The organism is Kitasatospora xanthocidica, assembly GCF_014656195.1.
Taxonomy (GTDB): domain Bacteria; phylum Actinomycetota; class Actinomycetes; order Streptomycetales; family Streptomycetaceae; genus Kitasatospora; species Kitasatospora xanthocidica.
This window is the reverse complement of the sequence record NZ_BNBY01000037.1, coordinates 1-57,671: the sequence shown is the minus strand read 5'-3', so window position 1 is coordinate 57,671 and position 57,671 is coordinate 1. Positions and strand designations below refer to the sequence as shown.

The 57,671-nt window shown below is 75.2% G+C and carries 45 protein-coding genes (1 of these 45 running past the window's edge); 26 read left to right on the top strand and 19 right to left on the bottom strand.

All coding sequences use genetic code 11. The annotated features are described in order from the left end of the window. From IE332_RS36255 to IE332_RS36240, 4 genes are all read right to left on the bottom strand, one after another. On the bottom strand, positions 1 to 919 hold the 5' portion of the coding sequence (locus IE332_RS36255; protein WP_189925122.1) for a PucR family transcriptional regulator. It extends 605 nt beyond the left edge of the window; 919 of the gene's 1,524 nt are visible here — the first part of the coding sequence; the start codon lies at positions 917 to 919; its stop codon lies off the left edge, out of view. A gap of 176 nt (positions 920 to 1,095) precedes the next feature. Further along, positions 1,096 to 3,849, bottom strand: coding sequence for a molybdopterin-dependent oxidoreductase (locus tag IE332_RS36250; RefSeq protein ID WP_189925120.1), 2,754 nt, complete (start codon positions 3,847 to 3,849; stop codon positions 1,096 to 1,098). Then, complete coding sequence (locus IE332_RS36245) at positions 3,846 to 4,670, bottom strand: FAD binding domain-containing protein (protein WP_189925118.1); 825 nt, start codon at positions 4,668 to 4,670, stop codon at positions 3,846 to 3,848. The genes IE332_RS36250 and IE332_RS36245 overlap by 4 nt, the downstream gene beginning before the upstream one ends. A 173-nt stretch (positions 4,671 to 4,843) precedes the next feature. After that, a complete protein-coding gene (locus tag IE332_RS36240) occupies positions 4,844 to 5,707 on the bottom strand; it encodes an SAM-dependent methyltransferase (protein ID WP_189925116.1) in 864 nt (287 codons plus the stop codon). 54 nt (positions 5,708 to 5,761) lie between these two features. On the opposite strand from IE332_RS36240, the gene IE332_RS36235 reads away from it, so the two are divergent. The 6 genes from IE332_RS36235 to IE332_RS36210 all read left to right on the top strand — a co-directional run bounded on the left by IE332_RS36235 (position 5,762) and on the right by IE332_RS36210 (position 10,132). Further along, positions 5,762 to 6,175, top strand: coding sequence for a MarR family transcriptional regulator (locus IE332_RS36235; protein ID WP_189925114.1), 414 nt, complete (start codon positions 5,762 to 5,764; stop codon positions 6,173 to 6,175). 135 nt (positions 6,176 to 6,310) lie between these two features. Beyond that, complete coding sequence (locus IE332_RS36230) at positions 6,311 to 6,985, top strand: hypothetical protein (RefSeq protein WP_189925112.1); 675 nt, start codon at positions 6,311 to 6,313, stop codon at positions 6,983 to 6,985. A 141-nt stretch (positions 6,986 to 7,126) separates the two neighbouring features. Then, the gene (locus IE332_RS36225) at positions 7,127 to 7,822 is read left to right on the top strand and encodes a hypothetical protein (protein ID WP_189925110.1); all 696 of its coding nucleotides are present in this window, start codon (positions 7,127 to 7,129) and stop codon (positions 7,820 to 7,822) included. A 130-nt stretch (positions 7,823 to 7,952) separates the two neighbouring features. Further along, positions 7,953 to 8,642 (top strand): hypothetical protein, encoded by a 690-nt coding sequence (locus IE332_RS36220; RefSeq protein WP_189925108.1) that lies wholly within the window; start codon positions 7,953 to 7,955, stop codon positions 8,640 to 8,642. Positions 8,643 to 8,784: 142 nt separating this feature from the next. Beyond that, positions 8,785 to 9,471: a hypothetical protein gene (locus IE332_RS36215; RefSeq protein ID WP_189925106.1), complete on the top strand. Its 687-nt coding sequence runs from the start codon at positions 8,785 to 8,787 to the stop codon at positions 9,469 to 9,471. A gap of 85 nt (positions 9,472 to 9,556) precedes the next feature. Next, positions 9,557 to 10,132, top strand: coding sequence for a helix-turn-helix domain-containing protein (locus IE332_RS36210; protein WP_189925104.1), 576 nt, complete (start codon positions 9,557 to 9,559; stop codon positions 10,130 to 10,132). 22 nt (positions 10,133 to 10,154) lie between these two features. Here the strand turns inward: IE332_RS36210 and IE332_RS36205 are convergent, their stop codons facing one another. Continuing rightward, positions 10,155 to 11,054 (bottom strand): dihydrodipicolinate synthase family protein, encoded by a 900-nt coding sequence (locus tag IE332_RS36205; RefSeq protein WP_189925102.1) that lies wholly within the window; start codon positions 11,052 to 11,054, stop codon positions 10,155 to 10,157. Position 11,055: 1 nt separating this feature from the next. After that, positions 11,056 to 11,889 carry an aldolase gene (locus IE332_RS36200; protein ID WP_189925100.1) on the bottom strand — a complete coding sequence of 278 codons (834 nt, stop codon included), beginning with the start codon at positions 11,887 to 11,889 and terminating at the stop codon, positions 11,056 to 11,058. A 312-nt stretch (positions 11,890 to 12,201) separates the two neighbouring features. Between IE332_RS36200 and IE332_RS36195 the strand changes: the two genes are divergently transcribed. Together IE332_RS36195 and IE332_RS36190 are read left to right on the top strand one after the other, a co-directional pair. Next, positions 12,202 to 13,344, top strand: coding sequence for a PP2C family protein-serine/threonine phosphatase (locus tag IE332_RS36195; RefSeq protein WP_229929188.1), 1,143 nt, complete (start codon positions 12,202 to 12,204; stop codon positions 13,342 to 13,344). Between the two features lie 58 nt (positions 13,345 to 13,402). Then, positions 13,403 to 14,092, top strand: coding sequence for a phosphatase PAP2 family protein (locus IE332_RS36190; protein WP_189925098.1), 690 nt, complete (start codon positions 13,403 to 13,405; stop codon positions 14,090 to 14,092). Positions 14,093 to 14,233: 141 nt separating this feature from the next. On the opposite strand, the gene IE332_RS36185 is transcribed toward IE332_RS36190, so the two are convergent. The 5 genes from IE332_RS36185 to IE332_RS36165 all read right to left on the bottom strand — a co-directional run bounded on the left by IE332_RS36185 (position 14,234) and on the right by IE332_RS36165 (position 18,876). Then, positions 14,234 to 14,911, bottom strand: coding sequence for a response regulator (locus IE332_RS36185; RefSeq protein WP_189925096.1), 678 nt, complete (start codon positions 14,909 to 14,911; stop codon positions 14,234 to 14,236). Continuing rightward, positions 14,908 to 16,158 carry a sensor histidine kinase gene (locus IE332_RS36180; protein WP_229929191.1) on the bottom strand — a complete coding sequence of 417 codons (1,251 nt, stop codon included), beginning with the start codon at positions 16,156 to 16,158 and terminating at the stop codon, positions 14,908 to 14,910. The genes IE332_RS36185 and IE332_RS36180 overlap by 4 nt, the downstream gene beginning before the upstream one ends. A gap of 306 nt (positions 16,159 to 16,464) precedes the next feature. Further along, positions 16,465 to 17,313 (bottom strand): ABC transporter permease, encoded by an 849-nt coding sequence (locus IE332_RS36175; protein ID WP_189925092.1) that lies wholly within the window; start codon positions 17,311 to 17,313, stop codon positions 16,465 to 16,467. Beyond that, a complete protein-coding gene (locus IE332_RS36170; RefSeq protein ID WP_189925090.1) occupies positions 17,310 to 18,287 on the bottom strand; it encodes an ABC transporter ATP-binding protein in 978 nt (325 codons plus the stop codon). Before IE332_RS36170 ends, IE332_RS36175 begins: the two co-directional genes overlap by 4 nt. Positions 18,288 to 18,435: 148 nt before the next feature. Next, positions 18,436 to 18,876, bottom strand: coding sequence for a cupin domain-containing protein (locus tag IE332_RS36165; protein WP_189925140.1), 441 nt, complete (start codon positions 18,874 to 18,876; stop codon positions 18,436 to 18,438). Positions 18,877 to 19,032: 156 nt separating this feature from the next. Between IE332_RS36165 and IE332_RS36160 the strand changes: the two genes are divergently transcribed. Both IE332_RS36160 and IE332_RS36155 read left to right on the top strand, forming a co-directional pair. Next, positions 19,033 to 19,701: a TetR/AcrR family transcriptional regulator gene (locus IE332_RS36160; protein WP_189925084.1), complete on the top strand. Its 669-nt coding sequence runs from the start codon at positions 19,033 to 19,035 to the stop codon at positions 19,699 to 19,701. Positions 19,702 to 19,801: 100 nt separating this feature from the next. Then, entirely contained in the window at positions 19,802 to 21,073 is a 1,272-nt protein-coding gene (locus tag IE332_RS36155; RefSeq protein WP_189925082.1) for a serine hydrolase domain-containing protein, read from the top strand. Positions 21,074 to 21,128: 55 nt separating this feature from the next. On the opposite strand, the gene IE332_RS36150 is transcribed toward IE332_RS36155, so the two are convergent. Next, complete coding sequence (locus IE332_RS36150) at positions 21,129 to 21,809, bottom strand: TetR/AcrR family transcriptional regulator (protein WP_189925080.1); 681 nt, start codon at positions 21,807 to 21,809, stop codon at positions 21,129 to 21,131. Between the two features lie 80 nt (positions 21,810 to 21,889). On the opposite strand from IE332_RS36150, the gene IE332_RS36145 reads away from it, so the two are divergent. Then, a complete protein-coding gene (locus IE332_RS36145) occupies positions 21,890 to 22,765 on the top strand; it encodes an SDR family NAD(P)-dependent oxidoreductase (protein WP_189925077.1) in 876 nt (291 codons plus the stop codon). A 6-nt stretch (positions 22,766 to 22,771) separates the two neighbouring features. Here IE332_RS36145 and IE332_RS36140 read toward each other — a convergent pair whose 3' ends face one another. Beyond that, the gene (locus IE332_RS36140) at positions 22,772 to 23,695 is read right to left on the bottom strand and encodes a phosphotransferase family protein (RefSeq protein WP_189925075.1); all 924 of its coding nucleotides are present in this window, start codon (positions 23,693 to 23,695) and stop codon (positions 22,772 to 22,774) included. A gap of 76 nt (positions 23,696 to 23,771) precedes the next feature. Next, the gene (locus IE332_RS36135; RefSeq protein ID WP_229929190.1) at positions 23,772 to 24,653 is read right to left on the bottom strand and encodes a ketopantoate reductase family protein; all 882 of its coding nucleotides are present in this window, start codon (positions 24,651 to 24,653) and stop codon (positions 23,772 to 23,774) included. 399 nt (positions 24,654 to 25,052) lie between these two features. Between IE332_RS36135 and IE332_RS36130 the strand changes: the two genes are divergently transcribed. The 3 genes from IE332_RS36130 (at position 25,053) to IE332_RS36120 (ending at position 28,139) form a co-directional block, all read left to right on the top strand. Then, positions 25,053 to 25,889 (top strand): PIG-L family deacetylase, encoded by an 837-nt coding sequence (locus IE332_RS36130; RefSeq protein ID WP_189925071.1) that lies wholly within the window; start codon positions 25,053 to 25,055, stop codon positions 25,887 to 25,889. A 208-nt stretch (positions 25,890 to 26,097) separates the two neighbouring features. Next, positions 26,098 to 27,693 carry a restriction endonuclease fold toxin-2 domain-containing protein gene (locus IE332_RS36125; protein ID WP_189925064.1) on the top strand — a complete coding sequence of 532 codons (1,596 nt, stop codon included), beginning with the start codon at positions 26,098 to 26,100 and terminating at the stop codon, positions 27,691 to 27,693. A gap of 71 nt (positions 27,694 to 27,764) precedes the next feature. Further along, on the top strand, positions 27,765 to 28,139 hold the full coding sequence (locus IE332_RS36120) for a hypothetical protein (protein WP_189925062.1): 375 nt from the start codon (positions 27,765 to 27,767) through the stop codon (positions 28,137 to 28,139). Between the two features lie 39 nt (positions 28,140 to 28,178). Here the strand turns inward: IE332_RS36120 and IE332_RS36115 are convergent, their stop codons facing one another. Then, entirely contained in the window at positions 28,179 to 29,189 is a 1,011-nt protein-coding gene (locus IE332_RS36115) for a hypothetical protein (RefSeq protein WP_189925060.1), read from the bottom strand. 184 nt (positions 29,190 to 29,373) lie between these two features. On the opposite strand from IE332_RS36115, the gene IE332_RS36110 reads away from it, so the two are divergent. Next, on the top strand, positions 29,374 to 30,033 hold the full coding sequence (locus IE332_RS36110; protein WP_229929187.1) for a TetR/AcrR family transcriptional regulator: 660 nt from the start codon (positions 29,374 to 29,376) through the stop codon (positions 30,031 to 30,033). Positions 30,034 to 30,101: 68 nt separating this feature from the next. Here the strand turns inward: IE332_RS36110 and IE332_RS36105 are convergent, their stop codons facing one another. After that, positions 30,102 to 31,649 carry a long-chain-fatty-acid--CoA ligase gene (locus tag IE332_RS36105; RefSeq protein ID WP_189925056.1) on the bottom strand — a complete coding sequence of 516 codons (1,548 nt, stop codon included), beginning with the start codon at positions 31,647 to 31,649 and terminating at the stop codon, positions 30,102 to 30,104. 183 nt (positions 31,650 to 31,832) lie between these two features. Then, entirely contained in the window at positions 31,833 to 32,183 is a 351-nt protein-coding gene (locus IE332_RS36100; RefSeq protein WP_189925045.1) for a zinc ribbon domain-containing protein YjdM, read from the bottom strand. A gap of 197 nt (positions 32,184 to 32,380) precedes the next feature. Between IE332_RS36100 and IE332_RS36095 the strand changes: the two genes are divergently transcribed. The 4 genes from IE332_RS36095 (at position 32,381) to IE332_RS36080 (ending at position 39,519) form a co-directional block, all read left to right on the top strand. Continuing rightward, positions 32,381 to 32,908, top strand: a complete 528-nt coding sequence (locus IE332_RS36095; RefSeq protein ID WP_189925043.1) for a hypothetical protein — start codon at positions 32,381 to 32,383, stop codon at positions 32,906 to 32,908. A gap of 95 nt (positions 32,909 to 33,003) precedes the next feature. Beyond that, on the top strand, positions 33,004 to 36,063 hold the full coding sequence (locus IE332_RS36090) for a type 2 lanthipeptide synthetase LanM family protein (protein WP_189925041.1): 3,060 nt from the start codon (positions 33,004 to 33,006) through the stop codon (positions 36,061 to 36,063). A gap of 58 nt (positions 36,064 to 36,121) precedes the next feature. Continuing rightward, positions 36,122 to 36,403 (top strand): hypothetical protein, encoded by a 282-nt coding sequence (locus IE332_RS36085; protein ID WP_189925039.1) that lies wholly within the window; start codon positions 36,122 to 36,124, stop codon positions 36,401 to 36,403. Between the two features lie 197 nt (positions 36,404 to 36,600). Further along, positions 36,601 to 39,519 (top strand): helix-turn-helix transcriptional regulator, encoded by a 2,919-nt coding sequence (locus IE332_RS36080; protein ID WP_189925036.1) that lies wholly within the window; start codon positions 36,601 to 36,603, stop codon positions 39,517 to 39,519. A gap of 193 nt (positions 39,520 to 39,712) precedes the next feature. On the opposite strand, the gene IE332_RS36075 is transcribed toward IE332_RS36080, so the two are convergent. Both IE332_RS36075 and ectB read right to left on the bottom strand, forming a co-directional pair. Then, a complete protein-coding gene (locus IE332_RS36075) occupies positions 39,713 to 40,651 on the bottom strand; it encodes an ornithine carbamoyltransferase (RefSeq protein WP_373313938.1) in 939 nt (312 codons plus the stop codon). After that, entirely contained in the window at positions 40,648 to 41,949 is a 1,302-nt protein-coding gene (gene ectB / locus IE332_RS36070) for a diaminobutyrate--2-oxoglutarate transaminase (protein WP_189925034.1), read from the bottom strand. Before ectB ends, IE332_RS36075 begins: the two co-directional genes overlap by 4 nt. Positions 41,950 to 42,155: 206 nt before the next feature. Here ectB and IE332_RS36065 point away from each other — a divergent pair, with 206 nt between their 5' ends. The 7 genes from IE332_RS36065 (at position 42,156) to IE332_RS36035 (ending at position 57,614) form a co-directional block, all read left to right on the top strand. Beyond that, on the top strand, positions 42,156 to 42,377 hold the full coding sequence (locus IE332_RS36065) for an MbtH family protein (RefSeq protein ID WP_189925032.1): 222 nt from the start codon (positions 42,156 to 42,158) through the stop codon (positions 42,375 to 42,377). After that, on the top strand, positions 42,374 to 44,227 hold the full coding sequence (locus tag IE332_RS36060) for a non-ribosomal peptide synthetase (protein WP_189925022.1): 1,854 nt from the start codon (positions 42,374 to 42,376) through the stop codon (positions 44,225 to 44,227). Before IE332_RS36065 ends, IE332_RS36060 begins: the two co-directional genes overlap by 4 nt. Next, complete coding sequence (locus tag IE332_RS36055; protein WP_189925020.1) at positions 44,224 to 50,922, top strand: non-ribosomal peptide synthetase; 6,699 nt, start codon at positions 44,224 to 44,226, stop codon at positions 50,920 to 50,922. The genes IE332_RS36060 and IE332_RS36055 overlap by 4 nt, the downstream gene beginning before the upstream one ends. Beyond that, entirely contained in the window at positions 50,919 to 52,268 is a 1,350-nt protein-coding gene (locus IE332_RS36050; RefSeq protein WP_229929186.1) for an MFS transporter, read from the top strand. Before IE332_RS36055 ends, IE332_RS36050 begins: the two co-directional genes overlap by 4 nt. A gap of 113 nt (positions 52,269 to 52,381) precedes the next feature. Continuing rightward, complete coding sequence (gene sbnA, locus IE332_RS36045; RefSeq protein WP_229929185.1) at positions 52,382 to 53,401, top strand: 2,3-diaminopropionate biosynthesis protein SbnA; 1,020 nt, start codon at positions 52,382 to 52,384, stop codon at positions 53,399 to 53,401. After that, entirely contained in the window at positions 53,395 to 54,396 is a 1,002-nt protein-coding gene (gene sbnB, locus IE332_RS36040; RefSeq protein ID WP_189925017.1) for a 2,3-diaminopropionate biosynthesis protein SbnB, read from the top strand. Before sbnA ends, sbnB begins: the two co-directional genes overlap by 7 nt. Continuing rightward, complete coding sequence (locus IE332_RS36035; RefSeq protein WP_189925015.1) at positions 54,393 to 57,614, top strand: non-ribosomal peptide synthetase; 3,222 nt, start codon at positions 54,393 to 54,395, stop codon at positions 57,612 to 57,614. Before sbnB ends, IE332_RS36035 begins: the two co-directional genes overlap by 4 nt. The last annotated feature ends 57 nt before the right edge of the window (positions 57,615 to 57,671 follow it).

The window sequence follows — 57,671 nt, the reverse complement described above, 5'->3', positions numbered from 1 at the left end:
CGCCGTCGATCCGGGCGGCGACGGCGGTGAGCCGGCGGTGCGGGGGCAGGCCGGAGAGGGCGAGGGCGCGTTCGGCCTCGGCCTCGGTGTCGCCGCCGGAGTCGAGCAGTTCGATCAGCCGGGTGCCGGTCTGCCGCTGGGCGGTGGCGGTGGCCCGCTCCCGGGTGGCGAGCGGGGTGAGCAGTTCGGCCAGGCCGTGCAGCAGGGCGGTGGCGGTCGGGCCGGGTTCGGTGTGGGGGCGCAGCAGCCAGCCGTCGAAGGGGGATTCGCCGGGCGGGCCGACCGGGACGGGCGCCGGCCCGGTGTGGCGCACGGAGAGTCCCGAGGGCGCGGGGAGCTTCGGGGCGGGTGCGGCGGCGGGTTCGGAGGTGCCCAGGACCCGGCCCGCGCCGGTGGTCAGGGAGCACGCGGGCAGGCCGAGGTCGGTGACGGCCCGTTCCAGCAGGTGGTCCAGGGCGGCCTGGTCGCGGATGAGCTGGGTCAGGGCGCGCCGGGCGGCGGCCGGGAGGGCCGCCTGCCCTTCGGCGTGCGCCTGGAGGTCGCCCCACAGCCGGAGGTAGACGCGGTCGGTGACGGAGCGGAAGCTGGTCCCGGCCGGGACGGACAGCAGGGGGATGCCGTGCCGGCGGCAGGCCTCGACCAGCTCGGGCGGGACGCTGCCGTGGGTGCCCTCGCCGGCGAGGAGCGCGGCGACCTCGGCGGTGCGCAGGGAGTTGGCGAAGCGCATCGCCCCCTGGCCCTCGTCCGGCCGCCACCAGACCAGGCCGGAGAGGACCAGTTCGCCGCGCTGCAGGTAGCGGGCCGGGTCCTGGAGGTCGGTGGAGGTCACGCCGGTCACCTCGCGGTCGAGCAGGTGGGGGCTCGCCCAGGCGACCTCGATGTGGAGGTCGTCCAGTTCCAGGAGGTCTCCGACGATCATGCTGTGCTCCTTGTGCGCCATGCGCGAGGTGGGGTCTCGCACATGCGATGTCCAACGCGTGCCAGGCATCGTAAACACAAGGAGGAAGCCGGTGTTTTCCTCTTGTGTGATCACCTGACGGCAGGGCTGCGGGCCGGGTCGCGGTCCGGTGGTCCCGACAGTGGACCGCGCCGCGCTCACGGTGCGGCGGGCCGCCGGCGGTGCTCGTCCAGGGCGCGCCAGACCTTGTCCCGCAGGAACGGCGCCTCGGTGAAGCGGATCCCGGTGGCGTCCCGCAGGGCGTTGGCGAAGGCGGGCGGGACCGGGTTGAACGGGCTCTCCGACATGGACTTGGCGCCGAGCGGGCCGATGGTGTCGGAGGTGTCGGAGAAGTGCACCTCGGTGCGCGGCACGTCCGCGAAGGCGGGCAGCCGGTAGCGGCGGAACCCGGCCGTGGTGACCTCGCCGCGCCCGTCGACCAGCACCTGCTCGAACAGGGTGGCGCCGAGCGCCTGGGCGACGCCGCCCTCGACCTGGCCGCGGCACTGCAGCGGGTTCATCACCTTCCCGGCGTCCGCGCCGTGGACGCTGCGCAGGATCCGGATCTCGCCGGTGTCCGGGTCGACGGCGATCCGGAACCACTGGGAGTTGAAGGCGATCGAGCGCGGCGAGCCGCCGAAGTGCCCGTCGGCGGAGAGCACGACGCCCCTGCCCCCGGCCGCCTCGAAGACCTCCTTGAGCGGCACCGCGCGCCGCCCGGCGCACTCGACCGCGTCGGCGGTCAGCCGCAGCAGGCCGCGCGGGGTGCGGGCGTACTCCGCCGTGAAGGTGAGGATCCGTTCGGCGAGCGCGTCGGCGGCCTTCAGCACCGCCTTGCCGGCGACGACCGTGCCGGCCGAGCCGAAGGCCCCGGTGTCATGGCGGACGAGGTCGGTGTCGGACTGCCGGACGGTGATCCGGTCCACGGTGGTCCCGAGGGCCCCGGCGGAGATCTGCTGGTGGACGGTGGTGGTGCCGTTGCCGAACTCCGCGGTGCCCACGGCGACCTCGTACCTGCCGTCCTCCAGGAGCCGTACGGTGGCGTCGGCGAAGTGGCCGCCGGGCGGGCCGCAGGCGATCGCCGCCATCGCGAAGCCCTGGCCCACCAGCCAGCCCTCGGGGGCGAGCTCGGCGCTGGTGTCGTCCGCGAGGGCCGCCCGGACGACGCCGAGGCACTGGTCGAGGCCGTAGCTGGCGATGTGCAGGTCCTCCTCCTCGCCGAGCGGGCCCTCCATGTGCTCGCCCGGGCCGATGACGTTGCGCTCGCGCAGCACCAGCGGGTCGATCCCCAGCCGCCGGGCGAGTTCGTCCATCGCCGACTCCACGGCGAAGGTGACCTGGCCGAGGCCGTAGCCCCGGAAGGCGCCCGCGGGCACGCCGTTGGTGTAGACGGAGTAGGCGTCGACCTTCTTGTGCGGCGCCCGGTAGACGCCCATCGACTCGCCGACGCTGTGGAACATCACCGCCGGCCCGTGGTTGCCGTACGCGCCGGTGTTGGCGACGACCCGGTACTGCAGGGCCGTCAGGGTGCCGTCGCTCCTGGCACCGAGCTTGACGGTGACCGTGAACGGGTGCCGGGTGGTGGCCCCGTGGAACTGCTCGGCCCGGGTGAACTCCAGCTTGACCGGCCGGCGCAGCCGCAGCGCCGCGAGCACCGCGATGTCCTCGGTCAGCATCTCCTGCTTCCCGCCGAACCCGCCGCCGACCCGGCCGGCCACCACCCGGACCGCGTCCATCGGCAGACCGTAGAGGTCGCACAGGGCCCGCCGGGTGAGGAAGGGCACCTGGGTGGAGGAGCGCACCACCAGCCGCTCCCGCTCCGTCGCCTCGTTCTGCTCGAAGGAGACGACGCAGCCGTGGGTCTCCAGGCTGGCGTGCTGGACCCGCTGGGTGCGGAAGGTCTCCTGGTAGACCACGTCCGCGTCGGCGAAGCCCCGCTCGACGTCGCCCAGTTCGCCGTGCGCCTCGCCGCAGACGTTGTCCTCGGCACGGGCGATCCGGGACTCCGGGCCCTTCGGGTGGATGACCGGGGCCCCTGCCCGCATGGCCTCCTCCGGGTCCAGCACGTACGGGAGTTCCTCGTAGCTGACGGCGATCCGCCGGCAGCCCTCCTCGGCGGCGCCCTCGCTCTCGGCGACCACCGCCGCCACCCGCTGGCCGACGAAGCGGACCACGTCGTCCAGGACCCGGGTGTCGTCCGGGTCCTCGGTGGGGTGCTCGTGCCGGGCCGAGGAGTAGAGCCGGTCGGGGGCGTCCTCGTGGGTGAACACGGCGACCACCCCGGGCACCCGCAGGGCCGCCGAGGTGTCGACGGCGACGATCCGGGCGTGCGGGTGCGGGGAGCGCAGCAGCTTCATGTGCAGCAGGCCCTCGACGTCCAGGTCGAAGGTGTAGCGGGCGGTGCCGGTCACCACCTGCGGGCCGGCCGGGGCGCCCGGGCTGCGGCCCACGGCCTTCCCCGCGCACGGCGATTCGGCGTGCCGGACGCCCCGGACGGCGTCCTCGATCGCCCGGTAGCCGGTGCAGCGGCACAGGTTGCCCTTCAGCGCCCGCGGCAGGTCGGCCAGGTGCTCCTCGGTGAAGGCGGAGGCCGTCATCAGCATCCCGGCCGTGCAGAAGCCGCACTGGAAGCCCTGGGCGTCCAGGAACCGCTGCTGCACCGGGTGGAGTTCGCCGTCCTTCGCCAGCCCCTCCACGGTGGTGACGGTACGGCCCTCGGCGCGCAGCGCCGGGTAGAGGCAGCTGTGCACCGGCTCGCCGTCCACCTGCACGGTGCAGGCGCCGCAGTCGCCCGCGTCGCAGCCCTTCTTCACCCCGAACCAGCCGCGCTCGCGCAGATAGGTGCGCAGGCACTGGCCGGCCCGCGGCTCGGCGTCGAAGTCCTCGCCGTTGACCCGGATCGAGTACGTCATCTCCCGGCCTCCTCGACCAGCTCGCGGCGGATCTCCTCGGCGAAGCGGAAGGTCATGTGCCGCCGCCAGGCGGGAAGTCCGTGGATGTCGTCGTAGTACTCCTCGGGCCGCACCCCGTACCCGACCGCCTCGCGGACCGCCTCGGCGTTCGGCGGCAGGGCGAAGCGCAGCCGGATCGGCCGCACCGTCGAGGCGGTGACGGTGAGCGCCAGTTCGCCGTCGAGCGGGTCGCGGGTGCCGACGAGCAGCGCGCCGGAGCGGCCGAGCCCGTACAGGGAGGCCTGCCGGAAGGCCGTCCGCCGCTCCAGGGCCCGGGCGGGCAGGACGACCGAGCGCAGCAGTTCGCCGGGCCCGAGGTCCTTCACCCCGGCGCCGGTCACGAAGTCCGCGACCGGCAGCCGGCGCACCGCACCGTCCTGGGACAGCAGGGTGCAGACGCCGTCCAGGGCGGCGGTCAGCGAGATCATCGGCCCGGCCGGCAGGCCGTTGCACAGGTTGCCGCCGACGGTGGCCATGTGCCAGATCTTCCAGGAGGCGAGGAAGGCCCGGCAGCACTGTTCGAACAGCGGCGCGGCCGGCCGGTCCAGCGCCCGGGCGAAGCGCGAGAGCTGGGCGATCGTGCAGGTCGCGGCGATCTCCAGGTCCCCGGCGGGTGTCAGCCGCACCGGCTCCCAGCCCATCCGGCCGAGGTCGATCAGCCGGCGGATGTGCGGCTGCGGCTCGGAGAACAGGTACGTCCCGCCGCCGAGCCAGGCGTCCCCCGGCCGCCAGGTCCCGCGCCGCCGCGCGTCGCGCAGCTCCACCACCGTGTTCAGGTCCACGTTCCGCCACCGTCCTCGACTCGCCGATTGATCGACACGGCGATTGAAGCAACGCGCCGCGGGGCGCAACGAGTGGTCGCGCGCACCAGCCAGGGGCGGCCGGACTGGGTGATCGACCAGCGCATGGACATGACGCCGCCGGGGCGGCGGCCGGGCGTGCCCCGGCGGTGTGCTCAGTCCCCGGTCCGCCGGACGGCCTCGATGAAGCCCCGGGTGGAGGGGCGCGACAGCGGACGGCCGTAGGTCGCGCCGACCCGGTCCAGGGCGGTGAGCCCGGTGGTCCAGCCGTGCCGGTCGAGCCACCCGTGGGTGTCGGGGCCGAGGCCGCCGCGCCACAGGTCGGTGATGTGCGCGAGGGCCGGGTCCTGCGGGGTGGCGGCGACGTCCCCGCCCTTCTCCGTCAGCAGTCGGCTGCCCGGGGCGGCGAGGCCGGCCACCGCGGTGAGCAGGCCGGCGGCCTCCTCGGGCGAGAGGTAGACCAGCAGGCCCTCGGCGAGCCAGGCCGAGGGCCGCGACGGGTCGAAGCCGGCCGCGACCAGCCGGGCGGGCCAGTCCGGGTCCAGCAGGTCGGCGGGCAGGGTGGTGCGCCCGCTCCTCGGCCGGGCGCCGATCCCGTCCAGGACCTGTTCTTTGAAGGCCAGCACCGGGCCCAGGTCGAGTTCGAACACCCGGGTGCCGGCGGGCCAGTCCAGCCGGTAGGCGCGGGTGTCCAGGCCGGCGGCGAGCAGCACGACCTGGTCGGCGCCGGCGGCGAGGAGGCGGTCGTCGTAGAAGCGGGTGCGCAGGATGCCGTGCGCGACCAGGGCCTTGGCGAGGTCGCCGCCGGACCCGGAGGTGGGCAGCGGCAGCCCGGCGGCCTCGACGAAGGCGGCGGCGTACGGGTCGACGAAGAGCGGGTCGGGGCGGGAGCTCTCGTAGGCCCGGACCCGGGCGACGGACAGGGCGGTGCGGGAGACCGGGCTCAGCGGCTCGGCGGGCGGCACGGGTTCGGAGGGCGTCAGCGGCTCGGCGGGCGGCACGGGTTCGGAGGGCGTCATGCCCGACAATCTACATCGCTACAGATGCATCGGTGAAGATGTATCATTCCGGACATGGACGGCGTGCAACTCCTCAGACTCGGCAAGCGGCTGACCGACCTCGGCCGCGCCATGGTCACCGACGCGGCCTCCGCGCACCTCACCGCCGGCGAGCTCGCCGTGGTCTCCGACGTGTACCGCCACCCCGCCACCTCCGTCCAGGAGATCCGGGCCCGCACCGGCTTCGCCCAGAGCCACGTCTCCGTCTCGGTCGCCCGGCTGCGCGAGGGCGGACTGCTCGACGCCGCCGCCGACCCGGCCGACGGGCGGCGCACCCTGCTGACCGTCTCCGACCGGGCCCGGAACGCCGTCCGCGCCCGCGCCGCCCAGCCCGCCGAACCGGTCATCGCGAAGGCCGTACCGGACCCGGACCAGGCCCGCCGGGTCACCGAACTGCTCGACGAGCTCGCCGCCCTGCTGCTGCCCTGACCGGCCGCCCCCGGCCGGAGTTCCACAACCACGTCACAAACCCGCCGGGCCACTCCCCCGCCGACCGGCCGCCCTGGAATCATCCCCGCCGGGTGCCCGGGAAGGGCGTCCGGGGACGCGGCTGTGGGGGTGGCGATGGAGACATGGCAGAGGGACCCGGGGGCATCCGGCGGGCCCCGACGGACGGCGGGATCGCCAGGCCGGCTCCTGGCACAGGGGCTGCTCGTCCTGGCCGGGCTCGCCACCGCCGCCTTCGGCTTCGGGCTGTACCTCGACACCCACGACGAGGCGGTCGCCCACCACACGGCGCCGGCCTGCGGCACGACGGCGGCGCCGCCCGGTACGGACTGCGTCCGGTCCGAGAGCGGCCGGGTGACGGCACGGAAGACCGACGGCGCCTACCTGCTGACAGTGGCGCGTGAGACGGCGCCCGCGCAGACCTTCGAGGTCGACCAGGACTTCTACCAGTCCACGGCCATCGGCGCCGACGTGGAATTGAGGCTCTGGCACGGCCGGGTCGCCGAGGTCTCGTACCACGGACACAGCGCCGAGAACCCGGTCGGGACCCGGCTGCCGTCCCTGGGGGTGGCCGCCCTGGTCGCGGCGGGATCGGCGCTGACCGTGCGCGGCCTGACCCGGTCGCGCCGTGACACCGGGGACGCCCACCTCGGCGCCGCCGTCGTCATCGGCCCCTGCGCCTACATCGGGAGCACCTTCCTCATCCCCTGGCAGTGGCCGCTCGTCCTCGTCCTGGGAATCCCGCTGCTCGGCTGGCTGGCCGTGATCACCGCCGCCGTAACGCTCCTCTGACCGCCCAGGCCCGTCCCGGTCCGGCCTGAGTTTCACAACTCCGCTACAAGCAGCGCTGTTTGCTCACCCCATGGTCACGCCGCTGTCATCATCGTGCCGGGGCACCCGGGGAGGTGCCAGGGCACGATCGAGGGGGTTGTGATGAACGCTCGGACCGAGAACGCCAAGCCGCCCGGCCGCCCCGGACGGATCACCGGGACGGCCGGCCGCGTCCTGACCCGGGGCCTGCTCCTGGCGGCCGGCCTGGCCACCACCGTGCTCGGCTTCAGCTGGTTCGTCGGCGCGATCGACCAGGTGAGCGGCTACCGCTTCGCCCCGGTCTGCGGCACGGCGGCGGCCGCGCCCGGCACCGACTGCGCCCGGTACGAGAGCGGCAAGGTGACGGCCCGGGACGTCTCCGACGGCGGCGAGGGGGCCGGCGACCAGTACTGGCTGACCGTCACCCGGGAGGCGGGGCACCGGGGCAACTACTTGGTCAGCTGGGACTTCTACCGTGCGACCGAGATCGGCACGGAGGTGGACGTGGCACTCTGGCACGGCCGGGTCGCCGAGGTCTCCTACCGGGACCACCGGGCCCCGACCCGGAGCACGCCCTGGCTGACCTCGCTCGAGGTGGCCCTGCTGGTCGCGCTCGGATCGGCGCTCACCGCGTACGGCCTGTCCTGGCGCGCCTCGCCGGCCCCCGCCGCCGTCGCCGCCTCCGTCGCCCTCTTCGCCTTCCTCGGCAGCTCCCTGATCGCGGCCGAGCCCACGTCCACGGCCACCGCCCTGGTCGTCCCGGTCCTCGGCTGGCTGGGCATGACCGCCGGCGCCACGTTCTCCGCCCGGGAGGACTGACCTCCGGCTCCGTCACGGCCCCGCCACGGGAGGTTCCCAACCGCGTTACAGGAAGCCCGGGTTGTTCCCCCGGCGGCCACGCCGCTGTCATCATCCTGCTGGGTGCCGGGTCACGGTCGAGGGGGTTGCGATGAACGCTCGGATCGAGGACGCCAGACCTCCCCGCCGCCTCCGGCGGATCGTCGGGGTGGCCGCCCGCGTCCTGGCCCAGGGCCTGCTCCTGGCGGCCGGGCTGGCCTCCACCGTGCTCGGCTTCGAGTGGTTCATCGACGCGTACGACGCGGGGGGCGCCTACCGCACCGCCCCGGTCTGCGGCACGGCGGCGGCCGCGCCCGGCACGGACTGCGCCCGGCACGAGACCGGCAAGGTGGTCGCGAAGAACGTCGACAACAGCGGCGACAGCACCGTCTACCACTTGACCATCGGCAGGGAGACCGCGCCCGGCGACGGCTACTCGGTCAGCAAGGAGTTCTACTACGACACCGAGGTCGGCGCGGACGTGGACCTGACGATCTGGCACGACCGGGTCGCCGAGGTCTTCTACCGGGGGCACCGGGACCCGATCCCGAGCACGCCCTGGCTGACCTCCCTCAAGGTGGGCCTGCTGGTCGCGCTGGGATCGGCCCTCACCGCCCACGGACTGTCCTGGTCCCGCTCGGGCGCGCCGAGCGGCGTCGCCGTCGGCGTCCTCGTCCTCTCGACCTTCGGCAGCCTCGTGTACACCGTCTCGCAGTGCTCGTTCGGGGTCACCCTGGGGATCCCCGTCTTCGGCTGGGTGGTCATGACCGCCTTCGCCACGGCGGCCGCCCTGGACTACTGACGGCCCTCCCGCGTCGCGGCCTCACCGCAGACCGTCTACAACTGTGCTACAGGAAAGCCGAGTTGTTCCCCCGGTGGCGCCGCCCCTGAGATCATCCTGCTGGGCATCGGGGAGGTGCCCGGCCACGATCGAGGGGGTTGCGATGGACGCACGGACCGAGGACGCCAGGCCGCCCGGGGCCTTCAGGACGGTCGCCCGCGTGCTGGCCCGGAGCCTGCTGGTGCTGGCGGGCCTGGCCACCGTGGCCGCCGGCTTCGGCTGGTTCGTGGCGACCTACCACGAGATGGCCGCCCACCGGACGGCTCCGGTCTGCGGCGCGGCGGGCACCGCGCCGGGCACCGCCTGTGTGCGCCACGAGACCGGCAAGGTCCGGGCGCTGACGTACAAGGAGACCAGCGATTCCACCACCTACAAGATGACGGTCGGCCGGGAGGAGGCTCCCGCCCATACCCTCGAAGTGGGCGAGGCCTTCTACGACGAGGCCCAGGTCGGCACCGACGTCGACCTGAAGGTCTGGAACGGCCGGGTGATCGAGGTCTCCTGGCACGGCCACCGGGCCACCGTCCGCAGCACCCCCGTACTGACCTCCTTCGAGCTGGCCCTGCTGATCGGCGCGGGTACGGCGCTGACGGCGTACGGCCTGGCCTGGCCGCGCGACACCGCCCTGGCCGTCCCCGTCCTCGGCGCCTCCTGGACGGCCGGCGCCGCCATGCTCGGCAGCTTCCTCTTCACCACCACCCTGTGGCCGCTGCCCGTCTCCCTGAGCGTGCCGCTGCTCGGCTGGCTGATCGCCACGGCCGTCACCACCGCGGCGGCCCGGGAGGGCTGAGGCCGGTGCGTCGTGACCGCCAGGTCAGCCGGCCGGCCCGCGGTGGGATACTGGACCGGACGATTCCGCGGGTGAGGGGTGGCGCATGAGCGGCAGACTGCGGGTGCTGCGGAAGCAGAACCGGCTCAGCCTGGAGGCGCTGGCCGAGCAGGTGGGGGTCACCAAGAGCTACCTCTCCAAGGTCGAGCGTGGTCTCAGCGACCCGTCGATCTCGACCGCGCTCAAGCTGGCCCACGCGCTCAACGTCGACGTCGGCCGGCTGTTCTCCGACGAGGTGGAGCCCGAGCTCGTCACCGTGGTGCGGGCCGGCGAGCGCACCCCGATCGCCGAGGGGGCCGGCCCCGGCACCCCGCACTACGAGGGCATCGCGACCGGCCTCAGCGGCAAGCGGATGGTGCCGTTCGTGATGTACCCGCCGGCCGACCCGACCGGGTCGGCGTACAAGTCCCACGCGGGCGAGGAGTTCCTCTTCGTGCACGCGGGCACCGCGGAGCTGGAGTTCCCGGAGCGCACGGTACGACTCGGCCCCGGGGACAGCGTCTACTTCAACTCGGCGCTGCCGCACCGCTGCCGGAGCACCGGCGCGGAGCCGGCCGAGATCCTCGTGGTCATCCACGACGACCCGGCCGGCTCCTCGGATCCCGTCCCCACCCTGCCCTGAGGCGCGGCGGGCGCCCGCGGCGTCAGGCGCCCGGTGCCGCCGCCTCGGCCAGCAGCCCGGCCAACAGCCCCGTCCGCTCCTCGTCCAGCGGCAGCAGCGGGAGGCGGGGCTCGCCGACGTCCAGACCCCGCAACGCCAGCCCGGCCTTGACCGTGGTCGGCAGACCGCCGCCGAGCAGGAACCGCAGCAGCGGCAGTTGCCGGTGGAACACCCGCCGGGCCGCGTCGAGCTCACCGGCCCGCACCGCCCGGTACAGCTCCAGGGTGAGCTCCGGGATCAGGCAGGGCGCGGCCGTGCACCAGCCGGCCGCACCGGCCGCGAACGCCGCCAGCGCCAGCGTGTTGGACCCGTTGTAGAACGGCAGCGCGCCGTCGGACAGTTGGACGAGCCGGTGCATCCGCTGGACGTCGCCACTGCTCTCCTTGACCATGGTGATGTTCTCCACCCGGTCGACCAGCCGGTGCAGCAGCTCCGGCGGAAGGTCCACCCCGGCGGTGGCCGGGTTGTTGTAGACCATCAGCGGGATGCCGATCGCACCGGCGATCTCCTGGTAGTGCCGGGTGACCTCCCGTTCGTCCAGCTTCCAGTACGACAGCGGCAGCACCATCACCACGTCCGCGCCCACGTGCTCGGCGTACCGGGCCCGGCGGACGGCGCCGCGGGTGGTGAGGTCGGCGATGCCCACCACGGTCGGCACCCGGCCCGCGACGGCGGCGACCGAGGCCTCGGCGGCGTCGTACCACTCCCGGTCCTCGAGGTAGGCGCTCTCGCCGGTGGAGCCGAGCGGGGCGATCGCGTGGCAGCCGGCGGCGATCAGGCGGTCGATCAGCTCGGCCAGCCGGGCGAGGTCCGGGCCGCCGTCGGTGCGGGAGAACGGGGTGACCGGGTAGGCGATGACGCCTTCCAGGGCGGTCGTGGCCATCTCAGGACTCCTTCGGGGCGGGAACGGAGGCAGGGGTGGAGCCGGTCGCGCCCGGGACGGCGTCGCCGTGGCCGGCCCGCAGGGCGCGGCGGGCGTAGTAGGCGAAGTTCGCCTGGCCGCGTTTGGGGGTGGAGATCCAGTCGTGCGCCTCCCGCGCCAGCGGCCCGGGGATCTCCCGGATCCGGCCGGCGGCGCTCGCCAGCAGCTGCAGCCGGGCGGCCCGTTCGAAGAGCAGGGCGAGGGTGCAGGCCTCCTCGATCGTCCCGGTGGCGACCAGCTGGCCGTGGTGGGCGAGCAGCAGGGCCCGCTTGTCGCCGAGCGCGGCGGCGATGAGCTCGCCCTCCTCGTTGCCCACCGGGATGCCGGGCCACTCCTCCAGGAACGCGCAGTCCTCGTACAGCGGGCAGGTGTCCATGTGCGAGACGACCAGCGGGGTCTCCAGCATGGACAGGGCGGAGATGTGCGGCGGGTGGGTGTGGATGACGCAGTTGACGTCCGGCCGGGCGCGGTAGACCCAGCTGTGGAAGCGGTTGGCCGGGTTGGCCATCCCGTCCCCCTCCAGGACGTTCAGGTCCTCGTCGACGAGCAGCAGGTTGGACTCGGTGACCTCGTCGAAGCCGAGGCCGAGGCGCTGGGTGTAGTAGGTGCCCGGGCGCTCGGCGCGGGCGGTGATCTGTCCGGCCAGGCCGGAGTCGTGCCCGGCGTCGAACAGGATGCGGCAGGTCAGGGCGAGCTTCTGGCGCACCGTCCAGCCGCTGTCGGGGATCGCGGTCTCCATCCGGCGGTGGGCGAGGTCCACCAGTTCGGACTTGCCCGCTTCGAACGTGTCGGCCATGCCGTGGTTCTCCTTCGGTTCCCGGGGGTGTCGGAGGAACGATGCTTCAGAACACAATGTTCACCATAGGACACAACGTGTCCTGCGTCGACCGTCCGCCCCGGGCCGACCCGTGGCGGCGACTGGTCCGATCGTGCGACGACCGGGGGCGCGGCCCCCTCCGCACCCGGCCCGGTCGCCTAGCCTGGCCGCGACGGCTCCGCCCCACGGCTTCGCACCGGGCGCGGGGATGGAGAGCAGGCCCGGCGGCCGCGCCCGCCGCGCCCCGCGCGCGGCCCCGCGGCACACCGGGCCGAGGAGGGCGGTGGCCGGGTGGGTTCCGAGGAGGCACCGCGGCCGCCCCTGCCCCTGCTGATCCGGTACGGCCACCGCTCCTGGCTGGTGCCCACCGCGCTGCTCGCGGCGGTGGTGGCCGTGGCGGCGGCGACGCCCGCGAACTTCTCGTCCGTCAGCTGGCTGGTCCTGGTGCCCGTGGTCGCCGCCGGCCTGTGCGACCCGCTGCTCACCACCGTGTTCGCCGCGCTCGCGATCGCCGGCTACCCCGTGCTGGACAGCATCTGGGTCAAGGACCAGGGGATCGAGGACTACCTGCTGGTGATCGCCGGATCCGCCCTCGCCGTCCCGCTCAGCGTCTACCGCGCCCGGGCCGTCGCCTACGTCCGTCACCTCCAGGGCACCGCCGAGACCACCCGGCAGGTCGTGCTGCGCTCGGTCCCGCCGGGCTGGGGCGGCGTCGACTCGGCCGCCCGCTACCTGGCGGCCGACGTCGAGGCCAGGGTCGGCGGCGACTTCTACGACGTCCTCGCCACCCCGTACGGCGCCCGGGTCATCCTCGGCGACGTCCAGGGCAAGGGCCTGCCGGCCGTCTCCACCGCGGCGGCCCTGGTCGGCTGCTTCCGGGAGGCCGGCTACCGCCAGGAGGACCTGGCCGACGTCGCCTCCTGGCTGGAGGAACGGCTGCACCGGCAGAACGTGTTCTCCGTCCGGATGGGCGCCCAGGACGAGCGGTTCGCCACCGCCGTCGTCATCTCCTTCCCCACCGGGTCGCCGGGCGAGGTCGAGGTGGTCAACTTCGGCCACGACAGCCCGCACGTCCTCGGCCCCGGCGGCGTACGGCAGTTGCCGCCGGGCAACGGCGCGCCGATCGGCCTCGCCCACCTCGCGGGCGGTCTGCCGCCGGTCCACCGGGTCCGGCTGGACCCGGGCGAGACCGTGCTGATCGTCTCCGACGGGGTGACCGAGGCCCGCGACCGGCACGGCACGTTCTTCCCCCTCCGCACCCACCTCGACCGGCTGGCCCGCGAGCCCGGGGCGGCCGACCCCGAACGGCTGGTCGACGACGTGGCCGCCGCCGTCGTCCGGCACACCGGCGACCGGCTCACCGACGACACCGCGCTGCTCGCCGTCCGGCGACCGGCCGGGCGCGGGCGGCAGACGGCGGCTGACGGCGACTGACCGATCGCACCGGCCGGGTGCAGGGAGAAAGGCAGCGCGAGGAAAGGCGGCACCGTCGATGAACCACTCACCGGGCCGGGCCCGGCGGCTCGGCGGCCCGTTGCCCCTCGTCGCCCTCGTCGCCCTCACCGCCGCCCTGCTGTTCACGGGGCTCGCCGTGCTGCTGGCCACCCGTGGCTGGGCGCCGTTCCCGTTCGAACGGTCCGCCGACGACTGGGCCGCCACCCACCGGCCGGAGGGCGCCCGCAGCGCGGCCGTCGCGCTGACCTGGCTCGGCTCCGGCCCGGTGCCGTACCTGCTCGCGTTCGCCGCCGGGGCCGTCACCCTCCGGGCCGCCCCCGCGCCGCGCGACCCCCGCCGCGGCGTTCTCCTGCTGCTCGCCCCGGTGCTGTGGCTGGTCGCGGGCCAGCTCCTGCGGCTGGGGGTGATGCACGCCTGCGGCCGGCCCCGGCCGCCCGCGACGACCTGGGCGACGGACGCGTCCGGGTTCGCCTTCCCCTCCGGCCACTCCTTCACCGCCGCGCTCGCCGCCGGCCTGCTGGCACTGGCCGTCGCCCGGGCCCACCCGTCGGCGGCCCCGGCGGCGATCGCGGAGGCCGCGCTGTTCGCCCTCGCGATCGGCCTCAGCCGCGTCTACCTCGGGGTCCACTGGCCGCTCGACGTCCTCGGCGGCTGGCTCCTCGCCACCGCCTGGCTCACCGTCGGCGCCCTGGGGCCCGTTGTCCAACCCCCGTCGTCCGCGCGTTAGGGCGGGCGGGGCGGCGTAGGGGTGCGCGCCTCGCAAGGCGGAGGAGGGACGCGATGCGGTGGGGGCGCATCTCCCGGCCGAAGGGTGGCGGAGCGTCGGCCCGCAAGCGGGGGTCCGAGCCGGGCGGGCCGTGATCCCCGCTCAGATGGGCGGCTGGGGCCTGGTCAGGCCTCGGTCGTAGGCGAAGATCACCGCCTGGACGCGGTCCCGGGCGCCGATCTTCGCCAGCACCCGGCTGACGTGGGTCTTGACGGTCGACTCGGCGAGGACCAGGCGCTGCGCTATCTCGCCGTTGGTCCACCCGTGGGCGATGGCGACCAGGATCTGCCGTTCGCGGTCGGTCAGCGCCTCCAGCCGGGGGTCGGCGGCGGGTGCCGTGCCGGGCGGGCGGACGGGCAGGCGGTGGGCGTAGGTGTCGAGGAGCCGACGGGTGATGGCGGGGGCGACGACGGCGTCGCCCTCGGCGACCGAGCGGATGCCGGAGAGCAGTTCCTCGGGGCGGGCGTCCTTGAGCAGGAAGCCGCTGGCGCCGGCGCGCAGCGCGGCGTGGGCGTACTCGTCGAGGTCGAAGGTGGTGAGGACGAGGATGCGGGAGCGGCCGCCGGCGGCGACGATCTGGCGGGTGGCCTCGATGCCGTCCATGCCGGGCATCCGGATGTCCATCAGCACGACGTCCGGCCGCAGGTCGGCGGTGAGCCGGACGGCCTCCGTTCCGTGGGCGGCCTCGCCGACGACCTGGGTGTCGGACTGGCTCTCCAGCAGCATGCGGAAGCCGTAGCGCTGCAGTGGCTGGTCGTCCACGATGAGGACGGTGGTCACGTCGGGCCGCCTGTCGGATCGGGGGTGAGGTCGAGTACGGCCTCCACGGTCCATCCTGCACCGGGGCCGGGGCCGGCGGTGACGGTTCCGCCGTAGAGGGCCGCGCGCTCCCGGATGCCGGCCAGGCCGTGGCCGTCGCCGCCCGGGTGCACGGGCGGACGGACGCCGGGGGGCGGGCCGCTGTCCTGGACGCGGACCCGCAGCCGGTCGGCCTCGGCGGACAGGGTGACGTGGGCGCGGGTTTCCGGCCCGGCGTGCTTGAGGGTGTTGGTGAGCGACTCCTGGACGATGCGGTAGGCCATCAGCTGCACGCCCCGGTCCAGGCGGTCGAGGTCCCCGGCGGCCGTGTACACCACCCGCGGTCCGGCGGCGCGGATGCGGGTGCACAGCCCGTCGAGGTCGGCGATGCCCGGCTGCGGGGTGAACTCGGCGGCCTCGTCGCCCTGGTCCCGCAGGACGCCGAGCATCCGCCGCAGTTCGCCGAGCGCCTGGCGGCTGGTGTCGCCGATCAGCAGCAGGGCCTCCCGGCCGCGTTCGGGGGCGGCCTGGGCCGCGTACGCCCCGCCGTCGGCGAGGGTGACGATGACGGACAGGTTGTGGCCGATGATGTCGTGCATCTCGCGGGCCACCCGGGTGCGTTCGGTGGCGGTGGCGAGCCGGCTGCGCTGGTCGCGTTCGATCTCCAGGCGGGCCGCGCGTTCGCGCAGCCCGGCGAGCTGGGCGCGGCGGATCCGCACCGCGATGCCGACGGCGACGGCCGCGGTGGTGGCGCTGAACAGGAAGAACAGCGCGTCCCCGATCGGCAGTCCGCCGTCGGAGATCGCGACCGCGACCAGGGAGACGGCGCCGGCCATGGCGGCACAGGACCACGCCAGGTGCCGCAGCCGGCCGTGCAGGGCCAGGCTGTAGAGGGCGACCAGCAGGGCGACGTCGGCGCGCAGGCCGACGTTCAGCGACCACTGCAGGGCGAACACCGCCATGATCGTGACGAACGCCGCCGTGGGCCGGCGCCGGCGCCACAGCAGCGGGACGACCAGGCCGGCCTGCAGCGCCAGCATCGCGGCCAGCGGCGGCCGGGCGAGGACGAGGCGGTGCTCGCGCGGGCCCTCGTTGCCGTACCCCGGGAAGAGGTCGGGCAGGCAGAAGAGGAGGACGACGCCGGCGACCACGGCGGCGTCGAGCGCCCAGGGGTGGTCGCGGTCCGCCTGCCGCAGGCGCTGGCCGATCCGGGCCAGGCGCGCGTACAGCGGATGGGCGGAGAGGGTGTCGGCCCCGGCGGCCGGGTACGGTCCGGCTCCGGTGAACGGGTACGGTCCGGCTCCGGCGGCCGGGGCCGTGGAGGTGGCGTGGTCGCTCACCGGTGGCACCTCCGTGGCGGTGGTTCGTCGCGCTCGTACGGAGTCGCGGTCGTTCGCGGTCGTTCGCGGTCATAGGGAGTCGCGGTCGCGGAAGCGGCGCCGGTCGGTTCCGGCGCCGCACCCCGAGTGTCTCAGGACGCCCGAGTGTCTCAGGACGCCCGGGGCGGCTCACCCGCCCCGGGCGCCCCGGGTGGCTCAGGCGTCGGTGCGCAGCAGCCGTACCGCGGCTCCCGCGAGGGCGAGCACCGTCCAGCCGAGGAAGACGACCAGCCCGCCGGTCGGCGAGAGCAGGGTGCCGTCGTGCTGGAGGGCGAACATCGCCTCGCCCGCGTGGCTGGGCAGGTAGGGGCCGATGTGGTCCTGCCACGAGCTGGGCAGCAGCTGGGTCAGCCCGGGGACCAGGGTCAGCGCGGCCACCAGGACGGCGATCCCGCCGGCCACCGAGCGCAGCAGCGCGCCCAGCGCGACGCCGATCACGCCGACCAGTGCGAGGTAGAGTCCGGCGCCGAGCAGGCCGCGCACGACCCCGGTGTCGGAGAGGGTCATCGCCGCCCGGGTACCGGCCACGATGCGGCTGTCGGCGAGGAAGGTGGCGAACACCCCGGCGGTGCCGAGGAGCAGCGCGATCACCCCGTACACGGCGGCCTTGGACCAGAGCACCGGCAGGCGGCGCGGCACGGCGGCCAGCGTGGAGCGGATCATGCCGGTCGAGTACTCGCCGGCGGCGACCAGCACGCCGAGGACGCCCAGGCTCAGCTGGGAGAAGTTGGTGCCGAACAGCGAGAGCCGCAGCGCGCTCGCCTCCGCGAAGTCGCGGTCCATCGGCCGGCCGCCGTCGATCCGCGACTTGAACTGGAAGGCGGCGATCAGGCCGAAGGCGACCAGGAAGAGCAGGGACAGCCCGAGGGTGATCCAGGTGGAGCGCAGGGACCAGAGCTTGGCCCACTCGGCGCGCAGCACCCGCGCGGCCGTCACCTTGTACGCCGGACGGGCGGGCCCCGGGTCGGCGGGCGCGGCGGTCGGGCTCGGTGCGACGGTGCTCATGCCGCGCTCCTCGGGGTGTCGGTGTCGGTGCCGGTGCCGGTGCCGGTGCCGGTGGCGGCAGTGGCCGTGGTGGTGCCGTGGTACTCGACGGCGTCGCGGGTGAGCTCCATGAACGCCTCCTCCAGGGAGACCGTCCGGGGGGTGAGCTCGAAGAGGGCGATGCCCTGCTCGGCGGCCGCGAGGCCGATCTCGCGGGCCGTGCGGCCGGTGACCAGCAGTTCGTCCGTGCCAGCCCGGCCGGTGATCTCCACGTCGGGTCCGGCGAGGGCGGCGCGCAGCGCGGCCGGGTCGGCGGTGACGACCTTGACGACGTCGCCGCCGGCCTGGCGGACCAGTTCCTGCACGGTGGTGTCGGCGAGCAGCCGGCCCCGTCCGACGACGATCAGGTGGTCGGCGACGAGGGCCATCTCGCTCATCAGGTGGGAGGAGACGAAGACGGTGCGTCCCTCGGCGGCGAGCCCGGTGAGCAGGTTGCGGATCCACAGGACGCCCTCGGGGTCGAGGCCGTTGACCGGTTCGTCCAGCATCACGGTGGCCGGGTCGCCGAGGAGGGCGGAGGCGATGCCGAGCCGCTGGCCCATGCCGAGCGAGAACGCCCCGGCGCGCTTGCGGGCCACCGACGTCAGGCCGGTCAGTTCGATGACCTCCTCGACCCGGCGGCGCGGGATGCCGTGGGTGTGGGCCTGGGCCATCAGGTGGTTGAAGGCGGAGCGGCCGGGGTGGATCGACTTGGCCTCCAGCAGCGCGCCGACCTCCTGGAGCGGCGCCGCGTGCTCGGCGTAGCGGCGGCCGTTGACCCGGACCGTTCCGCCGGTGGGGGCGTCCAGGCCGACGATCATCCGCATCGTGGTGGACTTGCCCGCGCCGTTGGGCCCGAGGAAGCCCGTCACGGTGCCCGGCCGGACCGTGAAGTCCAGCCGGTCCACGGCCGTCTTCTCGCCGTAGCGCTTCGTCAGCTGGTGCGCCTCGATCATCGGTCATCCCTGTGGTCCGGGGCCGGTCCGTCCCGGCCGCCCTCGCCTTCCACGCTAGGGGCGGGGGGCGGCCGGAACCGTGGTACCGGGGGCCGATCCTCGACGGGCTCGTAGTACCGCGGTACCACGCGGGGCGGGCCGGCCGGGGTCAGTGGGCGCCGGCGCGCCGTTCGAGGCGGGTGCCGTCGCGCCGTTCGAGGCGGGTGCCGGTGCGCAGGGTGATCGACATCAGGTCGCTGGGGGCGTCGAGTTCCAGGCGGTGCCAGCGCCCCCGGGGGACGATCACCGCCGAGCCGGCCGCCAGCCGTACGGTCTCCTCGGTGGCACCGGGCGCGGTGGGGCGGAAGTGGACGCGGACGCCGCCGGCCAGGCAGCAGACCGCCTCCTCGGCCTCGGGGTGCATCTCCCAGTGGTCGGCGTGCACGTCGGCGTCGGTCTCCACGTGGAAGGTGGCGATCTGCCAGGCGCCGGGGTCGCCGCCGGTCATCCGGCGTTCGGTGGCCCGGAGGTCGCCGTCGGGGTGGATGTGCAGGGCCGCGGCGAACAGGTCGACGGTGGCGATCGGGGCGGCCGGGGTCGTCGGAGTCATCGGAGTCGTCGGAGTCGTCGGGGTCGTCGTCATGAGGGTGTTCCTTCCAGGTGCTGGTCCGCCGCGGGGGTGGGACACCCCCGCGTAGTTTTCGTACATGTAAGGAAAGTACCCCCGGACGATCTCCGCTGTCGAGGCCCGGGAGATGATGGGGGCATGCAGCAGCCCTCCGCACCGCGCAAGGCCACCGGCCGGCCTCCCCGGATCTCCCGGGAGGAGGTCGTCGGCACGGCCCGCCGGATCGTCACCGAGGAGGGCGTCGGGAAACTGACGATGCGTCGCCTCGCCACCGAGATCGGCAGCACGCCGATGGCGCTCTACCACCACGTCCGCAACAAGGAGGAACTGCTCGTCCTGCTGCTGGACGACTACGCCGCGCAGGCCCTGCGCCCCACCGCGCTGCCGGCCGAACCGCGCGAGCGGGTCGTCGCCGCCGCGTCCGCGATCCACCAGGCGCTCGCCGCCTGCCCCTGGATCGTGGAGGTGCTGACCGCAGACGACCTGATGTCCACCCACGCCCTGTGGTTCGTCGAGCAGATCGTCGACGGCCTGGTCGACTGGGGACTGTCGCTCGAACGGGCCGTCCGGGGCTACCGAGCGATCTGGTACTACACCGCCGGCGAGATCGTGGTGCGGGTCACCGCCGCCCGCCGCCGCGGCGCGGACGACCGCCCGACCTACCGCGAGCAGGTCTTCGCCGGACTCGACCCGGACGAGCTGCCCCGCCTCGCGCAGGCCGGCGAGCGCTGGGAGGCGCTGACCGCCGAGGACACCTACGAGGACGGGCTCCGCGCGCTGGTGGACGGGCTGCTAGCCGCAGGCTGACCGGACCGGGGCGCGTCCGCGCGGGCCCGACGGGTGATGTTCACGCGGGTCGGCGCCCGCCGTCCGGGTAGCGGAGCGGGCCCGGCCGATACTCCGGGCCATGAGACCCTCCCGCCGGAACCCCCTGCCGCTCCTCGCCGCGGCCACCGCGCTCCTCGCCCTCTGCGCCCCCGTCACCACCGCCGGCGCCACGGCCGACACCGTCACATCCGGCGGCGCCACGGCCGGCGGCGAGGACCGCGGCAAGGCCCACCGCCGGCCCTGCGTCAGCTCCCCGCGGCCGGAGCGCGGCCAGGCGCTCGACGTCCTGCGGATCGCCGAGCAGGCCAAGGCGGAGATGGACCTCGAGTCCGTGATCCTGAAGGTCACCGTCGACGGCCGCGAACTCCTCACCACCGCGCTCGGCGAGTCCATGACGGGCGTCCCGGCCCGGCCCGACATGCACTTCCGCAACGGCAACATCGCGATCAGCTACCTGGGTACGGCGCTGCTACGGCTGGTCGACCAGGGCAGGGTCGGCCTGGACGACCCGGTCGGCCAGTGGGTGCCCGGCCTGCCGGACGACTACGGCCGGCGGATGACGCTGCGGATGCTCGGCGCCTCCACCACCGGCCTGGTCGACTACGTCAAGGTCCCCGGCTTCAGCGAGGCCGTGTACGCCGACCCGTTCCGGCAGTGGACGGCCGAGGAGCTGGTGGCCCTGTCCACCGGCCCGGACCTCCTCTACGAGCCGGGCAGCAACTGGAGCTACTCGCACGCCAACTTCGTCCTGCTCGGCGCCGCACTGGAGAAGGTCAGCGGACAGCCGCTGGAGGACCTGATCCAGCAGGAGGTCCTCGGCCCGCTCGGACTGCGCGAGACCGCCGACAGCCACACGCCGGACATCCCGACACCCGTCCTGCACGCCTTCACCGCCGAACGCGGCCGGTACGAGGAATCCACCTTCTGGAACCCCTCGTGGACCACCGCCCCGGGCGCGGTGGAGACCACCGACATCTGCGACCTGGCCCGCTCGGCCGTCGGCGTCGGCTCCGGCGAACTGCTCTCCCCCGCCGGCTACCGGCAGCTGCTGAACCCGGGGACGGTGGGCCTCGGCACACCGACCGACACCTGCCCGGAGACCGTCTGCATCGCGCAGACCGAGGCCACCCACTACGGGATGGGCGTCCTCGTCCTGAACGACTGGATCTCCCAGCACCCGCTGTTCTTCGGCTACTCGGCCTCCCAGGACTACCTGCCCTGCGAACACCTGGCCATCGCCGTGTCCACCACCAACGGCCCGAACGCGCCGGGCGGCCACAGCGCCCACACCATCGCCCAGCGGATCGCCGCCGCCCTCGCCCCGGACCACCCCATCCCCGACTTCGGCTGAGCGGCCGCCCCCTCCGCCGTGCGCGGCCGGCCGCCGCCCGGGGCGTGACCGGTGGTCAGTCCTGGGCGGTGCCGGCCGCCGTGGCCAGGCCGAGGATCGTCGCGGTCAGGATGCGGGTGAGCCGGGGTTCGACCTCGATGACGGCGTGGGAGAGTCGCGGGTCGCTGCGGTAGAGGGCGGCGACCTCCGCGCCCGGGTTCGCGATCTGCCACATCGCCCCGGCCAGGGCGACGGCGGTGGCGACCAGGTCGACGACGTCCTGGTCGTCCAGGGCGGGCACCTGCGCGCGGACGGCCGCGGTGATCGGTTCACGGGCGGCGCGGGTGGCGAGCTTGAACTCGCGCACCGCGTCGAGCGAGACGTTGCGCTCCAGGTTGAGCGGCGCGTGGGCGAGCAGGTCGCAGAACATCCCGCGGGCCGCGAGGGTGGCGGCGAAGGCGCGCGCCACGGTGGCCGGGCCCGGGTCCCCGGCCTCCCGCAGCCGCTCGGTCAGCGCGTCCGACCACTCCTGCCAGCCCTCCGCGGTCAGCCGCAGGTAGATCTCCTCGCGCGTCTCGAAGTACCGCAGGAGGGCCGACTTGTGCATCCCCACCGCGGCGGCGATGTCCGTCAGGGAGACGTCCCTGATGCCGCGCTCCCGGCCGAGCGCCCGGGCCGCCTCCAGGATCGAGGCCTCGCGCTGCCGCTTGGCCTCGGGCGAGCGCGCCCGCCGGAACTCCGATGCTGCTGCTTCCACCCGGCCAGCGTAGCGCGACAGCGTTGCCGTATTACCGCAACGCCGTTGCGCTATTAACGCAACAGTGTTTTACTAATGACATGGAACAGACCTGGTTCATCACCGGCAGCTCGCGCGGCTTCGGCCGCACCCTCGTCCGCGCCGCCCTGGAGGCCGGCGACCGGGTGGCCGCGACCGCCCGGCGCCCCGAACAACTCGCGGACCTCGTCGAGGAATTCGGCGACCGGATCCGCCCGATCGCGCTCGACGTCACCGACCCGGAGGCCGCCCGCACAGCCCTCGCCGAGGCGCGGACGCACTTCGGCCGGATCGACGTCCTGGTGAACAACGCCGGATACGCCAACGTCTCGCCGATCGAGACCACCGAGGACGCCGACTTCCGCGCCCAGTTCGAGACCAACTTCTGGGGCGTCTACCACGTCACCAAGGCCGCGATCCCGCTGCTGCGCGAGCAGAAGGGCGGCCTGGTCGTCCAGTTCTCGTCCACGGGCGGGCGGGTCGGCGGCTCGCCCGGCATCGCCTCCTACCAGGCGGCGAAGTTCGCCATCGACGGGTTCAGCCGCGTCCTGCGCGCCGAGACCGCGCCGTTCGGCGTGAAGGTGCTGGTCGTCGAGCCGAGCGGCTTCCGCACCGACTGGGCCGGCTCCTCGATGGTCGTCCACGACATCCCGGAGGCGTACGAGGAGACGGTCGGCGCCGTCAACCGGCGGCTGCGGCAGAACGGCGACGGGGCCGGCGTCGCCGGCGACCCGGTCCGCGCCGCCGAGATCCTGGTCCGGATGGCCAAGCGGCGCGACATCCCCGACCACCTGCCGCTCGGGGTCAACGCGGCCGAGGGCTCCATCGCCATGGACCGCCGACTGCTCGCCGACGACACCAAGTGGCGCGCGGTCTCCCGCTCGGCCGACTTCGCCGAGGCCTACCCGGTCCCCTTCCCGCCGGACGCGACGGAATAGGGCGTGTCAGACCAGCAGTGCCTCGAGCTCCGGGAGTCGGGCGTACAGGTCGGGGAGGCCGCGGACGCCGTCGCGCGCGGACTGGTGGGACAGGGCGAGGTCGGGGCCGGTGCTCGCCTCGACACCGGCGAGGCAGCGGAGGATGTTCCACCTCGTGTGCCCCAGCCAGCCGCCGATCATGAACACGAACCAGCTCGGACCGGGCGGCGGCAGCGCTCCGCCGCCCGCGACGTAGCCGTCAAGAACCGAGCGGAAGACGGCGGGCCTGATGTCGTCGAAGCCGGGCCCCTTCGCGAGGCTCAGCGCGGTCGAGCCGAGCTCGCCGGACAGGTCGAGCATCCCCGAGAGCTCCCAGTCGAGCACCACCGGCCGGCCCTGTCGGGCGAGCAGGTTCCACGGGTGGATGTCCCCGTGGGTCAGCACGACGGGGCCCGGCCGTTCGCAGGTGTCGACGAGGCGGGCGATCGCGAGGAACGTGTCGACGTGGGAGGCGAGTTCCTCGGCCCACGGCTGCCCGGTCGCCGCCGCCCGCGCGGCCAGCTCGGGCCAGTCCCGTGACACCGGTTCCTCGACCGGCCCGCGGGTCCACACGACGTCGAGCGCGTGGACCCGCGCGAGGATCTCACCGATCTCGAACGCGTACGCCGCCGACACCGGCGCCTCCGGCACCTCTTCTCCCTCGACCCATCGGTGCACGAGCGTGTGCCCGTCGGCCGAGACCGGCTCCGGCATCGGGATGCCGGCGGCGAAGGCCGCCCGCTCGAACCTGAACACGTCCTCGACGCGATAGGCCCAGCGGCGGTCGGCGAGGTTCAACTCCTTCACCGCGAACGAGCCCTGGTCGGTGTCGAGCCGGTACATCCGGTTGGCGAACCCGCCGTGGACGCGAGTCATCGGCCCGAGCGGCGTGCCGAGGTGCGAGAGGTTCACCCACCCAGGCTAGGGGCCGACCGTTCATCGACGCACCCGGATTTCCCACCGTCCGACCACGTGCCGACCGTCCCGGTCAGGAGGCCGGCGCGGCCCCCGCCGTCAGCTCGGCCACCAGGCGGGCGGCCAGCGGGACGGGCACCCCGTGCCGCTCGGCGGCCCGCAGCAGCGCGCCGCCGACGGCGTCCAGCTCCAGGGGCCGGCCGGCCTCCGCGTCCCGCTGCATCGACGACTTCGCCACCGCCGGGAAGGCGTCGTACAGCGCCAGGGTGCGCCCGGGGTCGACGGCGGCACCGCAGGCCCGGCCGACGGCGGCGGCCTCGGCGACCAGGGCGGCCAGCTCCTCGCGGTGCCCGGTCCGGACCGGGCCGATCGGCAGCGCGTAGCGGGTGGTGAGCAGCGCGAACGGCGCCAGGAAGGCGAGCTTGCCCCAGAGCACCGTCGGCTCGTCCTCGATCACCCGGGTCCGGACGCCGGCGCCCCGCAGCAGCCCGGCGAGGTCCGCGAGCCGCTCGGGCGGCCCGGCCAGGTCGATCTCGGTGAACGGGCTGCCGTGCTCGACCACCCCGGGCGCGACCCGGGTCGACTCGACCCGCACCACCCCCGGGACCACCCGCTCCGCGCCGAACCGCAGCCGCAGTGCGTCCGCGTGCTCGACGCCGTTGAGCAGCGGCACCAGCACCCCGTCGGCCACCGCCTCGGGGGCGATCCGGGCCGCCGCCCCGGTCAGCGCGGTCTGCTTGACGGTCACCAGGCAGAGGTCGACGGGCTCGCGCAGTTCGGTGCGCGCCTCGACCGGGGCGGTGAACTCCCCGAACTGCGGGCTGCGGACGCGGATGCCGTCACGGCGCAGCGCGTGCGCCGTCGACTCGCCCGCCAGGCAGATCACCCGGTGGCCGGCCCGGGACAGCACCGCGGCCAGCAGCCCGCCGACGCCGCCGGGGCCGAGCACCGCCACCGTCCGGCGGCGCCCGGCCCCGGCCGGCCCGGTGCGGCGCTCCTCGGCGGGAGCGGGTGGAACGGAGGGAAGGGAAGGAGCGGGTGGAACGGAGGGAACGAAGGGAACGGAGGGAACGGGTGGAACGGACACGATGGATTCCTCTCGGCACGTCGTGGGTCGGCACCGCACGGCCCCGCCGCCCGTGGGTACCGGACGCGCGAGGCCGGGCCGGTTGCCGCCCGGGCCATGCAGCGATGATCGAATCCACCATGATCCAAGTCAATCCCAGGGATTCATCGGGATTACCCAAGTGATCGCTTGGGGTTGTCACCGGTGCCCCCGATAATGCGGGGCGGCTGCTTGCCGTCGTAGCGCAGACTCGGAACCGAGCACTTTCAGACCCGGAGGATGGTTTTCATGGCTGACCGGCCGTTGACGCTGATGGCGGTGCACGCGCACCCCGACGACGAGGCCAGTGGCACCGGGGGTGTGCTGGCCCGGTACGCGGCGGAGGGCATCCGTACGGTCCTGGTGACGTGTACCGACGGCGGTTGCGGCGACGGACCGGGGGGTGTCAAGCCGGGTGACCCGGGACACGACCCGGCGGCCGTCGCCGCGATGCGCCGTACCGAACTGGAGGCCTCCTGCGAGGTGCTGAAGGTCAGTCACCTGGAGCTCCTGGAGTACGCCGACTCCGGCATGATGGGCTGGGCGACCAATGACGCGCCCGGCTCCTTCTGGCAGACCCCGGTCGAGGAGGGCGCCGCCCGGCTCGCCGAGTTGATGCGCCGCTACCAGCCCGACGTGGTCGTCACCTACGACGAGAACGGGTTCTACGGCCACCCCGACCACATCCAGGCCCACCGCATCACCATGGCGGCGCTGGAGCTGGTCGAGGCGGAGCCCAAGGTGTACTGGACGACGGCGCCGCACTCGATGATGAAGCGGTTCGGAGAGGTCATGCGCGAGTTCGGCGCGGACTTCGAGGAGCCGGAGGACCCGACGGAGGCCGTCGACCTGCACTCGATCGGGCTGCCCGACGAGGAGGTCAGCACCTGGGTGGACACCACCGCGTTCGGCGACCAGAAGTTCGACGCCCTCGCCGCCCACGCCAGCCAGGGCGAGAACATCTTCTTCCTGCGCATGGGCAAGGAGCGGTTCAACGACCTGTGGGGCGTGGAGACCTTCGTCCGGGTCAAGGACTCCACCGGCGCGGACCTGCCCGAGAACGACCTGTTCGCCGGGCTGCGCTGACCGCGGCAGCCGCCGCTGCCGCCGCTGCGCCCGCTGCGCCGCCGCTCCGCCGCGGGTCCTTTCGCGAAGGACCCGCGGCGGAGCCGTGCGCATCGGGCGAAGACCCCGTCACCACTCCTGACCTGCGGTGGGAACTCCCGTCCCGGGACGTGTCACGGTCCGCATCGCTTGCTACCGTGGCCGTGTCAGGACGTATCGGGGGGACACCATGACGGACTTCCACGTCAAACCGGCGGACATGCTGCTGTCCTCCGCCGGGTTCACCGACTTGCAGAACGCCGCGGCCCAGATCTACCGCAGCCTGGTCTTCGCCACGGACGCCACCGCGGGCATGGCCGGCGACGACGACACCGGCACCAAGTTCGCCGCCACGTTCGATCCGGCCGCGCAGAAGCTCGTCGACGCGATGGCCCAGGTCGTCGGCCAGCTCGGCGGGACGGCCAACGGCCTGTACACGATGGCGATCAACTACCTGCAGACCGACGCCGACGTCGCGGCCTCGATGATGGCGCCGCAGAAGCTCCCGGAGTCGGCGAACCCGCAGTGCGACGAGCAGGTCGCCAAGGCCAAGCTCCGCTCCGCCGCCGGGCACAACGACAGCGGGGCGATCCACGACATCCTCAAGGAGTTCTGGCCGCAGGGCGATCCGGACAAGCTCCGCCAGGCGGCAAGCGACTGGAAGCACTTCGCCGAACTGGTCAGCAAGCTCGGCGCCGAGGGCGACAAGCGGGTGCTGCGCGTCACCGCCTCCAGCACCTCCGGCGCCGTCACCTCCTTCGCCCAGAACTGGGCCAAGGTGCACGACGGTTGCGCCACCGAGGGCCCGCTGCTGAACAGCATCACCAACGCCGCGTTCAAGCTCGGCCAGGCCTGCGAGGCGTACGCCAAGCAGGTCGAGGACCTGCGCGACACGCTGGAGGACCTCGCGATCACCGCCGGCATCGTCGCCGGGGCCGGCATCCTGCTGACCGTCTTCACCCTCGGCGGGTCCGACGTGGCGGCGGCCGGCGGCGAGGCGGCGATCGTCGCCGAGGCCGGCACCGCGGCGGCCGCCATGACCGCGGCCGTCGAGGGCAGCGCGGAACTCGCCGTCCTGGCCGAGGCGGCGGCCGTGGTCGACGCGGCGGCGGCGAGCCTGATCCCCGTCGGCGCCACGGTGACCGCCGTCGCCACCACCGCCGTCGTCCTGGCCGGGGCGACCGACGCCGCGGCCGCCCCCGCGCCCAAGCCCCCGCCGTTCACCGTCACGCCCGGCATGCCGCCGCTGCCCCGCGACCCGAACAGCCCCTTCCCGGCGCTGTCGCCGCAGGACCAGGCCGCCGTCCGGACCTGGATGGCGCAGATGCAGCAGGACGGCCGCACCTTCCAGGCGCTGGGCCCCTCCGTCAAGGGCGACCCCAAGATCGACGCGCGCCGGGCCTACCAGGTCCGGGTGGCCGGGTCGACCGAGTACCGGCTGTACACCGGCGTGACCGACCCGGAGACCGGCCGCGAGCTGGGCATGGACGCCGACGGCGTGCGCCCCGAGGACGGCGCCGCGATCGACGCCAAGTACATCGGCCAGCAGAAGAGCTGCAAGTCCCCCTTCCGGCTGGACAACGCGGACGGCGTCTTCGACTTCGTGTACGAGAACACGATGGACGGCGAGGCGAAGAAGCTCGACAAGTACGCGTCGGCGCTCAACGACCCCCGCAACAAGGTCAACCACCTGGAGCTCATCACCAACGACGGCAAGGCCAGCTCCTACTTCCAGGCCCTGATGACCGCCAAGGGCGTCACCGGGAACGTCCGCGTCGTACCGTGACGGTGACCGCCACGACCGGGCACCCAGTCCGCGGCACCGTTCCACACCACTGAGAGAAGCGAGAACACCCCGTGGGATCCACCTTCTACGTCAGCGCCGACCGCGAACAGGCCGGACCGTGGACCTTCACCGGCGAGCAACTCACGGAGTGCGTCCGCCGCCACTGGCCGGACGCCACCGTGAGCGGCGCCTTCGAGAACTTCCTGGAGGTCCACGCCGAGGTCGAGCCCGGCCGGTGGGCGGAGGTGTCCTACAACCTGCGGCACGGCGCCTTCTCCTTCGAGGACCGGGAGCCGCACTCCGCGCCGCTCACCGTCATCTACACCGCGCTGCACGAACTGGCGCCCACCGTACCGGTGGTGTGGTGGGTCGACTACGACGCCGAGCTGGAGCCGCTCGACCTGGCCGGCGGCCGGGAGGCGTTCATCGACAGCTTCCCGGCCTAGCCGTCGCAGGTACTTTGCCCAGGTGCCTAGCGCAGGTACCTAGCGCAGGTACCGCTGTGCCACGGCCGCGAAGGCGGCCTTGGGCTCCCACTCCATGTCGGGGTAGGCCTGCCCCCGGCGGCCTTCGAGGAGTTTGACGATGCCCAGGCCGGCCCGGTCCAGGTCGTCCCTGGGGTCGCCGTCCGGGCGGTGCGGGTAGCCGGGCAGGGCGAACAGGAAGACGAACGCGCTGTCCACGCCCTCGGTCTCGAAGATCTCCAGCAGCTCGCTCAGATAGGCGGCCTGGCCGGCCTCGTCACGCTCGTACACGCCGTTCAGTCGTGCGGGGGCCCTCGTCTCCGGGTCGTGCTCAACCACCTCCAGCACCCGCCCGCCGCGGTCGCCCGCGCCACGGTAGGCCGCGGTGCCGAACCCCGTGACAGCGAGCGGCTTGGGGCCCCGGGCCAGGGTGCGCACCGCCTCCCGGAACCGGTCGGCGACCTCGGCGGAGCGGATCAGCTCGTACGTCGCGAAGTCGAACGGGGTCCAGTCGACCTGCTCGAACTGGATGGACGCGTAGGTGAGTGCGCCCCGGAACCGCTCGCGGACGGCGGCCGCGGCCTCGCGGAGGAACGCGTTGACCCGCACCCCGAGGTCGCGCATCGCGTCGGCCCGCCGCTCGGGGCGGGCCATCAGCTGCTCGACCCGCTCCTCGGGGCTCTCCCCGGGCAGGAACCCCCGGTTCATCACGCTCAGCTCGACCCCCGCGACGAACACCACCGCGGCCCCCTCCCGTCGGAGCCTCTCCGCCCGCTCGGCACAGTCCCGGAAGAGCGTGAGGATCTGCTCCGGATCCAGCTCCAGCGGATACGGCGAGAACCAGACCTCCAGTCCGAGCTCCGCGGCAGCGGCGGCGGCCGCCTCCAGCCGGTCCGGGTCGCCGCCGACGATCTGGACCGCGTTGCAGTGCAGGTCGTCGCGGATGATCGCGAGTTCGCGCCGGACCACCGCGGGGTCGAAGTGCTCGCGGGACGTCCGCCCGTGCACGACGAATCCGGTGTCGTAGGTCATTCCTCTTGCCCGCACGACGATGCCCTCCCTGTCGGGACCTGTCGGGACCGGTCGGCCCCGGCCTGGTCGAGACTGACAGGACTTTTGCGTGCACGCAAGTTTTCTCGTACGCATATGTGCTGGCATGCAGATTTGCGAGCACGCAAGTTTGCGGGCGCGCAGCCCGGTGTGGAACGCTGACCCCGTGACGACACCACCACCGGGACTGCGGGAGCGGAAGAAGCAGGCCACCCGCGCGGCGCTGCGCGAGGCGGCCCTGCGGCTGGCCGTGGAACGCGGCCCCGACGGGGTGCGGGTCGAGGACATCGCCGAGGCGGCCGGGGTCTCACCGCGCACCTACAACAACTACTTCGCCAGCCGCGAGCAGGCGATCGTCTCCGCCGTCACCGCGGACCGGGAGGCCCGGGTCGCGGCGGCGGTCGCGGCCCGGCCCGCGGGGGTCCGCCTGGCCGACGCCGTCACCGACGCGGTGGTCGAGCAGTACACCGGCACCGGTGAGCACGAGCACGGGGCACTGCTGCTGATCACCACCCGGAGCGCGCTGCGCGAGGCCTTCCTCGATGCCACCGCCGACATCGAGCCCCCGCTCACGGCGGTACTCGCCGAACGCCTGGAGAACGCGGGCGAGTCCACCGCCCGCGTGCTCGCGGCGAGCGTGGCCGCGGCGGTGCGCATCGCGCTGGAGGGCTGGCTCCGCCCGGCCGGGACTGCGGGGGCCCTCGCGGGTACCGGCGCCGGAGGACTGGTGGTCCCCTCCGGTTCGCTGCCCGACCGGCTCCGCGCGGCACTGGCCCCGCTCGCGCCCGCCTTCGACGCCGTCGAGCGGCGCGAGCCGGTCAGGTGAGAACCGGGCCGGTCGGCTGAGGGTCGGTCAGGTGAGAACCGGTCAGGTGAGGTCCGGGTGAGGGCCGGTCAGCCGAGTTCGCGCTTGAGGATCTTGCCGGTGGCGGTCATCGGCAGGGCCTCGACGAGTTCCACGATGCGCGGGTACTTGTGGCCGGCCATCTGCCCCCTGCCCCAGGCGATCAGCTCCTCGGGGGTGGCCGAGGCGCCGGGGTGCAGGATCACGTACGCCTTGACCTCCTCGCCGTGGCTCTCGTGCGGCACGCCGACCACCGCGGCGAGGCTGATCGCGGGGTGCGTCATCAGCACCTCCTCGACCTCGCGCGGGTACACGTTGAAGCCGCCCCGGATGATCATGTCCTTCACCCGGTCGACGATGTAGTAGAAGCCGTCCTCGTCCCGGCGGGCCAGGTCGCCGGTGCGGAACCAGCCGTCCCTGATCGCGGCGGCAGTGGCCCCGGGCCGGTTGTAGTAGCCCTTCATCACGGCGTGGCCCTTGACCGCGATCTCGCCGACGGCGCCGGGCCCGGTGACCTCCGACCAGTCCTCGTCGATCAGCTTCAGCTCGACGCCCCAGATCGGCACCCCGACGGAACCGGGGCGCGGCGCGCGGCCAGGGTCGGAGAAGGTCACCACCGGCGAGGTCTCGGAGAGGCCGTACCCCTCCAGGACCCTGATCCCGAGCCGCTCCTCGATCCGGCCGAGCAGCTCCACCGGCAGCGGGGCGCCGCCGGAGACCCCGATCCGCAGGTTGCGGGCGATCCGGTCCACGTCGACGGTGTCGGCGAGGGCGCCCAGCAGGGCCCACCACATGGTCGGGACCCCGGCGAAGAAGGTGATCTCCTCGGTCTCCATCAGCCGCACCACCTCCGCCGCGTCGAAGCGCGGCACCAGGTGGAGGGTCGCGGCCGTCGAGAAGCCGGTGTGCATCTGGACGGTGGAGCCGAAGGTGTGGAACAGCGGCAGGCACAGCAGGTGGCTGTCGGTGGCCGGCGCGCTCCGGAACACCCGGTTGCAGGCGAGCACGTTCATCACCGTGTTCACGTGGGAGAGTTCGGCACCCTTGGGCTGACCGGTGGTGCCCGAGGTGTAGAGGATGATGGCGGTGTCGGTCGCCTCGGTGGCCACCGGGTCGAAGACCGGGGACCGGCCGGCCAGCGCCGCGTCCAGGGTCTCCTCCCCCGCGACCGGCGAGGGCGTGGCCGGATCGGCGGTGATCAGGAAGAAGTGCTCGCAGCCCTCGACCTCCGCGAACGCCCGCCGGCCCTCCTCCCCGATCGGCAGGCCCGGCATCCCCTCGAAGCAGAAGTACGCCTTCACCTCGCCGTCGCGCAGGTGGTAGGCCACCTCGCGCGACTTGAGCAGGATGTTCAGCGGGACGACGACCCCGCCGGCCTTGAGGATGCCGTAGTAGACGACCGGGAACTGCGGCAGGTTGGGACAGCTCAGCGCCACCCGGTCACCGGGCCGGATCCCGTGCTCCACCAGCAGGTTGGCGACCCGGTTCGCGGCGGCGTCGACCTGGGCGTAGGTCAGCCGCGTCGAGCCGAGCACCACCGCGTCACGGTCCGGGTGCGTACGGGCGGAGTCCTCGAGCAGGACCGACAGGTTCAGCATGACGCCTCCGAGGGGACGGGTCCGGACCGGGCCGCGGGGCGGCACCGCGACATCATCGTCCTCGGAGCGGATCACCGCCAGTACTCCGGCGGCACGCGGCCCGGCCGGCCCCGCCGTCGGCGTACGGACGGCGGGGCGGGCGACCCCAGGGGGCCATGGGCCGGGGGGCCGGGGGGCCGGGGGTCAGGCCTTCTTGACCACGCTGGACTTGAGCTGCATGGCCCCGAAGCCCTCGATCCGGCAGTCGATGTCGTGCCCGTCCACACCGTCGACCAGGCGGATGTTGCGAACCTTGGTGCCCGCCTTGATGCCGGAGGCGCTGCCCTTGACCTTGAGGGCCTTGACCACCGTCACGGTGTCGCCGTCGCTCAGCACATTGCCGACCGAGTCCTTGATCACCCGCTCGCCCGCCCCGGCCTCGCCCGCCTCGGTGGGCGCCCACTCGTGGCCGCACTCCGGGCAGACCATCATGGCGTCCATCTCGTACGTGTACTCGCCGGCGCACTTCGGGCAGGGGGGAAGGTTGTCGCTCATGCTCACATTGTCCAGTCGTTCGGAATGGGGCCAGGATCTAAGGATATGAAGAATTTTTCAACTCGCCGGTTTGTCATGTGATGGATTCACCCATGGGTCACCTGGTACTGGACCGCGGCCGCGCGGACCTCGCCATGGTTGAGGTTGGGACGCCCCGCGGCCTTCCCGATGCCGGGCGGGTGGGGCAGGATCCACCCATGACGGAGCATCAGTTCGACAGCGCGCCGACGGCGGACTCGGCGACCGCCTATCTGGAAGGACTCCGTGGGCGCCTGGCGGCGGACGGCTGCCAGGTGACCGAGGGGAGCTGGCGCGGGATCCGGACGGTGATCGGCAGCCGGTCGGACCGCAAGGCGCGGTGGTTCGGCACCAAGGTCGAGCTGTTCGTGCTCGCCGCCGCCGTCCACCGGGTCGACGAGGCCGCGCTGGCCGAGTTCACGAGCTGGGCGATGGAGCACGCGGGGAGCGTCCGCAGCGGGCTGGCGGGCGCCCGCAACGCGGCGATGATCCTGCCCGCGCTGATCGGCGACACCGTCGACCCGGCGGCGGCGCGGTGGGCGGGCGCGGACGGACGGGTGCTCGGGGCCACGCTGATCGCCCGGCCGGTCGCGGTGGAGGCGGCGGCTCCGGGGGCCGCCCGGGTCACGATGTACCGGGGCGGCTTCGCCTGGGGCGGGATGTTCACCTCGCACGTCCTGGAGAAGGCGGCGCTGTACTTCCGCTGAGGGCCGGGCGTCGGCGGAGAGCCGGACGATCACGTGATCGACACCTGGAGATCACACCCTTGTGCAATCCTCCACACGATGTCACCCTCTGCACTGTGATTGCTACGGCCCCCACAACCGCGAACGCCGCTTCCGGATCCGGCGGTTGGTGGCTGCCCGCGATTCCGGCGCCGGACCGGGCCCGGGCGGCCCGGCCCGCCTGGGCGGCGTTCGTCGAGCAGGCGCTGGCCGGGGCCCCGACGGCCCGCCCGCCGTACGGGGACGGGCCCGACCGGGAGTCACCCGCCGGAGACCTGCCCGGCGTCAGCGGGTTCCGGGCCGTCGTGGCGCCGCTGGCCCGGCTGGCCGGTGCCGGGCTGCCGGCGGCCCTGCCCCCCGAGGCGGTCGATCTGCCCGCCGTGCGGGCGCAGTTCGTCGCCGGGCTCACCGACACGCTGGCCCGGCAGGCCGCCCGGACGCTCGTCCTGGAGCTCAATGTGGCCAGGGAGGAAGGGGTGCTGGCGGGTGACACCCCCGCCGACCGCTTCCGCGACTTCGTCCGGCGGATGGCCGCACCGGCCGGGCTCCGCGCGCTGTTCGGCGAATACCCGGTGCTGGCAAGGATCCTGGCGCAGAACTGCCTGGCCGCCGCCGACGCCTTCGCGGAGCTGCTGACCCGGTTCGCCGCCGACCGGCGGGAGCTGACCGGGGCCCTGTTCCACGGCACCGACCCCGGCCCGCTGGTGGCGGTCCGGCGCGGCGCCGGCGACGGGCACCGGGGCGGGCGGGCCGTCGCGGTGCTGCGCTTCGCCGGCGGCGGGCGGCTGGTGTACCGGCCGAGGCCGACCGCCGTCCACCGCCATCTCGCCGACCTGGTCGGCTGGTTCAACGCCCGGCCCGGCACCCCCGGCCTGCGCACCCCGGCCCTGCTGGAGCGACCCGGCTACGGCTGGCTGGAGTTCATCGAGCGGCGACCCTGCGCCGAACCGGCCGAGGTGGAACGGTTCTACCTGCGGCAGGGCGCCTGGCTCGCCCTGCTGCACGCCCTGGACGCCACCGACCTGCACGCCGGGAACCTGATCGCCTGCGGCGAGCACCCCGTGCCGGTCGACCTCGAAACCCTCTTCCACCCGCCCGCGCCGGCCGACCCGGACCGGCCGGAGGACGATCCGTGGCAGAGCGATCCGGCGGCGCTGGCGCTGCAGGCCTCGGCGCACCGCACCGGTCTGCTGCCGCGGCTGGTCCTCGGTGACGAGCGCGCCCTGGACGCCTCCGGGCTCGGCGGCGACGTCGGCGCCGGCTCGCCGAGCGGGGCCGTGCGCTGGGCGGCGGCGGGCACCGACGAGATGCGGCTGGTCCGCGGTGCGGCCGAGTTCCCCGGTGCCGAGAACCGGCCGCGGCTCGACGGCGCCGACTCCGATCCGGCCGACCACCTGGACGCCCTGCTGGCCGGCTTCCGCGCGGGCCGCCGGGCGCTCGCGGCGGGACTCACCGACCTCACCGGCCCGCGCGGACTGCTGAGCGCCTTCGCCGAGGACGAGGTCCGGGTGGTGCTGCGGGCCACCGAGGAGTACGCGACGCTGCTCGACGAGTCGACCCACCCCGACGTGCTGCGCGACGCGGCGCACCGCGAGGCGCTGCTGCGGACCCTCGGCACCGGCGAGTCCGCCCGCCCCGGCCCGGCCGCGCTGATGGAGGAGGAGGTCGCCGAACTCCGGGACGGCGACGTACCGCTGTTCACCACCCGCCCCGGCGGGACGGAGCTGCGCGGCGGCCGGGGCCGGCCGTTCCCCGGCCTCCTGGACCGCCCCGGCCTCGACCGGGTCACCGAGCGGCTCACCGCCCTGGGCACGACCGACCCCGCCGGGCAGGAGTGGATCGTCCGCGCGGCCATGGCGGCCCGTTCCACCCGCCCCGCCCACGGAGCGGCCGCGACGGCGGCGCGGGCCGAACCGCCCGACGCCCCCGCCCCGGAGCCCGACCGGCTGCTCGCCGCCGCCCAGGCCCTCGGCGACCGGCTGGTCGACGGGGCGCACCGGTCGGCGGAGCGGGCGAACTGGCTCGGCCTCGACCTGGTCGCCGACCGGTACTGGCGGCTCGCCCCGGCCGGCGCCGACCTCGGCGGCGGCTACCCCGGGCCGGCCCTGTTCCTCGCCCAACTCGCCGCGCTCACCGGGACGGACCGCTACGCCGAGGTGGCCCGCCACGCGCTGCGGCCGGTACCGGACCTGCTGGAGCGGCTCGCCGCCCGGCCCGAGGACCTGCCGCTGGTCGGCTCGGGGGCCTGGGCCGGCCTGGGCGGCCTCACCTGGGCGCTGGCACAGGTGGGCGGGCTGCTGGCGGACCGGGAGGTGCTCGACTGGGTCGGGCCCGCCGTCCGGCTCACCGCGGCCGCCGCCGAGGCCGAGGAGCCGTCCGGGCTGGCCGACGGCACGGCCGGCGGACTCGCGGCCCTGCTCGCGGTGCACCAGGAGACCGGCGACCCCGAGGCCTGGGCCGGCGCGCGGCTCTGCGCCGACCGCCTCCTCGACCGACTAGACCGACTCGACCAGCTCGACCAGCTCGACCGAGCCGACCGGTCACCGGCACCGGCCGCGGGCTTCGCCACCGGGACCGCCGGCCTCGGCTGGGCCCTGCTGGCCTTCGCCCGGGCGGGCGGCGGCGCCGCCCACGAGCGCGCCGGGCTGGCCGCGCTGCGCTCGTCCGTGGCCGGACGGGCGCCCGGCGGGTCCTGCTGCGAGGGCGCGCCCGGCATCGCGCTCGCGGTGGTCGACAGCGGGGCCGCGGCGGCCGACCCGGAACTCGCCGCCTGGGCCGGGGCCGCCGTCCGCGCGGCCGTGGCGGCCGGTCCGCGGCCCGACCACAGCCTCTGCCACGGCGAGACGGGCGTGCTGGAGCTGCTCGGCCGGGCTCCCGGTGCGGCCGCCGGTCGCGGCCGGGCGCGCCGCACGGCCGCGCTGCTGGACGCGCTGGCCCGTACCGGGCCGGTCTGCGGCACCCCCGACGGCCTGGCCGTCCCGGGCCTGCTGTTCGGGCTGGCCGGGGTCGGCCACGGGCTGCTCCGGCTCGGCTTCGCCCACCGTACGGCTTCGGCGCTGCTCCTGGCGCCGAGTTCGACGCGGCCGTCCCAAGAGGACGCCGTGACCCACCAGCGGCCGTCCACCGTGACGCCGTGACGCTCGATCGGCCGTCCTCCGTGGCGCCGTGACCCTCGAAGAGAGAAGGGTGAACCCCTTGAACCGAACCGACACCCCGGCCAGACCGCTCGCCGAGACCACCCCCGCCGCGGGCAGGCCGGCCGTCGGGCAGCCCGCCGGAACGTCCGCGCCGGAGGCGGTCCGCCGGTGGAAGCGGTCCGACGGCCACGAGAGCGTGGCCGCCGACCACCCGGCCGGCGCGATCAGGCTGCACCCGGGCAGCCGGCTCGCCCGCCGCTCCGTGCTGCTGGGCGGCGGGACCGCCCGGATGGCCGAGACCGGGGACCCGTGGACGACGATGAGCTACCACGAGGAGTAGCCCCCGCCCGCCGGGCCCGGCCGCCGTCACCACCAAGCGGCGCTCCGTCGGCACCACCCGGCGCGCCGTCGCCACCGCCCGGACACCCGTCACCGCCCGGCCACCGGCGCGTTCCGGCAGGAACCTGCCGGTCGGTCGGGCGGTGAATGCCCGATTCCGCTCTTCCGGAGCCGTCCGAGGCCCAATAGCCTGCGGCCATGCGGACCTCATCACCGGTGACCGTCGGCCGGACGGCCGAGACCTCGCTGCTCCGAAGAACCCTGACGCGCCTTCACGGCGACGGCGGGCGCTCGGTGTTCCTGGTGGGCGAGGCCGGCATCGGCAAGTCCAGGCTGGTCGACGACTGCGCCGGACGGGCCGTGGCGGCCGGGCTGCCGGTACTCCGGGGCCGCAGTAGCACCACCGGGGCGGACACCCCGTTCCGCCCGCTGGTGGAGGCGCTCTACTCGTGCTTCCACGCCGGGGGACCCCCCGGGGACCCGGAGCTGCTGCCGTACCGGCCGGCCCTGGGCCGGCTGGTGCCGGAGTGGCGGTCCGCGGCGGGGCCCGGCTACGCCGAGAGCGTGGTGGAGCTCGCCGAGGCGCTGCTACGGCTGCTCGCCGTCGTCGGCCGCCGGTCCGGCTGCGTGCTGGCCCTGGAGGACCTGCACGACGCGGACGCCGAGACGGTCGGCGCGGTGGAGTACCTGGTGGACCACCTCGACCGGGTGCCGGTGCTGCTGGTCGCGACACTGCGGCCGGAGCCGGGCAACGCGCTGGACCTGGTGCGCGGGGCCGAGCGGCGCCGGGTGGCGTCGGTCGCGGAGCTGCCGCCGCTGACCACCGCCGAGGTCGGGGCGCTGGCCGCGGGCTGCCTGGGCGTGCCGGTGGCCCGGGTGCCGTCCGCGGTGGTCGCCCGGCTGGCCGAGCGCAGCGGCGGGAACCCGTACCTGGTGGAGGAGTTGCTGGCCGAGCTGGTCGGCTCGGACGCGCTGCGCCGGGACGGCGACGGCTGGCGGGTGACCGGCGACCTGACCGCCACGGTGCCGGCCGGCGTGGTGCACGGCTGCGGCCTGCGTCTCGGCCGACTGGCCGCGCCGGTACGGGAGTTGCTGCTGACGGCGGCCACCCTCGGCCCCCGGTTCTCGGTGGACTGCCTGCAACTCGTCACCGGGGACGACGATCCCGGCCTGTTCGCCCGGCTGCGCGCCGCGGCCGAGGCGGACTTCATCGTGCCCGACCCCGGTGCGCCGGAGGGGTACGGCTTCCGGCACGCCATCACCGCGCAGGCGGTGCTGGAGAGCGTCGCCCCGGCGGAGCGGGCCGCGCTCGCCCGCCGGGCCGCCGCCGCGCTGCGCAAGGCCGGACCGCCGTACGCGGCCGACCACGGCCGGCTGGTGGCCCGGCTGCTCGTCGCGGCCGGCGACCACCACGGCGCGGCCCTGCTCTACGCCGAGGCCGGGCGGCAGGCGCTGGCCGAGGGCGCCTCCGCCTCGGCCGTCCGGCTGCTGGAGCGGGCCGTGGAACTGGCGGCCCCGACGGACCGGACGGCGGTCACCGAGTCGCTGGCGTACGCGCTGGTCGAGGCCGGCCGGCTGGACCGCGCGCTCGCGCTGGCCGACGACCTGCCGAAGGCCAGCTCCGCCGCGTTGAGCCCGGAGCGGGAGGTCGCGCTGCGCACCCGGCTGGCCTGGGCGGCCGTGGTGGCCGAGCGGGGCCCCGACACCGTCACCCAGGTCTCGGCGGCCCGGGCGCTGCTGCACGACGGGGGCCGGCCCGAGCAGACGGCCGCGCTGGCGGTGGTCGAGGGGCACCTGGCGCTGCTGCCCGGCGAGCGGGACCGGGTGGACGACGCCGAGCGGATCGCCCGGGAGACCGCCGAGGAGGCGGAGCGGACCGGGCCGCCGGTGCTGGCCTGCCAGGCGCTGCAGCTGCTCGCCCTGCTCGCCCGCGAGCGCGGCTTCGACGCGGCCGACGCCTGCCTGGAGCGGATGCTGGCCGTCGCCGAGACGCACGGCCTGCCCAACTGGCGGTTCGAGGCCCTGCTCCGGCTGGGGGCCAACGCCTTCCTGCGCACCGGCGACGCCCGCCGGCTGGAGCAGGCCGGGGAGGCCGCCCGGGAGCTGGGCTCGCTGGTGCGCACCCAGCACACCGAGAGCCTGCTGGCGATGAACGCCGTGCTGCGCGGCGACCCCGCCACCGCCGAGACGATCGTGGACCGCTGGCTGGACACCAGCCTGCGGATGGGCAACCTCGCCACCCACCGCTACCTGCGGCTGACCTCGGCGACGCTCGCCGCCCACCGCGGCCGCCGCCGGGACATGGAGCGCGAGCTGCGGCTGTTCCGCCAGGCCGGGGGCGACGGCTCGCTGCTCACCCCGGTGGTGCTCGGGCTGTGCCGGGCGGTGTGCGCGCTGCTGGAGGAGGACCGGGCCGGCGCCGAGGCCGAGCTCGCCGCCACCGCGGAGTGGGAGGCCCGGCACCCGAGCGTCTTCTACCTGTCCGGCCGGTACGGGCTGGACCCGCTGCTCGCCGTCCTGGCCGGCCGGGCGGGCTGGGCCGAGTACGAGGCGGTCGCCGGCGCCCCGGGCGCGGAACTGGCCTGGAACCGTCCGTTCCTGGCCCTGGCCCGGGCGGTGCTGCTCGGCCGCCGGGGCCGGGGCGCGGAGGCCGCCGCGGAGGTCGAGCGGCTGCGGCAGGACCCCGACCGCTTCCCGACCGCCCACCGGCTGGGCCTGCGGCTGGTCGCCGAGGCCGCGCTGGCCGACGGCTGGGGCGATCCGGTGAGCTGGCTGCGCACCGCGGAGGAGTACTTCCACGAGCTGGACGTGCCGTCCGTCGCGGGCGCCTGCCGGGCCCTGCTCCGGCAGGCGGGGGCGAGCGTCGGGCAGCGCCGCACCGGACGGGACCGCATCCCGGCCGCGCTGCGGGAGCGGGGCGTCACCCCTCGCGAGTACGAGGTGCTGGCGCTGCTGGTGGACCGGCCCGGCAACCAGGACCTGGCCCGGCGGCTGTCGATCTCCCCGCGTACGGTCGAGAAGCACCTGGCCAGCCTGGTGCAGAAGACCGGGGCGGCCGACCGGGGCGAGCTCTGCCGACTGGCGGCGGAGCTCGCCCCGGACCGGCGCCGGCCGTGACCACCGGTGCGGCCCAGGGCGTGCCCTGGCGTCGCGGACCCGGCGAAGACCCGCAAGACACGCCTGAGGGGACGTGAGCACCGGTGCGTCCCGGCCGGCCGGGAGCGGCGGCGCGGCGCACGGGCCGTGAACGGGCGGCGCGCCGGGCCGACCGTTCACGACGCCGCCACCGCGCCGCCGTGCCACCGCGCGCTCAGCCGGTCCCGGCCGTGCACCACTCCAGGACGGCGCGCGCGCTGTGGTACTTGTTCTCCGCCTGCCCGAAGGCGAGGCTGAGCGGTCCGTCGAGGACGGAGGCGGTGACCTCCTCCCCCCGGTGGGCGGGCAGGTCGTGCAGGAAGACGGGCGCGGAGGTGGCGGCCATGACGGCGTCGTCCACCCGGAAGGGGTCGAACACCGAGCGCCAGTCCGGGTCGGGCTTGCTGGTGCCGGTGGTCTGCCAGCGGGTGGTGTAGACGACGTCGACCTCCGGCAGGTCGGCCATGTCGTGCCGCTGCTCGACCAGGCCGCCGCGGCGCCCGGCCTCGGCCGAGGCCCGCTCCACGTAGCGGGGGTGGACGCCGTACCCGGGCGGTGTCCGCAGGTGGAGTTCGGTGCCGGCGTAGCGGGACAGGGCGAGGGTGAGCGCGGAGGCGCTGTTGTTGCCCTCCCCCGCGTAGAGCACCCGCAGCCCGTCGACCCGGCCGAAGTGCCGGTGCAGGGTGGTGAGGTCGGCGAGGGCCTGGGTCGGGTGCTCCTCGGCGCTCATCGCGTTGATCACCGCCATGGTCTGCTGGTCGGCCAGCGCCCGCAGCTCGGCCTCGGGGCCGGTCGTCCGGGCGACCAGCACGTCGAGCATCCCGGACAGCACCCGGGCGGTGTCCTCGACGGTCTCGCCGGTGTTCTGCTGGAGGTCGTCGGGGCCGTAGCCGATGATCTGCGCGCCGAGCCGCAGCGCGCCGGCGGAGAAGGCCGTCCTGGTCCTGGTGGAGGTCTTGCGGAAGAGGATGCCGACCACGTGCTCGCGCAGCGGCCGGGCGTCCTCGGCGTGGCCGGCCGCGAACTCGGCGCCCCGGCGGACCAGGTCGTACAGCTCGCTGTCGGCGAGGTCGTCGACGGAGATCAGGTGGCGTCGGCTGGTCACGGCGCTCACCCGGCCAGGATCGCGTCGAGGACGACGGTGAGGCCGCGTTCCAGCGAGGCCCGGTCGATCACCAGCGGCGGCAGGAGTTTGACCACCTCGTCGTGCCGGCCGGCGAGTTCGACCACCAGGCCCTGGTCGAAGCAGTACCGCTGGACGCGCTCGGCCCGCTCGGGGCCGCCGGCCGCGCCGAGGTCGAGGCCGAGCACCATGCCCCGGCCGCGCGCGGTGACGCCGGGCACCTTGGCGAGGACGGTCTCGCCGAACTCGCGCAGCCGCTCGGCGTTGTCGGCCAGCGCGTCGAGGAACTCCGGCTGCTCCCAGTAGTCCCAGGCGGCCGTGGCCGCGACGAAGGCGAGCTGGTTGCCGCGGAAGGTCCCGGTGTGCTCGCCGGGCTCCCAGCAGTCGAGGTCGCGGCGCAGCAGCACCAGGGAGAGCGGCAGCCCGTAGCCGCCGATGGACTTGGAGAGGGTGATCAGGTCCGGGACGATGCCGGACTGCTCGAAGGCGAAGAAGGTTCCGGTCCGCCCGCAGCCGGACTGGATCTCGTCGGCGATCAGCAGGATGCCGTGGCGGTCCGTCAGGTCCCGCAGCCGGCGCAGCCAGTCCGCCGAGGCCGGGTAGACGCCGCCCTCCATCTGGAGCGGCTCCACGATCACGGCGGCCGGTAGGTCGGTGCCGGAGGACGGGTCGCTGAGCAGCCGCTCCAGGTAGCCGATGGAGTCGAACGCGCCGTGCGGGCCGTCCTCGTAGGGGACGAAGGTGACGTCCTGGGCGAGGACGCCGCCGGCCCGGCGGGCGCGCCGGCTGCCGGTGACCGCCAGCGAGCCCTGCGACATGCCGTGGAAGCCGCCGGTGAAGGCGACCAGCCCGCGGCGCCCGGTGGCCTTGCGGGCCAGCTTGAGGGCGGCCTCGACGGCGTCGGTGCCGGTCGGGCCGGTGAACTGGACCTTGTGGTCGAGTCCGCGCGGGCGCAGCAGCACCTCGTCCATCCTGGCCAGGAAGTCCCGCTTGGCGACGGTGTACATGTCCAGGCCGTGGCTGACGCCGTCGGCGGCGAGGTAGGCGGCCAGCTTCCGCTTGATCGGGTCGGGGTTGTGGCCGTAGTTGAGGGCGCCGGCGCCGCAGAAGAAGTCGAGGAAGACCCGGCCGTCCTCCGCGTACAGTTCCGCGCCCTTGGCCCGCTCGAAGACCACCGGGAACTTCCGGCAGTAGAGCCGGACGTCGGCCTCCATGGTCTCGAAGAGGGCGTGGTCGCCGGGGGCCGGCGGCTCTCCGGGCGCGGCCGGCGCGGTCCGTTCGACGGTCATGTGTGTCCTTTCCGACGCGGCGGGGTCCGGCCAGCATTCCGGCGCGGCGCGGGCCGGCAGAAGAGAAGGACCAGCAGTCCTGCGGGCAGCGGGGCTGCCGGATTCTCGGCCGCTTCTTCCCTATGGCGCCCGGCCCGCGGCGGGCGAGTCTTCCTGTCGCGGCGCCCCGGCCGAGCGGGCGCCCGCCCCTGCGAGAGGAGAGCGGAATGGCCGACGAGAGCACCGACCCGCGCACGTACTGGGTGGTCCGCAACGACGAGGAGCAGTACTCGATCTGGCTGGCCGACCGGGAGCTCCCGCTGGGCTGGCACCGGGAGGGCACGGAGGGCCCCAAGCAGGACTGCCTGGACCACATCGACACCGTCTGGACGGACATGCGTCCGCTGAGCCTGCGGGTGCGCATGGAGCGGGAGACCCGGCCGGCATGAACACCGTGGTTGGCCGCGCCGACGCACCCCTGCCCGACCGGTGCGTGCACGAGTGGTTCGCGGGACGGGCGTCGGGCACGCCGGACGTGACGGCCCTGGAGTTCGGCGGACGGCGGCTGACCTACGCCGAACTGGACTCCCGGGCCAATCAGTTGGCCCATCTGCTGCGCGCCCGCGGGGTCGGTCCCGACGCCCCGGTCGCGGTGTGCGCGCAGCGCAGCCCGGAGGTGGTGACCGCGCTGCTGGCCGTGCTCAAGGCGGGCGGTCACTACCTGCCGCTGGATCCGGAGTACCCGGCCGAGCGGCTCGCCTTCATGGTGGCCGACTCGGGCGCCAGGGTCCTGCTGGTCGAGCCGGAGCTCGCCGGCCGGTTCGCGGCCACCGGCCTGGAGCGGGTGGCGATCGAGCCGGACTGGTCGGCGGCGGCCGGCCTGCCGACCACGGCTCCCGCGTCGGGGGCCGTGCCGGACGACCTGGCCTACGTGATGTACACCTCGGGCTCCACCGGCCGCCCGAAGGGGGTCGGGGTCACCCACCGCAACGTGCTGCGCCTGGTCCACGAGGCCGACTACGCGGACCTCGACCCGGGGCAGGTGGTGCTGATGCTCGCCCCGCTCTCCTTCGACCTCTCCACCTTCGAGGTCTGGGGCGCGCTGTGCAACGGCGCCCGGCTCGCCGTGCTGCCGCAGGGCGTGCCGACGGCGGCCTCGATCGAGGAGGCGGTGCGCCGGCACGCCGTCAGCGTGGCGCTGCTGAGCACCGGGCTGTTCCAGCACGTGGTGCGCACCCGGCCCGGCGCGCTGGCGACGGTGCGCCAGGTCCTGGTCGCCGGGGACGTGGCGCCGCCGGCCGAGGTGCGGATGCTGGTGGAGCGGGGCGTGGAGGTGGTCAACGGCTACGGGCCGACCGAGTGCACCACCTTCTGCGCCGCGCGGCGCGGGGTCACCCTGGCCGAGACCCGGGGCTCGATCCCGATCGGCCGGGCCATCACCCGGACCACCCTGTACGTGGTGGCGGAGGACGGCGTCACCCGGGTGCCGGCCGGCGAGTCCGGCGAACTGCTGGTCGGCGGGCCGGGGGTGGCCCGCGGCTACCACGGCCGCCCGGCGCTCACCGCCGAGCGCTTCGTCCCGGACCCGTACGGCACGGTGCCCGGCGCCCGGCTCTACCGCACCGGGGACCTCGTCACCGAGGGCGCCGACGGCCTGCTGCTCTTCCACGGCCGGCGCGACCAGCAGGTCAAGATCAACGGCCACCGGATCGAACTCGGCGAGGTCGAGGCCGCGTTGGGCAACCACCCGGAGGTCCGGGCGGCGGTGGCCGCGGTGCGGCCGACCCCGGCCGGGGACAAGCAGCTGGTCGGCTACGTGGTGTCGGACACCCTCGACCGGCCGGGCCGCCCGCTGCGCGAGTACCTGCGGGAGCTGCTGCCCGAGTACCTCGTCCCGACCGCCTGGGTGCGGCTGCCCGCGCTCCCGCTGAACCCCAACGGCAAGGTGGACCGGGCCGCGCTGCCGACCCCCGGCGACGACCCGGCGAAGGCGCCGGTCACCGCGCCGCGCACCCCGGTCGAGCAGGCCGTCGTCGAGGTCTGGTCCGAACTGCTCTCGGTGGCCGCGATCGGCGTGCACGACGACTTCTTCGAGCTCGGCGGGCACTCGCTGCTGGCCACCGAGGTGACCGCCCTGCTGGGCGAGCGCTTCCCGGTCGAGCTGCCGGTGAGCGCGGTGTTCGACGCCCGTACCCCGGCCCTGCTCGCCGAACGGCTGCGGGCGGCGATCACCGAGCGGGTCGAGCAACTTTCCGATGCAGAGGTGGAGTCGATGTTGTCTCAGGTGATCGAGGGATGAGCGCTCCGCTGACCGGCCCTCCCCCCGCCCAACCGACCGGCTCGGCCGGCACGACGGGCGCTTCCGACCTGACCGACCCGGCCGACGCGACGGGCACGGCCGACCCGACCGGGCAGGCCGAGCGGCGCCGGGCGCTGCTGGACGGCCTGCTGCGCGGCTCGGGCCGGCCCGCCGCTCCCGGCGGCGCCGCCGAGCAGGCCCTCCCCCGGGTCGCCCGCGGCGGCCCGCTGCCGCTCTCCTTCGCCCAGCAGCGGCTGTGGCTGCTGGAGCAGCTGCGCCCCGGCACCGCCGAGTACGTGCTGCCGGTCGGCTGGGAACTGCGCGGCCCGCTGGACGTGACCGCGCTGCGCCGCGCGCTGGCCGAGGTGTCGGCCCGTCACGAGGTGCTGCGCACCCGCTACCTGGAGGTCGACGGCGAACCGCGGCAGCTGCCGCTGGCCGAGGCCGCACCGGAGTTCGAGCTGGTGGACCTCGCCGGGCTGCCCGCGGACGACGCGCGGGACCGGCTGGACGGGCTCGTCGGGCAGCTCGCCCGCACCCCCTTCGACCTCACCGCCGGCACCCCGCTACGGGCCCGGCTGGTCCGCCTCGCCGAGGACCACCACGTCCTCGTCCTGGCCTTCCACCACATCGCCTTCGACGGCCACTCGGTCGGCGTCCTCGCCGCCGAACTCGGCGCCCTCTACCCGGCGTTCGCCGAGGGCCGGCCCAGCCCGCTGACGCCGCCCGCGGTGCAGTACGCGGACTGGGCCGGCTGGCAGCGCGAGGCGCACTCGGCCGCCGCGACGGCCGGCCAGCTCGACTACTGGCGGCGGAAGCTGGCCGGATCGGCCGCGCTGGAGCTGCCCGCCGACCGGCCCCGGCCGCCGGTCTTCGACCCGGCGGGCGCGATCCTGCCGTTCACCGTGCCGGCCGGGACGGCCCGCGCCCTGACCGCCTGGGGCCGGACCCGCGGCGCGACCCCGTTCATGCTGCTGCTGGCCGCGTTCAAGCTGCTGCTGGCCCGGCACGCCGGCCGCCCGGACGTGACCGTCGGCGCCCCGCTGGCCGGCCGCACCCGGCCGGAGGCCCGGGAGCTGCTCGGCTTCTTCGTCAACACCCTGGTGCTGCGCACCGACCTGTCCGGGGAGCCGACCTTCGCGGAGGCCGTCGACCGGGTCCGGGAGACCGCGCTGGGCGCCTTCGCGCACCAGGACGTCCCGTTCGAGCGGCTGGTGGACGAGCTGGGCGCCGAGCGCGACCTCGCCCGCAACCCGCTGTTCCAGGTGATGTTCGCCTACAACGGGGCGGGCTCCGGCGCCGGCTTCGGCGGCGCAGGGCTGAGCGCCACCCCGTACCCGACGCCCTGGCACAGCGCCAAGTTCGACCTGACGCTGCACCTGACCGAGGAGCCCGACGGCTCGCTCTCCGGCGTGGTCGAGTTCGCCACCGCGCTGTTCACCCCGGAGCGGGCGGCCGTGCTGGCCGAGCACTTCACCGCGCTGCTGGACGCGGTCGCCCACGACCCGGGCACGACCGTGACCGGTGCCACCCTGTTCTCGCCCGAGGAGCGCGCCCGGCTGGAGCGGTGGAACGACACCTCGGTGCGCTACCCCGAGGGCGAGCTGCTGCACGTCCTGGTCGAGCGGCAGGCCGAGCGCACTCCGGCGGCCGTCGCCGTGCGCTTCGAGGAGGACGAACTCGACTACCGCGGGCTGCAGTCCCGCGCCGAGGCGCTGGCCCGCCGGCTGCGGGCGCTGGGCGTCGGCCCGGAGCGCACCGTGGCCGTCTGCCTGAACCGGGGGCTGGAGCTGCCGGTGGCGCTGCTGGCGGTGCTCCGGGCCGGCGGCGCGTACCTGCCGCTGGACCCGGGCTACCCGGCGGAGCGGCTGGCCCACATGCTCACGGACTCCGCCGCGCCGGTCGTGCTGACCACCGCCGACCTCGCGGCCGCGCTGCCCCCGCACCGGGCCCGCGTCCTGCTGCTGGACGCCGAGCCGGCCGAGGAGCCCGCCGAGTCCGGGAGCCCCGTGACCGTGGACCCGCTGCACCCGGCCTACGTCATCTACACCTCGGGCTCCACCGGCCGTCCCAAGGGCGTGGTCTGCACCCACCAGGGGGTGGTCAACCGGCTGCGCTGGATGCAGGACGCCTACCGCCTCACCGAGGCCGACCGGGTGCTGCAGAAGACCCCGTACAGCTTCGACGTCTCCGTCTGGGAGCTGTTCTGGCCGCTGATCACCGGCGCGACCCTGGTGATGGCCCGGCCGGACGGCCACCGCGACCCCGGCTACCTCGCCCGGGTCATCGCCGACCAGGGCGTCACCACCCTGCACTTCGTACCCGCGATGCTCCGCGCCTTCCTGGCCACGGTGCCCGCCGACGCCACCGTTCCCGCCGACGCCACCGCGCCCGCCGACGCCACGGTGCCCGCCGACGCCACGGTGCCCGCCGACGCCCCACCCGCCGGGCTGCGGCTGGTCCTGTGCAGCGGCGAGGCCCTGCCCGACGACCTGGCCGAGGCCTGCCACCGCCACCCGGTGACCGGCGGCGCCGCGCTGCACAACCTGTACGGCCCCACCGAGGCCAGCATCGACGTCACCGCCGCCCCGTGCCGCCCCGGCGAGCGCGTCACCATCGGCACGCCCGTCGCCAACACCCGGGTCCACGTGCTGGACGACGGCCTGGCCGCGGTGCCGGTGGACGTCCCCGGGCAGCTGTGCCTGGCGGGCGTCCAGCTCGCCCGCGGCTACCTCGGCCGGCCGGCGCTGACCGCCGAGCGCTTCGTCCCCGACCCCGACCCGGGCAACCCCGGCGGACGGCTCTACCTGACCGGCGACCTCGCCCGGCGCAACCCCGACGGCACGATCAGCTACCACGGCCGCGGCGACCACCAGGTGAAGCTGCACGGGCACCGGATCGAGCTCGGCGAGATCGAGGCCGCGCTGCGCACCCACCCGCTGGTCGCCGACGCCGTGGCCGCGCTGCACGGCGTGCCCGGCGGCGAGCGGCTGACCGCGCACGTCGTCCCGGCCGACCCGGCCGCCGCGCCGGCCGCCGCCGGACTCCAGGCCCACCTGCGGCTGTCGCTGCCCGAGCACATGGTCCCCACCGCGTGGACCAGCCTGCCCCGGCTGCCGCTGACGCCGAGCGGCAAGCTGGACCGCGCGGCCCTGCCCGATCCGGTGCCGCAGGCCGCCGCCGAGCACGTCCCCCCGCGTACCCCGGTCGAGCACCTGGTCGCCCGGGCCTGGGCGGCGGCCCTGGGGGTCTCCCGGGTCGGCGTGCACGACACCTTCTTCGACCTCGGCGGCGACTCCATCCTCGCCATCCGCGCCGTCGGCCGGCTGCGCGAACAGGGGCTCGACGTCTCCGTCCAGGACCTCTTCCGGTACCGGACCGTGGGCCTGCTCGCCGAGGCCCTGGCCCCGCGCGCGGCGGGCCGGCGGGCCGAGCCCACCGCGCCCTTCGCGCTGCTCGCCCCGGGCGACCGCGAGCGCCTGCCGGGCGGCCTGACCGACGCGTACCCGCTGTCCCTGGTGCAGGCCGGGATGGCGTACGAGATGCTGGCCGGCGCGGCCCGGGGCATGTACGTCAACGTCCTGAGCTACCCGGTGCGCGAGGAGGACGACGGCTTCGCGCCCGACGCGCTGCGTGCCGCCGCCGCGCTGCTGGCCGAGCGGCACGAGATCCTGCGGACCTCGGTCGACCTGTCCGGCCACGGCGAGCCGCTCCAGCTGGTGCACGCCGAGGCGCGCATCCCGCTGGAGGTCCACGACCTGCGCGGGCTCTCCGCCGAGCGGCTGCGGGCCGAACTCGCCGCCGCCACGGCGCGCGAGCAGTCCACGCCCTTCGACCTGGCCGCCGCCCCGCTGCTGCGGCTGGTCGCGCACCGGACCGACGACCGGCGCTGGCGGCTGACGGTCGTCTACGCCCACACCATCCTCGACGGCTGGAGCCAGAACTCCCTGGTGCCCGAACTGCTCGGCTACTACCGGGCGTTGCGCGAGGGCCGGGACCCGCGGCCGCCGGCCCCGCCGGCCACCCGGTTCGCCGACACGATCGCGCTGGAGCGCCGCTCCCTGGAGTCCGCGGCGGACCGCGGGTTCTGGCGCGAGCGGGTCGCCCGGCACGCCCCGTGGCGGGTCCCCGAGGGCTGGTCGCACCCGGAGCGGCACCGTACGGACGACGGCGCCGAGGACGCCGTCCACCGGGTCGCCCGGGTGGGCTTCGCCGACCTGCTGCCGGGCCTGCGCGCGGTGGCCACCGGGGCCGGGGTCCCGTTGAAGAGCGTGCTGTTCGCCGCCCATCTGACCGTGCTCGGCCTGTTCGGCGGCTCCACCGACGGCCCGGCGGCGTTCACCTCCGGGCTGGTCTGCAACGCCCGTCCCGAGACGGCCGACGGCGACCAGGTGCGCGGCATGTTCCTCAACACCGTGCCGTTCCCGGTGGTCCTGGACGCGGCCGACTGGCCCGCGCTGGCCCGGTCCGTCTTCGCCGAGGAGACCGCGCTCTGGCCGCACCGGCACCACCCGCTGCCCGCCATGCAGCGCGCCTGGGGCCAGGACACCCCGCTGGTGGACGTGTTCTTCAACTACACCGACATGCACGTGCTGGCCGACGAGGGCATCGACGCGGACGAGGTGGAGGACCGGACGCCGAACGAGTTCGGCCTCTCGGTGTCCACCGTGCCCGGCACGGTCCTCCTGGAGGCCGCCGCGGCGCGGATCGGTGCCGAGGAGCTCGCCCTGCTCGCCCGGACCTACCGTCATGTGCTGGCCGGCCTGGTCGCCGACCCGCAGGCGGACCCCCGCGCCGTCACGCTGCCGCCCGCCGACCGCCGCGCCCTGCTGCCCGCCGGACCGCCCGTCACCGCGGCGCAGGACGGACCGACCGTGCTGGAGCTGTTCCACCGGCAGGCCGAGCGCACCCCCGACGCGGTGGCGCTGGTCTGCGGCGAGCAGCGGATCGACTACGCCGGGCTGCGCTCGCGCGCCAACCGGCTGGCCCACCATCTGCGGGCGCTGGGCGCCGGCCCGGGCACCGTGGTCGGGCTGCTGCTGGACCGCGGCCCCGAGCTGCTGACGGCGATGCTGGGCGTGCTCGGCTCCGGCGCGGCCTACCTTCCGGTCGACCCGGCCCTGCCCGAGGACCGGATCCGCTTTCTGTTCGACGACTGCGCCAGCCCCCTGGTCGTCACCGACCGCGCGCTGTCCGCCCGGCTCGCCGCCGGCGGGCCCGCCGAGGGCCGCCGGCTGGTGCTGACCGACGCCCACCGGGCGGAGATCGCCGCGCACCCGGACACCGCGCCCGCGGTCCCCGCCGACCCGGCCGCCCTGGCCTACGTCATCCACACCTCCGGCTCCACCGGCCGGCCCAAGGGCGTCATGGTCACCCACGGCGGCCTGACCGGCTTCCTGACCGCCATGGCCGAGCAGGTGCCGCTGCGGCCGGACGACGCGGTGGCCGCGCTCACCACGGTCTCCTTCGACCCCTCCGTGCTGGAGCTGTACCTCCCGCTGCTCGCGGGCGGCCGGGTCGTCCTCGCCGGCACCGAGGAGGCCAGGGACCCGCTGCGGATGGCCGAACTGCTCGACCGGACCGGCCCGGCCGTCGTCCAGGCCACCCCGGTCACCCTGCGGATGCTGCTGGACGGCGGCTGGAAGGCCCCCGCCGGGCTGCTGGTGCTCAGCGGCGGCGAACGGCTCACCACCGACCTGACCGACCGGCTCACCGCCGGCGGCGCCCGGGTCTGGGACCTGTACGGCCCCACCGAGACCACCGTCTGGGCCACCGTCACCCGGCCGGGCACCGACCCCGGCGGGGCGCCGTGGTCCGTCCTGGGCAACACCCGGCTGTACGTCCTCGACGGGCGGCTGGAGCCGGCCCCGGACGGCGTGGTCGGCGAGATCCACCTGGGCGGCTCCGGCCCGGCCCGGGGCTACCTCGGACGGCCCGGCACCACCGCCGGCGCGTTCCTGCCCGACCCGTACGGCGGGGCACCCGGGGCCCGGATGTACCGCACCGGCGACCTCGGCCGCCGGCGCCCGGACGGCGGCGTGGAGCTGCTCGGCCGGGCCGACCACCAGGTGAAGATCCGCGGTCACCGGATCGAGCCCGGCGAGATCGAGACGGCGCTGCTCTCCTGCCCGGAGGTGCGGGCCGCAGTGGTCCAGCCGGTGACCCTGCCGACCGGCGAGGTCGAACTGGTCGCCCACCTGGAGCCGGTGCCCGGCGCCCGGGTGCCCGAGCACGGCGAGCTGCGCGACCGGCTGCTGGCGACCCTGCCCGACTACATGGTCCCGGCCGCCTTCGCGGTCCTCGACGCGCTGCCCCTGACGCCCTCCGGCAAGGTCGACCGGCGACGCCTGCCCGCCGTCGAACCCGGCGCGGACGTCCAGGAGTTCGTCGAGCCCAGGGACGAGGCCGAACGGACCGTCGCGGCCGCCTGGTCCGAGATCCTCGGCCACCGGCGGATCGGCGCGCACGACAACTTCTTCACCCTCGGCGGGCACTCCGTGCTGGCCACCCGGATCGCCCTGCGGCTGCGCGAGGCGACCGGCCGGGAGGTGCCGGTGCGGGCGGTCTTCGACCGCGCCACGGTGGCCGCGCTGGCCGCCGCCCTGCCCGACTACCCCGAGGCGGGCGCGGCCGCCGCGCTGCCGCTGCTGGGCGCCCGCCGGGCCCGCCGGGCCCGCCGGGGCGGTGCCCGGTGACGGCCGCCGCCGAACGGCCCGAGGCCGACGACCCGCCCCTGCACCGCAACCGGGACTTCGTCCTGCTGTGGACCGGCTCGGCCCTGTCCATGCTGGGGTCGACGGGTGCCACCGTCGCCTACCCGCTGCTGGTCCTGGCCGTCACCGGCTCGGCCGCCGACGCGGGGCTCGCCGGGTTCACCGCGCTGCTGCCGCTGCTGCTCCTCCCGCTGCCGGCCGGGGCGCTGGTGGACCGCGTGGACCGCAAACGCCTGATGATCTGGTGCGACGTCGTCCGGGGGGCCGGCGCGCTGAGCATCGTGCTCGCGCTGGCCCTCGACCGGCTGACCCTGACGCAGATCCTGCTGGTCGGCTTCGTCGAGGGCAGCCTGACGGTCTGCCACGAGCTGGCCTCCCACGTCGCCGTCCCGCACCTGGTGCCGAAACGCCGGCTGACCGAGGCGCTGTCGCGCAACGAGGCCCGCGAACGGGCGGCGGTCACCCTCGGCACCCCGCTGGGCGGCGCGCTCTTCGGGGTGGCCCGGGCGCTGCCCTTCCTGCTGGACGCGATCAGCTACGCGGTGTCCGTGGTGACGCTGCTGCTGATCCGCAAGGACTTCCAGGCCGCGCCCGGCGGGGCCCCGGAGTCCGACGGCGCGGCCCCGGAGTCCGACAGCGCGGCCGACGGCGCAGGGCCGCCCGCCAAGCCGCTCGCCGAGCTGGCCGCCGGGTTCGCCTGGCTGTGGCGCCAACCGTTCCTGCGCACCGCCGCCCTGGCCGTCGCCGGCAGCAACCTGCTGTTCCGGGCGCTGTTCCTGGTCGTCGTGGTGCTCGCCGACGAGCGCGGCGCCTCCCCCACCGGGATCGGCGTCCTGCTGGGGGTCGCGGGGGCGGGCGGCGTGCTCGGCTCCACCGCCGCCTCCTGGTGCCGGCGGCGCCTGCCGCTGCCGGCCGTGGTGATCGGCGCCAACTGGGCCTGGGCCCTGCTCGCGGTCGGCCTGCTCCTCGCCGACGACCTCTACCTCACCGGCGCGCTCTACGCGCTGATGTGGTTCGTCGGCCCGATCTGGAACGTCGCCGTGGCCACCCAGCAGCTCTCCACCACCCCGGACCACCTCCAGGGCCGGGTGTCCGGCGCGAGCAGCGTGCTGTCCGGCGGAGCGCTGCCGCTCGGCTCGCTCGCCGGCGGGCTGCTGCTCCAGTGGTACGGCACCGGGACGGCCCTGACGGCGCTCGCCGTCTGGATGGTCCTGCTGGCGGGCGCGGTGACGCTCAGCAAGGCCGTCCGGCAGGGCCCGGCCGCCCCCGACGACCCCCCGGCGAGCGACCCGGCGCTCCCCGCCCCGACGGACGCGCCCGCCGTCTAGGGCGCCCGGCCCGTCCGACCTCTCCCCGACGCTCTCACGAGGAGTACCGCCATGACCCGTACCCCAACGACACCCCCGGCCCGGGCCGGGCGCGACCCGCGCGCGGGCGTCCGGTGACGGCGCCCCCGGCCGACGGGGCGCCCGGCGGTGTGCTGTCCACCGTCGGCGCCACCCCGCTGGTCGAGCTCACCCGGATCTTCCCGGACAGCGGCTTCCGCACCTACGCCAAACTGGAGGCACACAACCCCGGCGGCAGCATCAAGGACCGCTCCGCGCTGAACATGCTCGTCGACCGGATCCGCTCCGGCGCGCTCACCCCCGGCAAGTCCGTGGTGGTGGAGTCCAGTTCCGGCAACCTCGGGATCGGCCTGGCCCAGGTGTGCCGGTACTTCGGAGTGCGCTTCGTCTGCGTGGTGGACGCCCGGACCAACCAGCAGAACATCGCCGTGATGCGGGCCCTGGGCGCCGAGGTCGAGGTGGTGACCGAGTGCGACCAGGGCACCGGCGAGTACCTGCCGGTGCGGCTGCGCCGGGTGCGCGAACTGGTCGCCGGCATCCCGTACGCCTACTGCCCGGACCAGTACGCCAACCCGCTGAACGCCCGGGCGCACCGGCAGACCATGCGGGAGATCGTCGAGGAGCTGGACGGCCGGGTCGACTACCTGGTGTGCGCCACCAGCTCCTGCGGCACCCTGCGCGGCTGCGCCGAGTACGTCCGCGAACGCGGCCTGGCGACCCGGATCGTGGCCGTCGACGCGGTCGGCAGCGTGATCTTCGGCGGGACCGCCGGGCCCCGGCTGATCCCCGGCCACGGCGCCTCGGTGCGGCCCGCGCTGTTCGGCGCGGACCTGGCCGACGAGGTGGTGCACGTCGACGACCTGGACTGCCTGGTGGGCTGCCGCGCGCTGGCCCGCCGGGAGGCGATCCTGGCCGGCGGCTCCTCCGGCGCGGTGCTCAGCGCCCTCGACCGGATCCGCCCGCGGGTGCCGGCCGGGTCCGTCTGCGCCGTCGTCCTGCCCGACCGGGGCGAGCGCTACCTGGACACGATCTACAACGACGACTGGGCGGCCGAGCACTTCGGCGACGCCGCCGACCTGTGGAAGGACCCATCGGTGGAGGTGGCAGCATGCTGATCCTGGGCGCCCGCGACGTACGGCAGGCACTGGACGGGCGGGAGCGGGAGGTGCTCGCGGCGGTCCGCGAGGCCTACGTCCGGCACGCGCGGGGCGAGAGCGCGATCCCGCACTCGGTGTTCCTGCGCTTCCCCGAGGACGAGCGCAACCGGATCATCGGCCTGCCCGCCTACCTGGGCGGGGAGCGGCCGGTGGCCGGGATGAAGTGGATCTCCTCCTTCCCCGGCAACCTGGAGCTGGGCCTGGAGCGCGCCTCGGCGGCGATCATCCTCAACTCGATGCGCACCGGACACCCCGAGGCCCTGGTCGAGGGGTCCCTGGTCTCGGCCCGGCGCACCGCCGCGAGCGCCGCGCTGGCCGCCGCCACCCTGGCCGGGGAGCAGCCCGACACCGGGGCCGCCCTGATCGGCTGCGGCGTGATCAACTTCGAGGTGCTCCGCTTCCTCCGAGTGGTGCTGCCCGCCCTGGACACCGTCACCCTGTACGACCGGGACCGCGGCCGGGCGGAGGGGTTCGCCGCCCGCTGCGCGCGGGAGCAACCGGGCCTGAAGACCGCCGTGGTGGACCGGCCCGAGGCGGCGCTGGCCGCCCACCCGCTGGTCAGCCTCGCCACCACCGCCGCCGCCCCGCACCTGGACACCGCGCCCTGCCGGCCGGGCACGCTGGTGCTGCACGTCTCGCTGCGCGACCTGACGGTGGAGTCGGTGCTCTCGGCGGTCAACCTGGTCGACGACCCGGACCACGTGTGCCGCGCCGCCACCTCCCTGCACCTGGCCGAACAGGAGTCCGGCGACCGGGAGTTCATCAGCGCCACGATCGGCGGCCTGCTCGCCGGGCCGGACCCGCGGCCGCGCGACCCGAAGCGCACCACCGTGTTCTCCCCGTTCGGCCTGGGCATCCTCGACCTCGCGCTGGCCGACCTGGTGCGGCGCGGCGCCGAGGCCGGGGGCGGCGGCACCCGGCTGGACGACTTCCTCCCCGGCGGCGCGCCGTGACCGCCCGGCCCGCCGTGCTGGCTCCACCGGAGCTGCGGCGGTACCTGGCGGACGCGACCGGCCCCGACCGGCCGTACCCGCTGGAGCAGTGCGTCCACCAGCTGTTCGAGCGGCAGGCCCGGCTCACCCCGGACGCGGTCGCGCTGGTCTGCGAGGACGTCGAGCTGGGCTACGCCCGGCTCAACGAGCGCGCCAACCGGCTGGCCCACCGGCTGCGGGCGGCCGGGGCCGGGCCGGAGGCCCTGGTCGGGGTCCGGCTGGAGCGGGGGGTCGACCTGGTGGTGGCCCTCCTGGCGGTGCTCAAGTCCGGGGCCGGGTACGTGCCGCTCGACCCCGAGCACCCGCCGCTGCGCACGGCCGCCGTCCTGGCGGAGAGCGGCGCGGCCCTGCTGGTCACGGACGCGGTGACGGCAGAGGCCGCCGAGCACGCCGGGGTGCGGCCGGTCGTCCCGGCGGACGAGCCCGGCCGGCCCTCCCACGACCCGGCCCCGGCGGCCGGGCCGGACCACCCGGCCTACGCGATCTTCACCTCCGGCTCGACCGGCCGCCCCAAGGGCGTCGTGGTGCCGCACCGGGGGGTGGTCAACCGGCTGCTGTGGATGCGCGACGACTGCGGGCTGGCCGAGGGCAGCCGGGTGCTGCAGAAGACGCCCGCCACCTTCGACGTGTCGGTCTGGGAGTTCTTCGGCCCGCTCGCGGTCGGCGGCACGCTCGTCCTGGCCCGGCCCGGCGGCCACCGGGACCCGGCCTACCTGCACCGGGTGCTGGCCGAACAGCGGGTGGACACCGTGCACTTCGTCCCCTCGATGCTGCGGGAGTTCCTCGCCGACCTGCGGGCCCGCCGCGCCCACGGCGGCCCGCCCGAACTGCCCGACCTGCGCCGGATCGTGTGCAGCGGCGAGGCGCTCGGCCCGGACCTGGTCCGCGAGGTGCACGAGCTCCTCGACTGCGAGCTGTTCAACCTGTACGGGCCCACCGAGGCGGCGGTGGACGTCACCGCCGAGCGCTGCCTGCCCGGCGCCCCGGTCACCATCGGCCGGGCGGTCGCCAACACCCGGACCTACGTGCTCGACCAGGACGGCATGCCCGTCCCCCCGGGCACCGCCGGCGAGCTCTGCCTGGCCGGCGTCCAGTTGGCCCGCGGCTACCTCGGCCGGCCCGGCCTCACCGCCACCGCCTTCCGGCCCGACCCGTACGGCCCGCCCGGCGCCCGGCTCTACCGCACCGGGGACCTGGCACGCCGACGGGTGGACGGACGGATCGAGTACCTGGGCCGGCTCGACCACCAGGTGAAGATCCGCGGCCTGCGGATCGAACTCGGCGACGTGGAGGCCGCGCTGGCCTCCCACCCGCAGGTGCACGCCGCCGTGGCGGCGGCGCACCCGGCCGCCACCGGCGGCAGCCGGCTGGTCGGCTACCTGGTCGGCGTCGTCCCCGACGCGCCCGACCTCACCGAGCTGCGCAAGCACCTGGGCGAACTGCTCCCCGACTACATGGTCCCCACCGCCTGGGTCCGGCTCGCCGAACTGCCGCTCACCGCAAGCGGCAAGACCGACCGCAAGGCGCTGCCCGCCCCCGACGACGGCCGCCCGGAGCTCGCCACCGCCTACCTGGCCCCGCGCACCCCGACCGAGCGGGCCCTGGTCGGCGTCTGGGAACAGGCCCTGGGGGTGGCCCCGATCGGCGTCCGGGACCGCTTCCTCGACCTGGGCGGCCAGTCCCTGATCGCCACCCGGATCTGCTCCCGGCTGCGGGCGCTCACCGGCGCCGCGCCCTCCCCCGCCGACCTGCTGGCCCGACCCACCGTCGAGGACCTGGCCGCCCTGCTGGACGCGGCCGGACCGTCCGCCGCTCCGGAGGCCGGCCGCACCGTGCCGCCGCGCCCGCCCGGGCCGGTTCCGCTCTCCTCCGAGCAGCACCGGCTCTGGTTCCTGGACCGGCTCACCCCGGGCAGCACCGAGTACACCATGTACGACGCGCACCGGCTGCGCGGCCGGATCGACCTCGCCGCACTGCACCAGGCCCTGCGGGCGACCGTGAACCGGCACGCCGCGCTGCGCACCACCTTCGAGTCCGTCCGCGGCGTCCCGCACCAGGTGGTGCACCAGGACCCGCCGAGCCTCCCGGAGCTGGTGGACCTCACCGACGCGCCGCCCGGCGAGCGCGAGAAGCGGGCCCGCCGAGCCGTACGGGAGGAGGTGGCCCGGCCGTTCGCGCTGGACCGCGGCCCGCTGCTGCGCCTGGTCCTGCTCACCCTGGGGCCGGAGGACCACGTGCTGCTCGCGGTGGTCCACCACATCGTCTCCGACGACTGGTCGATGGGCGTGTTCTGGCGCGACCTGTCCGAGTGCTACCGGGCCGCGCTGGCCGGCCGCGCCCCCCGGCTGCCGGAACTGCCCGTCGACTACCCGGACTACGCGGCCTGGCAGCGCGCCGAGGCCGACACCGCGGACCGCACCGCCGCCGACCTCGACCACTGGCTGCGCCACCTCCGGGCGCCGCTGCCCGTCCTGGAGCTGCCCGCCCCGGGGCCGCCCGGCGACCACCCCCGGCCGCCGCTGCGCGGACGGCGGGACACCGTCGTCGACTTCACCCTGGACCCGGCGGTCACCGCCGCGCTGAACCGGACGGCCGGCGAGGCCGGCGCCACCCCGTTCATGGCGCTGCTCTCCTGCTTCTCGGCCGTGCTCACCGGCGCCGCCGGAACGGACGACCTGGTCGTGGCCACCTTCACCGCCAACCGACCGGTGGCCGAACTCACCGACCTGGTCGGCCTGTTCGTCAACACCCTGGCGCTGCGCACCCCGGTGGGGCGGCGCGAGCCGTTCACCCAGGTACTGGCCCGCACCAGGGCCACCGCGCTCGCCGCCTACCGTCACCAGGGCCTGCCGTTCGACCGGGTGGTGACGGCGCTGCGCCCACCGCGCGACCCGAGCCGCAACCCGGTCGCCCAGGCCGGCTTCCAGCTGCTCGGCCCGCTCACCGGCCGGGTCGACCTCCCCGGGGTCGTCGCCGAACCGTACGACCACGGGCAGGGCGGGCACCCCTTCGACGTCCTGGTCGACCTGCGGGAGAACGGCGGCGCCCTGGACGGCCGGCTGCACTACCCGGAGGGGCTGCTGACCGGAGCGGCGGCCCGCGACCTGGCCACCGCGTTCACCCGGTTCGTCGCGGCCGCCGCCGAGCGACCCGGCCTCCCGGTGGAGCGGCTCGGCTGAGGACCGGCCCCGACGGCGGCCGGGACCCCCGCACGGATGCGGACGGGGGTCCCGGCC

What these genes read in the sequence shown, in the direction of transcription:
- IE332_RS36250 (WP_189925120.1), bottom strand. Translation starts at nt 3,849, where the DNA reads ATGACGTACTCGATCCGGGTCAACGGCGAGGACTTCGACGCCGAGCCG.
- IE332_RS36240 (WP_189925116.1), bottom strand. Translation starts at nt 5,707, where the DNA reads ATGACGCCCTCCGAACCCGTGCCGCCCGCCGAGCCGCTGACGCCCTCC.
- IE332_RS36235 (WP_189925114.1), top strand. Translation starts at nt 5,762, where the DNA reads ATGGACGGCGTGCAACTCCTCAGACTCGGCAAGCGGCTGACCGACCTC.
- IE332_RS36230 (WP_189925112.1), top strand. Translation starts at nt 6,311, where the DNA reads ATGGAGACATGGCAGAGGGACCCGGGGGCATCCGGCGGGCCCCGACGG.
- IE332_RS36225 (WP_189925110.1), top strand. Translation starts at nt 7,127, where the DNA reads ATGAACGCTCGGACCGAGAACGCCAAGCCGCCCGGCCGCCCCGGACGG.
- IE332_RS36220 (WP_189925108.1), top strand. Translation starts at nt 7,953, where the DNA reads ATGAACGCTCGGATCGAGGACGCCAGACCTCCCCGCCGCCTCCGGCGG.
- IE332_RS36215 (WP_189925106.1), top strand. Translation starts at nt 8,785, where the DNA reads ATGGACGCACGGACCGAGGACGCCAGGCCGCCCGGGGCCTTCAGGACG.
- IE332_RS36210 (WP_189925104.1), top strand. Translation starts at nt 9,557, where the DNA reads ATGAGCGGCAGACTGCGGGTGCTGCGGAAGCAGAACCGGCTCAGCCTG.
- IE332_RS36205 (WP_189925102.1), bottom strand. Translation starts at nt 11,054, where the DNA reads ATGGCCACGACCGCCCTGGAAGGCGTCATCGCCTACCCGGTCACCCCG.
- IE332_RS36200 (WP_189925100.1), bottom strand. Translation starts at nt 11,889, where the DNA reads ATGGCCGACACGTTCGAAGCGGGCAAGTCCGAACTGGTGGACCTCGCC.
- IE332_RS36190 (WP_189925098.1), top strand. Translation starts at nt 13,403, where the DNA reads ATGAACCACTCACCGGGCCGGGCCCGGCGGCTCGGCGGCCCGTTGCCC.
- IE332_RS36175 (WP_189925092.1), bottom strand. Translation starts at nt 17,313, where the DNA reads ATGAGCACCGTCGCACCGAGCCCGACCGCCGCGCCCGCCGACCCGGGG.
- IE332_RS36170 (WP_189925090.1), bottom strand. Translation starts at nt 18,287, where the DNA reads ATGATCGAGGCGCACCAGCTGACGAAGCGCTACGGCGAGAAGACGGCC.
- IE332_RS36165 (WP_189925140.1), bottom strand. Translation starts at nt 18,876, where the DNA reads ATGACTCCGACGACCCCGGCCGCCCCGATCGCCACCGTCGACCTGTTC.
- IE332_RS36160 (WP_189925084.1), top strand. Translation starts at nt 19,033, where the DNA reads ATGCAGCAGCCCTCCGCACCGCGCAAGGCCACCGGCCGGCCTCCCCGG.
- IE332_RS36155 (WP_189925082.1), top strand. Translation starts at nt 19,802, where the DNA reads ATGAGACCCTCCCGCCGGAACCCCCTGCCGCTCCTCGCCGCGGCCACC.
- IE332_RS36145 (WP_189925077.1), top strand. Translation starts at nt 21,890, where the DNA reads ATGGAACAGACCTGGTTCATCACCGGCAGCTCGCGCGGCTTCGGCCGC.
- IE332_RS36130 (WP_189925071.1), top strand. Translation starts at nt 25,053, where the DNA reads ATGGCTGACCGGCCGTTGACGCTGATGGCGGTGCACGCGCACCCCGAC.
- IE332_RS36125 (WP_189925064.1), top strand. Translation starts at nt 26,098, where the DNA reads ATGACGGACTTCCACGTCAAACCGGCGGACATGCTGCTGTCCTCCGCC.
- IE332_RS36115 (WP_189925060.1), bottom strand. Translation starts at nt 29,189, where the DNA reads ATGACCTACGACACCGGATTCGTCGTGCACGGGCGGACGTCCCGCGAG.
- IE332_RS36105 (WP_189925056.1), bottom strand. Translation starts at nt 31,649, where the DNA reads ATGCTGAACCTGTCGGTCCTGCTCGAGGACTCCGCCCGTACGCACCCG.
- IE332_RS36100 (WP_189925045.1), bottom strand. Translation starts at nt 32,183, where the DNA reads ATGAGCGACAACCTTCCCCCCTGCCCGAAGTGCGCCGGCGAGTACACG.
- IE332_RS36095 (WP_189925043.1), top strand. Translation starts at nt 32,381, where the DNA reads ATGACGGAGCATCAGTTCGACAGCGCGCCGACGGCGGACTCGGCGACC.
- IE332_RS36080 (WP_189925036.1), top strand. Translation starts at nt 36,601, where the DNA reads ATGCGGACCTCATCACCGGTGACCGTCGGCCGGACGGCCGAGACCTCG.
- ectB (WP_189925034.1), bottom strand. Translation starts at nt 41,949, where the DNA reads ATGACCGTCGAACGGACCGCGCCGGCCGCGCCCGGAGAGCCGCCGGCC.
- IE332_RS36065 (WP_189925032.1), top strand. Translation starts at nt 42,156, where the DNA reads ATGGCCGACGAGAGCACCGACCCGCGCACGTACTGGGTGGTCCGCAAC.
- IE332_RS36060 (WP_189925022.1), top strand. Translation starts at nt 42,374, where the DNA reads ATGAACACCGTGGTTGGCCGCGCCGACGCACCCCTGCCCGACCGGTGC.
- IE332_RS36055 (WP_189925020.1), top strand. Translation starts at nt 44,224, where the DNA reads ATGAGCGCTCCGCTGACCGGCCCTCCCCCCGCCCAACCGACCGGCTCG.
- sbnB (WP_189925017.1), top strand. Translation starts at nt 53,395, where the DNA reads ATGCTGATCCTGGGCGCCCGCGACGTACGGCAGGCACTGGACGGGCGG.